The 55,705-nt window shown below is 63.5% G+C and carries 55 protein-coding genes, 1 tRNA gene and 3 pseudogenes (1 of these 59 cut by a window edge); 27 read left to right on the top strand and 32 right to left on the bottom strand.

Going from position 1 to position 55,705, the window contains the following annotated elements; genetic code table 11:
• From MFF58_RS21525 to MFF58_RS21515, 3 genes are all read right to left on the bottom strand, one after another.
• On the bottom strand, positions 1–656 hold the 5' portion of the coding sequence (locus MFF58_RS21525; protein ID WP_494337826.1) for an AAA family ATPase. The gene continues 1,198 nt to the left of window position 1, outside the view; 656 of the gene's 1,854 nt are visible here — the first part of the coding sequence; its start codon is at positions 654–656; its stop codon lies beyond the left edge, outside the window.
• Positions 657–785: 129 nt separating this feature from the next.
• Positions 786–4,271 (bottom strand): AAA family ATPase, encoded by a 3,486-nt coding sequence (locus MFF58_RS21520; protein ID WP_238291001.1) that lies wholly within the window; start codon positions 4,269–4,271, stop codon positions 786–788.
• Positions 4,271–5,539 (bottom strand): metallophosphoesterase family protein, encoded by a 1,269-nt coding sequence (locus tag MFF58_RS21515; RefSeq protein ID WP_238291013.1) that lies wholly within the window; start codon positions 5,537–5,539, stop codon positions 4,271–4,273. The genes MFF58_RS21520 and MFF58_RS21515 overlap by 1 nt, the downstream gene beginning before the upstream one ends.
• A gap of 1,185 nt (positions 5,540–6,724) precedes the next feature.
• Here MFF58_RS21515 and MFF58_RS21510 point away from each other — a divergent pair.
• From MFF58_RS21510 to MFF58_RS21500, 3 genes are all read left to right on the top strand, one after another.
• The gene (locus tag MFF58_RS21510) at positions 6,725–7,678 is read left to right on the top strand and encodes an MBL fold metallo-hydrolase (RefSeq protein ID WP_373323372.1); all 954 of its coding nucleotides are present in this window, start codon (positions 6,725–6,727) and stop codon (positions 7,676–7,678) included.
• 317 nt (positions 7,679–7,995) lie between these two features.
• Positions 7,996–8,754 carry an SDR family oxidoreductase gene (locus tag MFF58_RS21505; protein WP_238291000.1) on the top strand — a complete coding sequence of 253 codons (759 nt, stop codon included), beginning with the start codon at positions 7,996–7,998 and terminating at the stop codon, positions 8,752–8,754.
• Positions 8,755–8,766: 12 nt separating this feature from the next.
• On the top strand, positions 8,767–9,207 hold the full coding sequence (locus MFF58_RS21500) for a hypothetical protein (protein WP_238290999.1): 441 nt from the start codon (positions 8,767–8,769) through the stop codon (positions 9,205–9,207).
• A gap of 3 nt (positions 9,208–9,210) precedes the next feature.
• On the opposite strand, the gene MFF58_RS21495 is transcribed toward MFF58_RS21500, so the two are convergent.
• The gene (locus MFF58_RS21495; RefSeq protein WP_238290998.1) at positions 9,211–10,110 is read right to left on the bottom strand and encodes a sigma-70 family RNA polymerase sigma factor; all 900 of its coding nucleotides are present in this window, start codon (positions 10,108–10,110) and stop codon (positions 9,211–9,213) included.
• Positions 10,097–10,492 carry a hypothetical protein gene (locus tag MFF58_RS21490; protein ID WP_238290997.1) on the bottom strand — a complete coding sequence of 132 codons (396 nt, stop codon included), beginning with the start codon at positions 10,490–10,492 and terminating at the stop codon, positions 10,097–10,099. The genes MFF58_RS21495 and MFF58_RS21490 overlap by 14 nt, the downstream gene beginning before the upstream one ends.
• 557 nt (positions 10,493–11,049) lie before the next feature.
• Here MFF58_RS21490 and MFF58_RS21485 point away from each other — a divergent pair.
• Positions 11,050–11,235 carry a hypothetical protein gene (locus MFF58_RS21485; RefSeq protein WP_238290996.1) on the top strand — a complete coding sequence of 62 codons (186 nt, stop codon included), beginning with the start codon at positions 11,050–11,052 and terminating at the stop codon, positions 11,233–11,235.
• A gap of 303 nt (positions 11,236–11,538) precedes the next feature.
• Here the strand turns inward: MFF58_RS21485 and MFF58_RS21480 are convergent, their stop codons facing one another.
• Entirely contained in the window at positions 11,539–12,501 is a 963-nt protein-coding gene (locus tag MFF58_RS21480; RefSeq protein ID WP_238290995.1) for an AraC-like ligand-binding domain-containing protein, read from the bottom strand.
• Positions 12,502–12,767: 266 nt separating this feature from the next.
• Here MFF58_RS21480 and MFF58_RS21475 point away from each other — a divergent pair, with 266 nt between their 5' ends.
• The 7 genes and pseudogenes from MFF58_RS21475 (at position 12,768) to MFF58_RS21450 (ending at position 17,381) form a co-directional block, all read left to right on the top strand.
• Positions 12,768–13,301, top strand: a complete 534-nt coding sequence (locus tag MFF58_RS21475) for a Ros/MucR family transcriptional regulator (RefSeq protein WP_238290993.1) — start codon at positions 12,768–12,770, stop codon at positions 13,299–13,301.
• A gap of 8 nt (positions 13,302–13,309) precedes the next feature.
• Positions 13,310–13,573 carry a hypothetical protein gene (locus MFF58_RS21470; protein WP_238290991.1) on the top strand — a complete coding sequence of 88 codons (264 nt, stop codon included), beginning with the start codon at positions 13,310–13,312 and terminating at the stop codon, positions 13,571–13,573.
• Between the two features lie 82 nt (positions 13,574–13,655).
• Entirely contained in the window at positions 13,656–13,868 is a 213-nt protein-coding gene (locus MFF58_RS21465; RefSeq protein ID WP_238290989.1) for a hypothetical protein, read from the top strand.
• 490 nt (positions 13,869–14,358) lie between these two features.
• Positions 14,359–14,415: pseudogene (locus MFF58_RS32620) on the top strand (hypothetical protein); the annotation flags it as partial.
• Positions 14,416–14,453: 38 nt separating this feature from the next.
• Positions 14,454–14,956: pseudogene (locus MFF58_RS21460) on the top strand (HWE histidine kinase domain-containing protein); the annotation flags it as partial.
• Positions 14,957–15,181: 225 nt separating this feature from the next.
• Positions 15,182–15,688: a PAS domain-containing protein gene (locus MFF58_RS21455; RefSeq protein WP_238290988.1), complete on the top strand. Its 507-nt coding sequence runs from the start codon at positions 15,182–15,184 to the stop codon at positions 15,686–15,688.
• A 208-nt stretch (positions 15,689–15,896) separates the two neighbouring features.
• Positions 15,897–17,381, top strand: coding sequence for a methyl-accepting chemotaxis protein (locus tag MFF58_RS21450; protein WP_238291011.1), 1,485 nt, complete (start codon positions 15,897–15,899; stop codon positions 17,379–17,381).
• 436 nt (positions 17,382–17,817) lie between these two features.
• Here MFF58_RS21450 and MFF58_RS21445 read toward each other — a convergent pair whose 3' ends face one another.
• Positions 17,818–18,291 (bottom strand): PAS domain-containing protein, encoded by a 474-nt coding sequence (locus MFF58_RS21445; protein ID WP_238291010.1) that lies wholly within the window; start codon positions 18,289–18,291, stop codon positions 17,818–17,820.
• A gap of 225 nt (positions 18,292–18,516) precedes the next feature.
• On the opposite strand from MFF58_RS21445, the gene MFF58_RS21440 reads away from it, so the two are divergent.
• From MFF58_RS21440 to MFF58_RS21430, 3 genes are all read left to right on the top strand, one after another.
• Complete coding sequence (locus tag MFF58_RS21440) at positions 18,517–18,969, top strand: BLUF domain-containing protein (RefSeq protein WP_238290987.1); 453 nt, start codon at positions 18,517–18,519, stop codon at positions 18,967–18,969.
• Between the two features lie 211 nt (positions 18,970–19,180).
• Positions 19,181–20,914, top strand: coding sequence for a putative bifunctional diguanylate cyclase/phosphodiesterase (locus MFF58_RS21435; RefSeq protein ID WP_373323371.1), 1,734 nt, complete (start codon positions 19,181–19,183; stop codon positions 20,912–20,914).
• Positions 20,915–20,942: 28 nt separating this feature from the next.
• Positions 20,943–21,887: a BLUF domain-containing protein gene (locus tag MFF58_RS21430; RefSeq protein WP_238290985.1), complete on the top strand. Its 945-nt coding sequence runs from the start codon at positions 20,943–20,945 to the stop codon at positions 21,885–21,887.
• Between the two features lie 218 nt (positions 21,888–22,105).
• On the opposite strand, the gene MFF58_RS21425 is transcribed toward MFF58_RS21430, so the two are convergent.
• Positions 22,106–23,278: a YihY/virulence factor BrkB family protein gene (locus MFF58_RS21425; RefSeq protein WP_238290984.1), complete on the bottom strand. Its 1,173-nt coding sequence runs from the start codon at positions 23,276–23,278 to the stop codon at positions 22,106–22,108.
• A 467-nt stretch (positions 23,279–23,745) separates the two neighbouring features.
• Between MFF58_RS21425 and MFF58_RS21420 the strand changes: the two genes are divergently transcribed.
• Positions 23,746–24,432, top strand: coding sequence for a LuxR C-terminal-related transcriptional regulator (locus MFF58_RS21420; RefSeq protein WP_238290983.1), 687 nt, complete (start codon positions 23,746–23,748; stop codon positions 24,430–24,432).
• 911 nt (positions 24,433–25,343) lie between these two features.
• On the opposite strand, the gene MFF58_RS21415 is transcribed toward MFF58_RS21420, so the two are convergent.
• Positions 25,344–25,811: a DUF3597 domain-containing protein gene (locus tag MFF58_RS21415; protein WP_238290982.1), complete on the bottom strand. Its 468-nt coding sequence runs from the start codon at positions 25,809–25,811 to the stop codon at positions 25,344–25,346.
• 380 nt (positions 25,812–26,191) lie between these two features.
• Here MFF58_RS21415 and MFF58_RS21410 point away from each other — a divergent pair, with 380 nt between their 5' ends.
• The 4 genes from MFF58_RS21410 (at position 26,192) to MFF58_RS21395 (ending at position 29,359) form a co-directional block, all read left to right on the top strand.
• Positions 26,192–26,872, top strand: a complete 681-nt coding sequence (locus MFF58_RS21410; protein WP_238290981.1) for a hypothetical protein — start codon at positions 26,192–26,194, stop codon at positions 26,870–26,872.
• A gap of 279 nt (positions 26,873–27,151) precedes the next feature.
• Positions 27,152–27,403, top strand: a complete 252-nt coding sequence (locus tag MFF58_RS21405; RefSeq protein WP_238290979.1) for a hypothetical protein — start codon at positions 27,152–27,154, stop codon at positions 27,401–27,403.
• Between the two features lie 297 nt (positions 27,404–27,700).
• The gene (locus MFF58_RS21400) at positions 27,701–27,928 is read left to right on the top strand and encodes a hypothetical protein (RefSeq protein WP_238290978.1); all 228 of its coding nucleotides are present in this window, start codon (positions 27,701–27,703) and stop codon (positions 27,926–27,928) included.
• 1,005 nt (positions 27,929–28,933) lie between these two features.
• On the top strand, positions 28,934–29,359 hold the full coding sequence (locus tag MFF58_RS21395; RefSeq protein ID WP_238290977.1) for a hypothetical protein: 426 nt from the start codon (positions 28,934–28,936) through the stop codon (positions 29,357–29,359).
• A gap of 99 nt (positions 29,360–29,458) precedes the next feature.
• Here MFF58_RS21395 and MFF58_RS21390 read toward each other — a convergent pair whose 3' ends face one another.
• Positions 29,459–29,638 carry a DUF2934 domain-containing protein gene (locus tag MFF58_RS21390; RefSeq protein ID WP_238290976.1) on the bottom strand — a complete coding sequence of 60 codons (180 nt, stop codon included), beginning with the start codon at positions 29,636–29,638 and terminating at the stop codon, positions 29,459–29,461.
• A 284-nt stretch (positions 29,639–29,922) separates the two neighbouring features.
• Positions 29,923–30,150: a hypothetical protein gene (locus tag MFF58_RS21385; protein WP_238290975.1), complete on the bottom strand. Its 228-nt coding sequence runs from the start codon at positions 30,148–30,150 to the stop codon at positions 29,923–29,925.
• Between the two features lie 198 nt (positions 30,151–30,348).
• On the opposite strand from MFF58_RS21385, the gene MFF58_RS21380 reads away from it, so the two are divergent.
• On the top strand, positions 30,349–30,609 hold the full coding sequence (locus MFF58_RS21380) for a hypothetical protein (protein WP_238290974.1): 261 nt from the start codon (positions 30,349–30,351) through the stop codon (positions 30,607–30,609).
• A gap of 204 nt (positions 30,610–30,813) precedes the next feature.
• The gene (locus MFF58_RS21375; RefSeq protein WP_238290973.1) at positions 30,814–31,077 is read left to right on the top strand and encodes a hypothetical protein; all 264 of its coding nucleotides are present in this window, start codon (positions 30,814–30,816) and stop codon (positions 31,075–31,077) included.
• Between the two features lie 444 nt (positions 31,078–31,521).
• On the opposite strand, the gene MFF58_RS21370 is transcribed toward MFF58_RS21375, so the two are convergent.
• The 6 genes from MFF58_RS21370 to MFF58_RS21345 all read right to left on the bottom strand — a co-directional run bounded on the left by MFF58_RS21370 (position 31,522) and on the right by MFF58_RS21345 (position 35,646).
• Positions 31,522–32,187 carry a DUF4142 domain-containing protein gene (locus MFF58_RS21370; protein WP_238291009.1) on the bottom strand — a complete coding sequence of 222 codons (666 nt, stop codon included), beginning with the start codon at positions 32,185–32,187 and terminating at the stop codon, positions 31,522–31,524.
• Positions 32,188–32,383: 196 nt separating this feature from the next.
• Positions 32,384–32,782 carry a hypothetical protein gene (locus MFF58_RS21365; RefSeq protein ID WP_238290972.1) on the bottom strand — a complete coding sequence of 133 codons (399 nt, stop codon included), beginning with the start codon at positions 32,780–32,782 and terminating at the stop codon, positions 32,384–32,386.
• 262 nt (positions 32,783–33,044) lie between these two features.
• Positions 33,045–33,539 (bottom strand): YciE/YciF ferroxidase family protein, encoded by a 495-nt coding sequence (locus tag MFF58_RS21360; protein WP_238290971.1) that lies wholly within the window; start codon positions 33,537–33,539, stop codon positions 33,045–33,047.
• Positions 33,540–33,723: 184 nt separating this feature from the next.
• Entirely contained in the window at positions 33,724–34,515 is a 792-nt protein-coding gene (locus tag MFF58_RS21355) for an EAL domain-containing protein (protein WP_238290969.1), read from the bottom strand.
• A 187-nt stretch (positions 34,516–34,702) separates the two neighbouring features.
• Positions 34,703–34,897, bottom strand: coding sequence for a DUF2934 domain-containing protein (locus MFF58_RS21350; protein WP_238290967.1), 195 nt, complete (start codon positions 34,895–34,897; stop codon positions 34,703–34,705).
• Positions 34,894–35,646, bottom strand: a complete 753-nt coding sequence (locus MFF58_RS21345) for a sigma-70 family RNA polymerase sigma factor (RefSeq protein ID WP_238290966.1) — start codon at positions 35,644–35,646, stop codon at positions 34,894–34,896. Before MFF58_RS21345 ends, MFF58_RS21350 begins: the two co-directional genes overlap by 4 nt.
• A 300-nt stretch (positions 35,647–35,946) precedes the next feature.
• On the opposite strand from MFF58_RS21345, the gene MFF58_RS32615 reads away from it, so the two are divergent.
• Entirely contained in the window at positions 35,947–36,282 is a 336-nt protein-coding gene (locus MFF58_RS32615) for a DUF6894 family protein (protein WP_373323370.1), read from the top strand.
• On the opposite strand, the gene MFF58_RS21340 is transcribed toward MFF58_RS32615, so the two are convergent.
• The gene (locus tag MFF58_RS21340) at positions 36,185–36,595 is read right to left on the bottom strand and encodes a hypothetical protein (protein WP_238290965.1); all 411 of its coding nucleotides are present in this window, start codon (positions 36,593–36,595) and stop codon (positions 36,185–36,187) included. The genes MFF58_RS32615 and MFF58_RS21340 overlap by 98 nt on opposite strands.
• A 256-nt stretch (positions 36,596–36,851) precedes the next feature.
• Between MFF58_RS21340 and MFF58_RS21335 the strand changes: the two are divergent.
• Positions 36,852–37,358 (top strand): annotated as a pseudogene (locus MFF58_RS21335) (ABC transporter permease); the annotation flags it as partial.
• A gap of 78 nt (positions 37,359–37,436) precedes the next feature.
• On the opposite strand, the gene MFF58_RS21330 reads toward MFF58_RS21335, so the two are convergent.
• Positions 37,437–38,780: a glycosyltransferase gene (locus MFF58_RS21330; RefSeq protein WP_238291008.1), complete on the bottom strand. Its 1,344-nt coding sequence runs from the start codon at positions 38,778–38,780 to the stop codon at positions 37,437–37,439.
• A 195-nt stretch (positions 38,781–38,975) separates the two neighbouring features.
• On the opposite strand from MFF58_RS21330, the gene MFF58_RS21325 reads away from it, so the two are divergent.
• Positions 38,976–40,322, top strand: a complete 1,347-nt coding sequence (locus MFF58_RS21325) for a TAXI family TRAP transporter solute-binding subunit (RefSeq protein WP_238290964.1) — start codon at positions 38,976–38,978, stop codon at positions 40,320–40,322.
• 917 nt (positions 40,323–41,239) lie between these two features.
• On the top strand, positions 41,240–42,019 hold the full coding sequence (locus tag MFF58_RS21320; RefSeq protein ID WP_238290963.1) for a collagen-like protein: 780 nt from the start codon (positions 41,240–41,242) through the stop codon (positions 42,017–42,019).
• A gap of 541 nt (positions 42,020–42,560) precedes the next feature.
• Here the strand turns inward: MFF58_RS21320 and MFF58_RS21315 are convergent.
• From MFF58_RS21315 to MFF58_RS21285, 7 genes are all read right to left on the bottom strand, one after another.
• Positions 42,561–42,788: a hypothetical protein gene (locus MFF58_RS21315; protein WP_238290962.1), complete on the bottom strand. Its 228-nt coding sequence runs from the start codon at positions 42,786–42,788 to the stop codon at positions 42,561–42,563.
• Positions 42,789–42,844: 56 nt separating this feature from the next.
• On the bottom strand, positions 42,845–43,120 hold the full coding sequence (locus tag MFF58_RS21310; RefSeq protein WP_238290961.1) for a hypothetical protein: 276 nt from the start codon (positions 43,118–43,120) through the stop codon (positions 42,845–42,847).
• 94 nt (positions 43,121–43,214) lie between these two features.
• Positions 43,215–43,290 (bottom strand) — tRNA-Ile (locus MFF58_RS21305).
• A gap of 371 nt (positions 43,291–43,661) precedes the next feature.
• Positions 43,662–43,919: a hypothetical protein gene (locus tag MFF58_RS21300; protein WP_238290960.1), complete on the bottom strand. Its 258-nt coding sequence runs from the start codon at positions 43,917–43,919 to the stop codon at positions 43,662–43,664.
• A 66-nt stretch (positions 43,920–43,985) separates the two neighbouring features.
• The gene (locus tag MFF58_RS21295) at positions 43,986–44,264 is read right to left on the bottom strand and encodes a hypothetical protein (RefSeq protein ID WP_238290959.1); all 279 of its coding nucleotides are present in this window, start codon (positions 44,262–44,264) and stop codon (positions 43,986–43,988) included.
• Positions 44,265–44,278: 14 nt separating this feature from the next.
• Complete coding sequence (locus tag MFF58_RS21290; RefSeq protein WP_238290958.1) at positions 44,279–44,782, bottom strand: hypothetical protein; 504 nt, start codon at positions 44,780–44,782, stop codon at positions 44,279–44,281.
• 159 nt (positions 44,783–44,941) lie between these two features.
• A complete protein-coding gene (locus MFF58_RS21285; RefSeq protein WP_238290957.1) occupies positions 44,942–45,232 on the bottom strand; it encodes a hypothetical protein in 291 nt (96 codons plus the stop codon).
• Between the two features lie 551 nt (positions 45,233–45,783).
• Between MFF58_RS21285 and MFF58_RS21280 the strand changes: the two genes are divergently transcribed.
• Both MFF58_RS21280 and MFF58_RS21275 read left to right on the top strand, forming a co-directional pair.
• Positions 45,784–46,886 (top strand): IS3 family transposase gene (locus MFF58_RS21280; protein ID WP_238290956.1). Its coding sequence is split into 2 segments (ribosomal slippage): positions 45,784–46,045 and positions 46,045–46,886, totalling 1,104 coding nucleotides; the frame shifts between segments, so codons are not numbered across the junction.
• 238 nt (positions 46,887–47,124) lie between these two features.
• Positions 47,125–47,337, top strand: coding sequence for a hypothetical protein (locus MFF58_RS21275; RefSeq protein ID WP_238290955.1), 213 nt, complete (start codon positions 47,125–47,127; stop codon positions 47,335–47,337).
• Between the two features lie 239 nt (positions 47,338–47,576).
• Here the strand turns inward: MFF58_RS21275 and MFF58_RS21270 are convergent, their stop codons facing one another.
• The 6 genes from MFF58_RS21270 to MFF58_RS21245 all read right to left on the bottom strand — a co-directional run bounded on the left by MFF58_RS21270 (position 47,577) and on the right by MFF58_RS21245 (position 55,259).
• Positions 47,577–48,557 carry a tripartite tricarboxylate transporter substrate binding protein gene (locus tag MFF58_RS21270; protein WP_373323369.1) on the bottom strand — a complete coding sequence of 327 codons (981 nt, stop codon included), beginning with the start codon at positions 48,555–48,557 and terminating at the stop codon, positions 47,577–47,579.
• Between the two features lie 708 nt (positions 48,558–49,265).
• Entirely contained in the window at positions 49,266–50,234 is a 969-nt protein-coding gene (locus MFF58_RS21265; protein WP_238290952.1) for a Bug family tripartite tricarboxylate transporter substrate binding protein, read from the bottom strand.
• An 81-nt stretch (positions 50,235–50,315) separates the two neighbouring features.
• On the bottom strand, positions 50,316–51,866 hold the full coding sequence (locus tag MFF58_RS21260) for a tripartite tricarboxylate transporter permease (RefSeq protein WP_238290950.1): 1,551 nt from the start codon (positions 51,864–51,866) through the stop codon (positions 50,316–50,318).
• Positions 51,866–52,348 carry a tripartite tricarboxylate transporter TctB family protein gene (locus MFF58_RS21255; protein WP_238290949.1) on the bottom strand — a complete coding sequence of 161 codons (483 nt, stop codon included), beginning with the start codon at positions 52,346–52,348 and terminating at the stop codon, positions 51,866–51,868. The genes MFF58_RS21260 and MFF58_RS21255 overlap by 1 nt, the downstream gene beginning before the upstream one ends.
• A 246-nt stretch (positions 52,349–52,594) precedes the next feature.
• Complete coding sequence (locus MFF58_RS21250) at positions 52,595–53,461, bottom strand: fumarylacetoacetate hydrolase family protein (RefSeq protein WP_238290948.1); 867 nt, start codon at positions 53,459–53,461, stop codon at positions 52,595–52,597.
• Between the two features lie 775 nt (positions 53,462–54,236).
• Entirely contained in the window at positions 54,237–55,259 is a 1,023-nt protein-coding gene (locus tag MFF58_RS21245; protein ID WP_238290947.1) for an IS110 family RNA-guided transposase, read from the bottom strand.
• Positions 55,260–55,705 lie beyond the last annotated feature (446 nt).

Raw genomic sequence — 55,705 nt, 5'->3', positions numbered from 1 at the left:
GCGAGGCTCTTGAGGAGGACCCGAGCAAGAACCCCGCGTGCGATATTGTCGGGTTTGCCGATCGGGATGTGTCGAATGCGGGGGTTGCCGATTAAAAACCAATCCGGCAGGTCGCCTTCCTTATCAACGACCCAGACAATGGAATTGAAGAACGGACGCGGCGGCGTTCCAATGGGTCGGGAGCGCGCGACGTGGGAGGCGACGAGCGCCTGCATAAAGGCTTGATGCTCAGCCGCGCTAAGGGCGTCGTTGCGAACGATCAGCCGCGACGCGAAGTCGATCAGCAGGGCGATCGGCTCTCCGGATCTCGCAGCGATCCGCGCAATTGTCGCCGCGAGCAGTTCGAGCCCGGCGGGAGCATTTCCCTGAGTATCCGGCTGCAAGCCCAACGCCGCCATAATGCCGAGTGCGGCTTGAGGCTCCTCACCGGGGCCTAACAATGGACGGAAGCCAGTTACGGGGTCGAAGTAGAGGACCACGGCGAAGTCCACTTCCCGCAATTCGCTTCTCAGTGACGCTACAAGCGAAACAGGGACAGGCGCTCCCGGTGTTACCTCCAACAGCTGATGATCCCGGACATTGCCAGATATGACGAACTGCGGCTTGAGCGGAAGGAAGCGCCGAAGGTCGCGCAACCAGCGCGACTTATTTGTCACTGATGCAGCCAAGACGGGGTTTGTCACGCGCTTTCACTCTGCTGCATCAATCCGCCCGATTTATTTTTGCGATCTTCCGTGTCACTGAACTTATCTCAAACAATGTGAAGATCCATATCCTCGATAAACTTACGAATACAGCTCATGGATCTTGACGTTCGGCACGACTTTTCGGGCAATTTCGCAGAGATGCCGATGGTGAGTCAGGTAGATCACCTGTCCGACAGTGGACATCTTGCCGAACATAGAAAGGACCTCCTCAGAGCGGAGTTCATCGAAGGTCTCCATGATATCGTCGGCGACGAACGGGACAGCCTGCCGGCCCAAGGCGAACTCCTCGTAGCCAGCAAGGCGCAGCGCTAGGTAGAGTTGAAACCGCGTGCCTTTCGACATGTCGTTGGCAAACTTGGAACCGCCGGCACGCGGGAGGCCGATGAGGATCTCGCGGTCCTTCTCAGGACGTGTCGTCAGACCCGTGTACGCGTCACGAGTGATGGCTCGGAAGGCATCGGACGCCCGACGCATCATCGAGCCGCGATGTTTCTCGCGGTAGACTTGCAAGGCGCGTTCGGCAAGCAGGGCGCCTGTGCGCAGGTGAAGGTAACGAAGGGCCTTGTCCTCGATCTGAAGCGTGACGGTCCGACGTTCAGCCTCGATGCGCGCCACAGCGTCGTCACCGCCCACCGCGGCCAATCGATCCGACGCGCTCGACCGTGCAGCGAAGAGACCCTGCAGGCGCATGTCGAGATCGTCAATCCGCTTCAGGAGTTCGTTGTTCGAGGCGGCCCGCTCGGCCGGAGCGATCTCGCCGAGCCGCGTCAGAGCGGCGTCCATGGTCGCCGATTCGGTCTCGTGGAGGATGCGAGTCGAGAGTTGCCGGAGTTCGTCCTCGAGGCGGTCCCTGTGCGCGCATCGCTCCAACCAGGCGCTAACGTCGGCGAGGCTTTCCGCCTGGAAGAAAGTGAGGATCTCCGACTTATACGCGTCGTGAACCGCCATCTCGTCGAGGAGGGCGAGGCGTTCCTCCACTAAGCCGGCCAGTTCCCGCTCCTTCTCGCCGCGACGCGAGAAGGCACGCAGCGATGTCTCGCGTCTGTCGCGCAGCGCCGTCGCCGCCACAGGGTCGCGCCCTTTCGGCGTCTCGCCGAGCTCGCGATGCAGGGTATCGAGCTCGTTCAGAAACGCCTCGCAATCCGCCTCCATCGCCTTCACGCGGTACTGGATTGCGTCCCGCTCCGCGATCTGGGCCGGGAGGCCGGCGATGAGATCCACGACGGCACGGATGGCGTTGCGATCTGCGGTGTGTGCCGAAAGCCAGCTCCCCGAGAGAGCCACGGCCCAGCGCGTCTCCCAATCGGCCTTCGCCTCGGCCGCGTCCTCGGCGGCCTTCCTGCGGCTCTCGAGAATCCGTGTGCCGCTGCGGATGAGCTTATCGACCGAAACCCGCTGCTGAGACTGGGCGGCTTCGGCAGCCAGCAGAGTGTCCGCCGCCTGCAGAAGAACGGTTGCATCCACCCACGCGAGCGCGCCATCGCCGGGGTCGATCGCCTCGGCAAGCCGCCGCGCCTCGTTCCGGATTTCGGTGTCGAGGCTCTCGGTCTCCGCCCGCGCGGACCGGAGCTCACTCAGGGCGACGAGGGTGCGATCCCTCTTCGCGATCCAGTCGTCGATGTCGGAAAGCTGTTCGCCGACCGGCTTGGCGAGCATTCGCTCGATTGCCGTTGGCAGCGTACCGGCGATGTCCGCCGTCAAATCGGCGATCTCACTTTCGACTTCCGCGAGGAGTTCGGTTTCCGCGGCGATCCGGGCTTTCGTGAGGGCGAGGTCCCGCTTCAATCCGCGGATCTCGGCCAGCCGATCCACGTTCGCGATGCGCGCCTCGGCCATGGCATCGACGGCGTGCATCGCCAGTTCGAAACCAGCGACCGTGTCGGCAGCCGGTCGCTCCCGATAGGCTGACCAAGCTCGCTCGCGCACCTCGCGCAGGGCCCTCGCCTCCTCGTCACCGATGGCGCCGGCGACGGACGCAGCCACGTCGAGGGCCGCCTCGATCTCCGCTTGGCTCAGGAGCAACTCGCGGCACCGCTCGCGATGTCGGGCGCGCCGAAGGTCCTGCGCGGAGAATGTGTCCCGCCAAGCCCTGATCTGCCGCGGCGAGGGGACGGCCAGATCCTCCAGCGCGTCCACTCCACCCGTCCAAGCTTCCAGGGAACGGAGGGCGTAATCGAGGGCCTGCGCCTTGCCGGTCGCGCTCTTCGCAGCTACGCGACGGTCGGCGAGAAGGTTGCCGTCCCGCAGTCGGGTGACGCCCGCCTGGAGTGCGGCCTTCCGGGGCACGGCGAGCGGCGGGGCGATCTGGTCGAGGCTCGCCCGTTCCGCCAAGGCATCGTCGAGCGCGCGCGAGGCCATCGTCGTTTCCTCGGCGGCGGCCGTGAGCCGCACCTCGATGCCGGACCATTCCTCGAGAAGACTCCGCAGGGTGCCGAGGGTCGCGGCTTCGACGATGAGGGCGTTGGGATCCTTTGCGCCGGCCTCGCCAGCCGCAGACCGCGCGAGGTTCGCCAAGCGGGCCTGGGCTTCCGCGAGTGCGGCGCGTCGCTTCGGCAGATCGGCTTCGGCGGTCTGGAACCGGGAGGACATGGCCATGAGCGCCTCGATCCGGTCCGCGAGCCGCAGGATATTCCGGTCGAACTCGATCCCGTCGATCTCCGCGCGAAGGCGCGCGGTCTGCTCGTCCTTGCCGCGCAGCGTCGTCGCCAGGGTCGCATCTCTGACCATGAGCGCGGGCAGCTCCGCTGCCCAATGACCCGGGGGACGCGGCAGGTCCGCCAACGCCGCTAAATCGTGACTGATCCGTGCATGATCCGCGGCGAGTGGCGCCGCGCGCATCAGGCAGCTGAGCGTGTCCTGGCGTGCCTTCAGCGTCCCGCGCTCCAAGACCGCCTCGTCGTAGGCCCTCTCGGCCCGCCTCAGGTCAGCGACGAGCCCCGCATAGGCGCTGGCCTGCGTGTCGATCTTGTCCCGCTCGCCCTTCAAATCCGAAAGGCGTCGCTTGAGGGTGGCGATCTCGGTCGAGGATGCCCGCTTTCTAAAGATGCGGTCGGCTTCGGTGGCGACGATGGCCAATGCGGTGCTCAAGTCGACCAAGCCCGCGCTCGCTGAGAAGAGCAATTCCCCGAGGTCGCCCTTGCTCTCGAGGATCGCGTTGCCGCCGTCCTCCAACGTCTGTTCGTCGAGGGAGAACATCATGCGGTAGGCGTCACGCGTAAGACCCGACAACGCGCCGCCGAGAACCGTCTCGCCCACCGGTTGTCCGGACGCATCGCGGAGCGAGCCTGCCCGCTGCGTGACGCGCCTGAACTCGTGACGGGCGCCACCGAAATCGAGGACCGCGCCAACCTCCATCGCGTTGTATTGATGCAGGAATCCGTAGCGCGTGCGCTTCTCAATGCCGAAGAGTAGGTCGAGATAGGCGGAGAAGGCCGTCGACTTTCCAGCCTCGTTCAGGCCGTAGATTATGTGGAGATCGGGCCCCGCGTCATCCTTATCCCCGAAATCGATCACCTGGTCGGTGAACTTGCCGTAACGGATGAGGTCGAGCCGACGCAGGCGCATCAGCGGGGGCTCGCCCCGTCCTGCGCCAGACGGGCGACGATCTCATGCCCGCTCTCGCTCAGCAGCGTGTCGAGGAAGCTCTCGAACGCAGTTTCGTCGTCGCCGCAGAAGCGCCGAGCCTCCGGTGGTAGGTCGTCCCTCACTTCCATGACGAGCGCCCGGATGCTTTCGCGCACGCCGTGCTGGTGTAGGATCTCGTCACCAATGAGGGTGCCGAGTTCGTCGATGGGATCGGCGGTGCCGGAGGATGCGGGCTCGCGGGGCGCGTTCGCCGCGATCTCGATCTTCTCGATCCAGACGCCGCCGGAATTGCCGAGCCGGTGCTCGCTCTCCTCCAACAGCAGGTCCCGGTCGCGCCGCAGGCGCCACGCGTGGGCGGTCCGCCCCCCTAGCATCAGGCGCGCCACGAGGTGGGGCGCCGCCGTCCTGCCGCGAACAGCCAAAATATCACGCTCGATCGCATCGACGACGTCCGCCCAGGATTCCGCATCCGACACATCGACGGGGATGCGCTCGAATTGAGCAATGCTCGTAGCGCGCTCCTCGATCGTGACGCTCCGGTCGTCGCGCACCGTGACGAGGCTGACCGTCTTCGGGCCCGCCTCGTTGATGTCGCGGCCTTGCGGCATCCCGGGCATCACGATGGCACAATCGCCGCGATGCTCCGACCGCGCATGGATATGGCCCAGCGCCCAGTAATCGAAGCCGCAGCCCTGCAACTCGGTGACCGTACAGGGCGCGTAGAGGTCATGGCCATGGCCGCCCGCCAAGCTCGTATGCATGATGCCGATGTTGACGGCGCCTTGGACGGCGGGCCGGTACTTGGGCAGCAGGCTCTCCGGCGCATGGGGTTTGGCGAAGCTCAAGCCATGCATGACGACGTCGAGACCGCCCTTGCGAAACTCGACTGCCTCCGCCCTGCTCCCGAAGAGTTTTAGCGACGGAGGAAGAACCAATTCCTGAGTGATCTTCGACAGGGCATCGTGGTTGCCGCGAATCTTGTAGACGCTGATACCGGCCTCGTGGAGTCGCTCCATCTGCGTGGCGAGGAAGCGCGCGGTCTTCATCGACGTCTGGTCGCCGTCGTAAAGGTCCCCCGCGACGACCAAGGCATCGACCGCCTCTTCGAGGCAGAGATCGATGATCGCCATGAAGGCTCGGCGCGTCGAGTCGCCGATGAGCGTCGCCAGTTCACTATTTCGCATCGCCAGCGACCGTAGTGGCGAGTCGAGGTGGATGTCCGCTGTGTGGACAAATCGGAATGGCATCGTAGGAAGGGGAGATCCGCACACGAGGAGCCACAGCCTGCCTCGCAACACGCGGAAGCTTAGCCTTTCTTGAATTAAGATCAAGGCGGGTGACAGCCGCCAGCGCGCGAGCTCACGGCGTGCATCTTTTTTGCATCACCGCTCGCATTGCAGCGGTAAAACTGGTTTATCTATTAGCAAATAAAACAGAAATTACTCTTACAAATCTTTATACGCATGTCTTCGTATATATTCACAAATAAGTTCGCCCGTAAATTTATACTTGAGACAATGGAACAGTCTATCGGGGATCTTATTTATCTTTTTCAATCTAAATTTGACGGATTATCTGAACGTCTCGGTAATCATAGAGATATTGGAGAGAATTAGCGAGAGCCAGAGGAGTTGGGAATGAAGCGAGTACAGAAACCGACCGCAGAGCGGGAGATACAGACACCGTGGCAGATCGAGGCGCAGACAGCGCAAGGCAGGGGCATCGCCATGGTCATCATGGAGACGAAGATCTTCAAGCAGAATCAAAGAACGAGGGTCTCAGGCAAGACATGTCGTGATTGCTGAAGGTGACGCAGGTCATGATCATCAATTGGCAAGACGCCTATAACTAACGATGGCCGTACTTGTTGCCTGATGATCGCCCGGCCGTGCGCGCCACATTCCCGGATCTGGCATGTCGGCTATAAAGGGAAGCGGCCGTGCGATGTTCGCCCACCTGGTCCTCTTAAGCCAGAGTCAGATCAGGTCGGCGCTGGACCCAAGGTGAGAATCGGCATGTGATTGCGCTCAGTCCAGGTCCGTCTCGGGCGTCCGCTTTCAGGGTGCTTAATCGGGCCAGCTGAACAGCTGAAAAGGGCGCAAAGCTGCCGACTGGGTTTGGCCGATTGCGGCTTGTCCGCTTCTGAACAGGAGACCAGAAAAGCGGACGCGGTTGTAACCCTCGCTCACAACCCATAGCAGGTCTTGAGAACGTCCGCTCTCAGGCTCTTGGTGAAGCAGCTTCGGACGACGGCGATAGGCCGAAAAGAGGCCGTTTGCTCCAGGAAATCATTGAGGCGAAGCGATCATCCTTGGGCGATGAGTTCGACTTCTCTTCGCTCATGTCACATCTGTCGACCCCGTCTCGTCTCTGTGGATGACGCGCGTTTCGTGGTCCTGACGTGCCAGGTGCACGCGCGTCCCATGGAAGGGATGACGATGACTACTGTAGTAACTGCCAATGCCGGACGAACCGATCCGGGATATGCTGGCCCTCCGCGTGTGCAAGGTGAGGAGTTGGTGCCATCGCGCTACATGGTGCGGGTCGGTGAGATCGATGTGCTGGTCGTCAGCGATGGAGTGCTGCCGCTCCCGACCAAGATGTTGGGACACAACGTCGATGCGGCCGAAAGGGCGGCTTGGCTCAACGACATGTTCCTGCCGTCGGACGCGTTCGACTGGTCGCTGAACGCGGTTGTGGTCCGCAGTGGCGGCCAGACCATCCTCATCGACGCCGGCTTGGGGCTGGACCCGAACCTGAACCTGCCGCGGGCCGGGCAACTGGTCAGGCGACTGGAAGCTGCTGGCATTGATCTCGCGGCTGTGACCGACGTGGTGCTCACCCACATGCACATGGACCATGTCGGCGGGCTCCTCGTCGACGGCGTGAAGGAGCGGCTGCGCTCGGATCTACGGATCCACGTGGCGGCTGCCGAGGTCAAATTCTGGGAAGCGCCTGACTTCACGCAGGTCGACATGCCAGAGGGGTTTCCTGATGCGCTCAGGACGGCCGCTAAGCGGTTCGCGCAGGAGTACCGCAACCAGTTGCGGCTGTTCGACGAAAAGTACGAGGTCGCGCCGGGGGTGATGGTCCAGCGCACCGGCGGCCACACGCCCGGGCACAGCGTGGTCCGCCTGTCATCCGGCGGCGATCGGCTGACATTCGCCGGCGATGCCGTGTTCACGGTCGGATTCGAGCATCCCGACTGGCACAACGGCTTCGAACACGATCCCAAGGAGGCGGCTCGCGTTCGCGTTCGGCTTCTGCGGGAATTGGCGGCGACCGGCGAGCAGTTGATCGCCACGCACCTGCCGTTCCCGTCCGTCGGCCGGGTTGCGGTTGATGGCGACGCTTTTCGGTGGGTTCCCGTATTCTGGGACTTCTGAGTGCACGGAGCCCGTGCTGGCCCGGTCGTCCGTTGAATCCGGGAATTCGCGCACGGGTGCCTCATCGACAATCGTTCATCCTCGGGATCGGGATCGGTCCTGAGGATGCGCTTCCGTGGGCTCGTGCACCGTCCCGGCAGGTTTGGACCGGGAAGACTTTTCCACGCTGCCCCGGTCCCGAGCATCCCACAAGGTCAAGCCCTCGCTAGGCTCAAGTCGGGCGCATTGATCTTCCACGCCGATGTCACACTGCGAGGGGCGCTCCTCGTCATGACCTCGACCGTCCCAAAGGGATTGGAGCTGAGATGGAGCGTCACATGAAGATCGTCGTCATCGGCGGAACTGGGCTGATTGGCTCACAAGTCGTCGCCAACCTGAGGAGCGCCGGCCACGAGGTGCTCGCGGCCTCGCCCAATACCGGGGTGAACGCTGTCACAGGCGAGGGCTTGGCGGACGCGTTGCAGGGCGCCAGCGTCGTCATCGACGTCGCCAACGCGCCCTCCTTTGCTGACGATGCGGCGATGGACTTCTTCGTCCGCGCCGGACGGAACCTCGCGGCGGCAGAGAAGGCTGCGGGCGTCACGCACCACGTGGCACTCTCAGTGGTCGGGACCGAGCTCCTGCTCGACAGCGGCTACTTCCGCGCGAAGCTTGCCCAAGAGGAACTGATCGCCTCGGCGGGCGTGCCCTGGACGCTGGTCCGCGCCACGCAGTTCTTCGAGTTCGTCGGCACGATTGCGGGAGCGGCTATCATCGACGGCGTGGCCCGGGTGACCTCCGCCTCAATCCAGCCGATCGCATCGGCCGATGTAGCCGAGAAGGTCGCTGAGGCCGCGCTCGCACCACCCCGTAACTGCATGATCGAGATCGCCGGTCCTGAGCGGCTGCCGATGGTCGAGCTGGTGAAGCGCCACTTCGACGGCATCGGCGAAACGCGTGACGTCATCACGGACGACACCGCCCCCTATTTTGGAGTGCTCCTCGAAGATCGCTGGTTGACACCCGCTGGTGACGCTTGGCTGTCAAAGCGGCGCTACAGCGACTGGCTGGCCGCGCAGCCGAAGCGCGTGGCCTGAGGTACGCTGCCGATGGATGCGGCCTACGTCTCGGCGCTTTCAGCGCTCGCGGGTTCCAGCATCGGCGCGATGGCCTCCTTCGCGACCACATGGCTGACGCAACACAGCCAGGAGCGAGCAACTCTGCTGGTGCAGGACCGCGCGCGACGGGAAGCTCTCTACGGCGAGTTCATTCGGGAGGCGTCGACACTGTTCGGCGACGCCTTCCAGCATGACCTCAAAGATCCGGCCAAACTGGTGAACCTGTATGCCATCGTGAACAAGATCCGGCTCTTCGGCGGCCCGGAAACGCTCGAAGAGGCGGAGCGTGTCATGCAAGGCATCGGCGAGACTTACTTCGCCCCGCATAAGAGTATCTCGTCCTATGCCGACATCCACCACGCCGGCGACCTCGATCCACTCTGTACCTTTTCCAGGGTATGCCGCAGGGAGCTCGCAATCGCCCGGCGGTGAGACTCATTGAGGCATATGCTCTGCCGCTGCCCCTCCGAACAGCCTTGCCATACGTTCGAGCTTGTCCGGGTTGCGGGTGAAGTAGATGCCGACGATCAGGCCGCCCTGGATATCCAGGGCCACGGTCTGGAGGGTTCCGCCCGGCTCCAGGCTGAAATAGCCCGGCAGGCCATCGATCCAGAGGTCCTGCAGCTTCTGGGCATGCTGGATCCACGACTTCCGGGCAGCTCCCTCGAACATACGCATGACCTTGTCGATGCCGATGATAGGCCGCGGGAATGCGTGTACCTTTCCGCCACCATCGGAGTGCACGATGACGGCATCCGCGAGCATGCTGCGAAGCGCCGCGACGTCGCCTGTCGCCGACGCCTCGAAGAAGGCTTTAGCGATGCGTGTCCCCTCCTCCCTGTCGACGGGGAAGCGCGGACGTGCCGACTGCACGTGCCTCCTCGCTCTGGCTGCGAGCTGACGGACAGCTGGCGGCTCACGCTGAAGTGTCGCCGCGATCTCCCCGAGCGGAACCGCGAAAACGTCGTGCAGGAGGAACGCAGCCCGCTCCAGAGGCGAGAGCCGCTCCAAGGCGAGCATCAGCGTGAGTGTCAGGTCATCGCCAGAGGCTTCGTCCGGCGCCATGGCGACGGGCTCGGGCAACCAAGTTCCAAAGTATGTCTCTCGCCGTGCGCGGGCGGACTTCATGACGTCCAGGCAGAGCCGCGTCACCGTGCGCGACAGGAAGGCACCGGCCGACGATACACCGGCATGGTCGACGTACCGCCAGCGGAGCCAGGCGTCCTGCACGACATCCTCGGCCTCGCCGAATGAACCGAGCATGCGGTATGCGAGCCGGACGAGCCGCGTCCGCTCCTGTTCGAAGATGAGGGTCGGATCATCAGTGGTCGGCATGGCGAAGCGACCAAACGCTGAGGGCGGCCGCAATAAGCGCAGGAAGTGTAACCGCGGGGAAGTCGCGGGGCAGCACGTCCGGCCCGCAAATGCCCACTGCAACCTCCCAGACGTGGAACAGCGCATGCCCTGAGAGCCAGATCGCACCAATGCTCCAAAGCAGAACACGCGAGCTGGGTCTCACCGCACCGTACACAAATCCGGACCCGATCAGCACGAAGATCAGGCCGATATCGCGCAGGAAGTGCTGATTGAACGGGCCTGTCGAGGTCACGCCTGGCACCGCGAAGTACCATGCCTCAGGCGAGGCGAGCATGAAGATGCCGTTGCCGATTAGTCCTGCGCCAAGCAGGCCAGCCAAAGCCGGAATAGCTTTGCTCATCGCACTCTTCCCTCGTGATCGGTCCACGAGGGTGACGACGCACGAATGCCGGATGTGACATCGGTTGGAAATAAAGCTCGGGGCTGTCGTCAAAGCCTCGGCCTTGCACAGCCCATCTCGCCAAACTCGTGTCGGCTGCCGCTGACCGCTCGAACGTCCGATTTTAGCCCCACAGCGAGAGACCGCTTCCCACCCTTCTATGACGTTCGCCCTTCTGCACCCTTTGTCCGCTTCGGAGCAGGCCAGCGGCCCCGCTCAACGGCTGTCTTGGCCTCGAAGCGGCCGGCCGGAGCTGGCCGAGAGCCGTCGGTCCGCTTTTGAGCAGCGGATACATCGAGGCAGACATAGCCGCGGGGACCGCTCACAATCTGGCTCGGACATTCAGAGATGACCCGTCGCCTCAGCCGACCTCCTTCATGGTCGCTATCCACAGCGACGTGGCGCCCCCACTTTGGAGCGACTGAACCTGTGAGATCTCCTGTATGATGACTCGGCCGTCGACCGGAGAGAAGCTCATGCCTACAGCTCGACGACGCCCTTTCGCCGCTCCGAAAGCGATGAAGCAGGATCGCCTCAACATCCTCGTGCACCTCCTCGAAGCCGCATACTGGTTCGGAATAATTGCGGCGCTGATGTTGGAAGACGTAGCCCTATGGGTATGGGGCGCGACCGCCATCATCGCCGTTCCGTTTTACGCCATCGTCACGGTAGCGGTGCGCTCTCGCCTCGGTATTCTGCGGTGAGCTGTCTGCTTCCCACCGAGGGTGTGTGAAAACTCAGAAGCGGTAGAAGGATCTTCCCGAGAACGACCTGAGCAGTGCCGAAATAGAGGCCTAAACCGCGTCAGAACGGCCACGCAGCGGGGCTACTTATCGGCCGCGCAGAAGATTGTTCTATAGTTTCGGCATGCGCTTTCGTTTTCACACAGGCTCCACCCCAACTAGCCGAGGCGCGTCAGCGCATGATCATCGCATCAGCTTAGCGGTGCCGACCGGCCGGTCCCACAAACCGCGTCGGCTGGCCGATCATAGTGACCGGCCGAGCGTTCAAGGCGCCTCCATTCGGGCTTGGCAGCGAAATTCACTCGGCAGAAGCCCGTAGGCCGCCCTAAACCGACGGCCGAAATGAGTCATGTCCGAGAAGCCCCATCTGTAAGCAATCTCGCTTACTGAACGGTGCCCCTGTGCTGGGTCCGCGAGCGCCGTCCGGCAGCGCTCCAGGCGTCGGCTCTGAACAAGCCGACCGAGCGATGTATTCTCGTCAGCCAGCACGGCGTTGGCATAACGAACGCCTACACCAGCGGCCTTTGCAATAGCTGCAGCGTCGAGCTTCGGATCGGATAGCCGAGCGTCGATGACCGCATACAGCTTCGTGCGAACGAGCAAACGGGCCGACGAGCCACACGAAATGTGCTCTTCTCTCGATTTCCCGAGAGCGAGCGCCACAAGATCGAGCAGTTGTACCTCGACCACGTCCGCAGCCGCTGAACTTAAGCGACCCGCCTGAGAGGGCAGCATCTTCAGGTAGCCCGACGCCAACTGCCCCTCTGCCGTATCTAGGCCGATCGGACGCGCTGTCAGGTCTTGAACCGCTCCGAGGCGGCTCTCCAGAAGTTTACGGTCTGAGATCAGCGTGAGCGTCTCTGAGGCATCGGAGAAGATGGCTTCATGTGGCAGCCGCGGGTCAATCACCGCAAACTGTCCCGGCTTGAGCACCGTTTGGCGTCCACTTTGCTGCAAGACTTTTGACCCTGCTAGCGGCATGAACACGAACAGTTGGTCATCGCTCGGCTGTCCAGTGTGATGCGTCGTGTGCGACACCCTGACCGCCGAACTGCTCGATAGGGTGAGATTGACCGAGCCAATCGATCCTGCGCTGAGCATGGCCTTGAAAGCTCTTCTACAGGCGGGCACCGCATCGTTGCGAATGATGTTCTCGCGAATGGTGCCCATCCAATAATCAAAGCGGTCGCGAGGGTGGACATCGGCCGTCGAGAAGATTTTCTGCATCAAGCCCTCAGCCTGTCCAGCCGATGATCTGTTCCGCCTGAGCCGATTTTACGCCGCGCACATCAGTTAAATTGGACTCAGGAGTGACACCGCGAGCATCCCTTCTGACAGATTGAGACAACACGTGCCACGCTTTTTCGAAAGGCTCTTCATGCACGAAAAGCCCGTTAGCTGCACGCGCACAAAAATTCAACAACACTCGCCACCTGCGGCTGCAGCAGTCGAACTTCGTATCGATAAGCGCTTCCTCAGCTCGCGGCGTCTTAATGCGACGCAACAATTCGGAACCGTCAAAGATCACCTGGAGAATTGAGTTGTCTATTGGAACCCATCAGCAAGCGCCCGCTCTGCTTGATAGAGCGGCTGGCATCGTCTCGGCCTACGTTTCAAATAACTCCCTGCCAGCAAACGATCTGCCGTCCCTGCTCGTTGGTGTGTATGGGGTTCTTCGAGGCCTCGCGAGCGGCGTCCCCGCGGTTGTCATGAACAAAGAGATCGAGAAGGCCACACCTTCGGTGATCCGCAAGTCAATCCAGCCGGACGGCATCGTCAGCTTCATCGACGGCAAGACCTACAAGACGCTCAAGCGACACCTGAACAGCCATGGGTTTAGCCCACGCGGATACCGCGAGCGCTACGGCTTACCGGCCGATTACCCGATGGTCGCTTCCAGCTATGCCGAGCAGCGCTCCCAAATCGCCAGGGCTATCGGCCTGGGCCGATCGGGCCCCGTTGATGAGCGCGGAGCTCGGAGTCGTCCGAATGTCGCCCGACCGAAAACCTCATCACCGGCACGTTAGGTAAAAGCATGGTGGAACTTGAGGAGCAGCGCCGATTTCTGCTGATCAACTTGGCCGCGCATGCCGCACTTGCGCGACGGCGGCTATGCCTCAGCGCACCTGATGCAGCACGGCTGGTCGGCCTCACGCCTCAGATCCTTGAAAATCTTGAGAGCGGCGAAAGTTGCGAACTGCCATTCTCTGCGCTGCTGTACTTGGCTTTAACTCTCGGCCTCAATGATTTGGGCATGCCGCTGCCCCAGCCGCCTGGTAGGCATTGGTCGGGCTCCTGACTACTTCGCGATCCCGTAAATATAGCCTTCATTGCTCGCGGCGGCGGGCGTACGTTTAGTGTAAAGAATAAAAGACTACACCATGCCCGAAAATGATCCCTGTGAAGGTGTGGTGATTGCGCTGAAGCAACAGTTCGACCGCATCGGCCAACTACTGCACGAGCTGGATGACGGCCGCTGGTGGCCCGATGATCGCGCTGGAAATGAGGACGCCGACACCGTCCTGCTTCACACCCGTCGCATCGAGGAGAGCTTACAGGAGATCGCGCGCATCGTGGCCGCGATGAAAGATTGAGGGTGCTGACCTACGGGAAGCTCCCTGACAGATTGTTGGCTCGTTGGCGATGCCTCTGCCCTACTCAGCTCTGAAGGATCTACGGCGATTAGCGCACAACCCAAGCGGCCCGTCGTAGCGGACTTGCGTCGAAGCGGCATCGTAACAATGGGGGAGATCAAGGAGGCTGCGCGAGTTTACCTTGCCGATCCCCGTTGTGAGCCATTCCGGTTCCGGAGCGGTCATACCCTCGATGTCGCGGACGCCGTTGCGAAGCACCAGGCGACGGCAGACGCGCTCACCAACGCAAGGCTTACGTCGAGAAGTCGAAATAAGTTGGTGCAGGCCGCCATCGCTCTCGCTCGGTCAACGCCGCCGTAACGCGGGTCGAGCGGCTCAGGGGCTGGATGCCACGGGCTGGGTCATGAGACATCATCGGCCGGAGCCCCTCTGAGCAAACTCCCAGATCGGCACGCCCTAGGGCGGACCCTGCTTTGTCCGGTAAGCCGCCCTGCGTGGTGAGTTAGAGCTCTATTACCAACCGCAGGTCTGCCTCAGGGACGGCGCACTCACAGGGGCGGAAGCCCTCTTTCGCTGGCGGCAACCGAGGCGTTCACGAGGCAGTTCAACGACCGCCTCGCGGCCCTGTCACGCGTGCAGGGTTTGCTGTCCCGCTCCGACCTGGAGCCGATCACCATCCGAGCCCTGATCCAGACCGAGTTGGACGCTCTGGGGGCGACCGCTATGTAAGACCGCGTTGTTCTGGAGGGGCCGTCAGTCGCTTGCAGCGGACGACGGCCCAGACTCTGGCGCTGGCTCTGCATGAACTGGCCACCAATGCCCGCAAGTACGGGGCACTATCCGACGCAGGTGGCCGGCTCTCCGCCAATTGGCAGACCAACAAGACTGAGGCCGGGCAGCGACATCTCGTACTGAACTGGGTCGAGGAGGGCATCGCGAGGCCGACTAGAGAACAAGGTATGGCGGAGCCACGTGGCTATGGCCGCGAGTTAATCGAGAAGGCCCTGCCTTATGCCCTGAGGGCGCGAACCAGCTACGATCTGAGCGATAAAGAGTTACATTGCAGGATCGAATTGCCACTCAGTTGATGGCATAAAAATACATATTCTGATCGACTGTCTATCGCGTGCTTACATTCCTGTTCCCCCGGAGCAGGCACGGAAAGCCTAGTTATGCGTTGATCGTCTGCGGGCAGGCGTCATCGTGAGCGATGGTACCTTGAGAGGCCCAAGCCGGCAGTGTGCAATCTGCTGGCTAGCCATGCGTGCCGCAGGATTACTCCAAGACAAAAGGGCAAATAGATCTGCCAGACGATGAACGCTCTCGAACTGATCCGCGCTCTGGCTCACGATGCCGCTGTCGGCATCGTCGTCACTGATGCGCTGATTGAGGAACCAGGACCGACGATCCTGTACGCCAACCCCGCTTTCGAGCGGTTGGTTGGGCGCGACATGACCAGCATCGTCGGCCAGAGCCCGCGCTTTATGCAGGGCAAGGAGGCGCGCCAGGCGACGGTTGACGCCTTCCGACGTGCCATAGGGGCCGGCGAGCGCTTCCACGGCTACCTGACCAACTACCGGGCCGACGGCAACAAGTACCGCGCCGAGATCGACTGCCGGCCGATACGCGCTGCAGACGGGCGCATCGAGCACTTCGTCGCGTTCGAGCGCGAGGTGATCCGCCGGGTCGGACGCCCAGCAGTCAGCGCAGCCGGACGCTATGAACCCGCTAGCGTAAGCAACGACCTGTTAACCGGCGCCCTTCGTTGCCTTGCCATCTTCGAGCACGTAGGTTGTTTTTTTCCGCTCACGAACGCGTGAGACCTACTTTCATTACCTAGATCAAGTATAGCTGCCGCAAGATTGTGTCGAGCACGAGCCTAATTAATACAAAACTAACGCTTGTTGCGTAGTGCTGTTTGCAACTGTGATCGACTTGGGCGTCACACCGTGAAAATTGTGTCGGCAGCCGCCGACTGCCGCTTCCCCATCTGCCGCCCAATGGCTGAAGTTGCGGAAGGAGGGGAGCATGTTTCTTACGATGCGCAGCGCTATGGATCAGGCTGCCAAGCTCGACGCGCTCGACCGCTCGCAAGCCGTCATCGAGTTCCAGCCCGACGGCACCATCCTCACCGCCAACGCCAACTTCCTGACTGCCATGGGCTACACCCTGCCCGAGGTCCAGGGCCGGCCCCACGCGATGTTCGTGAAGCCGGCTTATCGCGAAAGCTCGGAGTATCGCGCCTTCTGGGACGCGCTGCGGCGGGGCACCTTTCAATCTGCCGAGTTCAAGCGCCTCGCCAAGGGCGGCCGCGCTGTCTGGATCCAGGCGAGCTACAACCCCGTGCTCGACCGCGCCGGCCGCGTGGTGAAGGTTGTCAAGTTCGCCACTGACATCACGCAGCAGAAGCTGCACATGGTCGACCTGGAAGGCCAGATCGCCGCGCTCCACCGTTCTCAGGCGGTGATCGCCTTCGCGCCCGATGGTACGGTCTTGAGTGCCAACCAGAACTTCCTCGACGCGGTCGGCTACCGACTGGACGAGATACAGGGCCACCATCACAGCCTGTTCGTGGACGCCGCTGAGAAGTCGAGTGCCGTCTACCGCGAATTCTGGGCTCGGCTCGGTCAGGGCAAATTCGTTGCGGGTGAGTTCAAGCGGATCGCCAAAGGCGGGCGTGAGGCTTGGTTACAGGCGACCTACAACCCGATCATCGACACCGACGGCACGGTGCTCAAGGTGGTGAAGTTCGCCGTCGACATCACTGCGCAGGTCCAGGAGCGGCAGCGCCGCGCCGAGGCGCAGCGGGCCATCGGCGTGGATCTCAACGCCATCGGCACGGCGGTCGAGGACGTCACGCGGCAAACGGCTGAGGCCGTCGCGACCGTGGGGCAGGTCTCGAACGACATCCAGGCGGTGGCCTCAGGGGCGGAGGAGCTCTCCGCCTCGGTCGGCGAGATCAGCCAGCAGGTCAGCCACGCCGCGTGCATGGCTGGCGAGGCGGTCGAGCAGGCGCGCCATACCGGCAGCATCGTCGAGGGCCTGAGCGGGCAGGCTGCACAGATCGGCGACGTCGTGACGATGATCCAGAGCATCGCCGGCCAGACCAACCTGCTGGCGTTGAACGCTACCATTGAAGCGGCGCGGGCCGGTGAAGCCGGGCGCGGCTTTGCGGTGGTCGCCGCCGAAGTGAAGGCCCTGGCCGAGCAGACCTCGAAGGCGACGGATCAGATCCGCGGGCAGATCAGCGCGACGCAGGCGGCTACGCGCGAGGCTGTGGGCGCGATCGGCTCGATCCAGGGCACGATCCAGGCGCTGGACGAGGTCTCGGCCGCGATCGCGGCGGCGGTCGAGGAGCAGTCTGCCGTCACGCGCGAGATGTCGGGCAGCATGCACACGGCCGCGCACGGGGTATCGACGATCGCCGGCGGCATGGAGGCCATCGCCCGGGCGAGCGAGCAGGTCGATGCGGCGACGCGGCAGGTTCGTGAGGCGGCGCGCGCTGTTGGCTGAACACGCGCCCAGAATGTCAAACCAAGACCACCGGCAACACGTCTTAAGCTAAGATCAGGGTCCTGTCCGCTTCGAAGCATCAGCTGCTCAGAAGCGGACAGTCGCAAAACCACCCATCTGAGACGCTCCCGCGGGCCCAGCGTTGCGGCAGATGCTGGCCGAAAGCCGCTGGTCTGCTTTCGGTTGCGCGATGCAGGAAACCGGACATGACAGCATACTCGCCCCTAGCGTCGGAAAGCCACGTTTTGCCGACGTTTGAATAGCCGACGCGGTTTTCCGACGGGCTTGCAGCCATTTTGGCGGCCCAACATGCGTGCCGAGCGATCGTCGGGAAAACGATCGGTTTGCCGACATAACGATAGATAGGATGAAGGTCTTATTCGGGTGTGGTAAAGCTACTGGTGCTTCAGAGTGTGGGGTACAGGCTGATGAGCGGCTAGGAGACCGATCCAAACGGAGGCGGATGGACCCCATTTGAAGACTGATCGCAGGCTACGATGGCTCGATAACGCCCCGCTCCGTTCTGTGTAGGTCGACCGCGGCGACGCACGACCTCGCGCTCGAACGCCACGAACGCCTGTAGGTCGCCATTCAAGCCGCGGATCGGACGTACATCCAGTTCGCACAGGTATGCCTCACCCGACTTTCGGTAGTTCTGCAGGACGCCGTGAAAGCGCGCCTTCGCGCGCAAGCTGCGGCCGATTGATCGGGTGGTTTCCGGGTTCGTTCCGACGCCCTGAAGGAGGCGGGGCGAACCGCCCAGGATCTCAGCGGTCTCGTACCCGCTCATCCGGGTGAACGCAGGATTGGCATACAGGATCGTCGGGCCGGGCCGTTCCAGGTCACAGTCCGTCACGACGACCGCCAGATCAAGCGGCTCTGCAAATAGTTTGATTAACTCCACGATCATCACGGCCGTATCCCTCCTCCGGCCGAGCATAAATCAGAATATCTTAACTGATTCTCCCCTTGGCTCGTCAAAAATATGCGGCATTCTTGATGAAATTAACACGCCCTTAGTGGCTACTCATTCAAGATTGCGCGGTAACAAACCGCGCTTGGCCGCCCTCGCGGCAAAGCCTGTGCAATTATCGATCACAGTCACAGCAGCCATCCACAAACAGGGCGGACACTCATGATCCACCAACTCGTCTACTACAGCCGCAACACCGTGCCGGGCGACGGCCGTGCCATGCTGACGAACATGCGTGAGATCCTGTCGGTGTCCCAGCGCAACAACAGCCGCGATGGCATCACGGGGTTCCTGATCTTCGACAAGACGTGGTTTGTGCAGATCCTGGAGGGCGAGCGCGCTCAGGTGACGGAGACCTACAACCGCATCGCGCGCGACACCCGCCATTCAGGAACCGTCGTCATCAACGTGCGCGATGTGCCGGCCCGTCTGTTCCCGAACTGGACGATGGGCGGCGCGATGCGCACGCCGGAGGTGCAGGAGGTCTATCTACAGCACGGCTTTGGCGGCCCACTCGAGCCTGCTCGCCTGAAGTCGGATCAGATCATCAACTTGGCCCTAGATCTCCAGGCCTTCGAGATGGACCGTCGGCAGGGTCAGCGGATCGCAAGCTGAGTCACACTCCACTCGGAATGACTGGTGTCCCGTTAGTGTGTGCGCTGGTCATTTAAGCGACAGGGTTGTTTTCACGTCGCGTGATGGGGGCATCGTTCACGTCCTTTGTCGTCGAAGTTCAAACTGAATTTCAGCAGGTGCCCCTGTCTAATCTTCTATAGTGCCCGTGCCGATTAGGCGGCGTGGGCGCTGCGTTTGTGAGGCGCGTACAATGATGCCCGCGGACCTACACGCGTTTCGCCCGCTGGAACCTGCTGCTCCGCGGTGGTCTGTGGCGGCAGTGCCCTCGATCCTGCAGCCTAGCAGCCTCCTTCGTTACCTGGACTGCGTGCGCCATGGGTTCCTGCTCCTCGATCACACCGGTCGGGTGATCGTCTGCACGGCGTCAGCGCGGAGCCTGTTCGACCGAGTTGGCGCCGCGTTTGAGAGCGCGACATCGGCGCGGCACTTGCTGCGTGTCCTGCGTGGTGACCAACTCTCTCGGCGCGAGATCTTCCGGCAGTTGCGCACGGCACGGGAGCAGGGAGCACCCATCGTCTTTGAGGTCGCGCTCCCGGACCATACCGTCGAAGTCGAGCTCGCACACGTCCCCGGTAAAGGTTGGGCCGTCACACTCGAAGACGTGAGCACGCGCAAGGCCACTGAGGCCCGCGCCGACGAGATGGCGCGCCTCGATCCGCTCACCGGCCTGCCCAACCGCCTCATGCTGCGGGAGCGTCTGACCGAGGCCGTCACGCGCCTGGAGCGGACCGGCGAAGCTTTTGCCGTCCTCCTGATCGACCTCGACCGGTTCAAGCCGGTCAACGACACGCTCGGTCACCCGATTGGCGATGCCCTGCTGGAGAAAGTCGCGGATCGCCTGCGCTCGACGGTCCGCCCGACCGACACGGTCGCCCGGATCGGCGGCGACGAGTTCGTCATCCTGCAGACCGGAGTTCGAGAGGCAGCCGATACCCAAGCCTTGGCCCGGCGGGTCGTCGATCTGATCGGTCGGACCTACATGGTCGATGGACATCTCCTCACGATCGGTGCCAGCGTCGGGGCGGCCCTCGCACCCGGCGACGGAGTTGAGGCCGACAAGCTCCTGAAGAACGCCGATCTCGCCCTCTACCGGGCCAAGCTCGACGGGCGGGCTACCTATCGCTTCTTCCAGTTGGAGATGGACGACCGCATGCAGGCGCGGCGGCGGCTCGAACTCGACATGCGCCAAGCGCTGGCGCGGCGTGAGTTCCAGCTGCACTACCAGCCGCAGCTGCAGCTCGAGAGCGATCGGATCATCGGATGCGAGGCGCTGATCCGCTGGCGCCATCCCGACCGCGGGATGGTGTCGCCGCTCGACTTCATCCCGCTGGCTGAGGAGATCGGCCTGATTGTGCCGATCGGCGAGTGGGTCATCCGCCAGGCCTGCCGCGATGCTGTCACTTGGCCCGCGCCGATGTCGGTGGCGGTGAACGTCTCGCCCGCGCAGTTCAAGAGCGACCGGCTCGTCGAGACGATCATCTCGGCGCTTGCCAGCTCGGGGTTGCCGGCCACGCGCTTTGAGGTCGAGATCACCGAGGGCGTGCTGTTGCAGGAGAGTGCAAAGACCCTGCAGACCCTGCACCGGCTGCGGGAACTCGGCGTGCGCGTCTCGATGGATGATTTCGGTACTGGCTACTCGTCGCTGAGCTACCTACGCTCGTTCCCGTTCGACAAGATCAAGATCGACCGCTCCTTCGTGAAGGACCTCTCGGGCAAGCCCGACGGCGATGCGATCATCCGCGCCATCGCGGGTCTCGGCAAGAGCCTGGGCATGACCACCATCGCGGAAGGGGTCGAGACGGCCGAGCAGATGCAGCGCATCCGGGCCGAAGGCTGCACCGACGTGCAGGGCTACCTCATCAGCAAGCCGGTTCCCGCTGAGGATCTGCCGACATTCTTCGCAAGCCACCCGCCCCAGGCGTGATCTTCGCTCTCGTTCCCGGAACAGCCCCATGAGTGACCTGTACCGCCTCGTCTACGCCAGCAAGAACCTGCTGCAGGGAGCCGAGCCAGAGACTGCAGCGGCGATCCAGCAGATCCTGGATGCGTCTCAGCGCAACAATGCCAAGGTCGGTGTCACGGGAGCGCTGATGTTCAACGACGGTGCCTTCGCGCAGGTGTTGGAGGGGCCGCGCCGGGGCGTTGAGGACACCTTCGAGCGCATTCAGCGCGACCCTCGGCACGGGGACGTGACGGTGCTGCAATGTGGGCCGGCCGAGAGCCGCGGCTTTGCGAACTGGTCGATGGCATTTGTCGGCCAGTCAACGAAGGGGCAGGCTCGCTTCAGCAGTCTTGCCGCGGCGAGCGGCTTCGACCTGTCGCGCCTGAGCGGCGACAGCGTCTTTGCGATGCTGCACGGGCTGGTGCTGGAGGAGGAGGGTGTACAGACCGCCGACGTCGGCCTTCCGCCTGCCATGCCCGTCGAGGATCCCGTCCTTTCCGTGCTCGATGTCGAACAGGTTCGCACGGAACTTGCGCACATCCGACCGGATCTCGCAGCGGTACGGGCCGCTCCTGCGGTGGAGGTTCAGCCGAGGGCACCGAAGGAGATCCCAGAAGCGGCGTCTCTTCGCGGTGAAGGTATGAGCCGTCCATCGAAGGCCCCGAGCGAGGCAGCTGTTGCCATTCTCAAGGCGGCGCTGACGAGTGAGCGGCAGCGCACAACCGAGCTACGCGGTGAGGTCGATGACCTACAGGTCGCATTGGCTAGCAGCCAGGATCAGCTCGATGCGATGCGGGAAGAGCGAAACCTGTGGGCGGAGCGTGCGCGGCTTCTCGCGACGGCGTTGTCTCAGGAAGCCAGTGAGATCCAACAGAATGCCCGGCCGTCGCCTGCGTTGAACACGCAGCTCAAAGAGCCTAATCGTTCAACCGCCGGTAGCAAAGTGGCGGCCTGATATAACAAGCATGGAACCGATAGGCTTTGTCACGGAAGTACGGGCTCGACGCACTCGCAGAGAGACCAAAGACCGTCAGCGGACCTCAGGAGAACGAACCCCGGCACCGGTAAACCGGTCATTTATCCTACATAGTCGGAGGCACTACCTATTGTTGCTTCCTGATAGGGCCCTGCTTATTGGGATGCCCCGTAGCGCCGCTGTCAGGCGGTAGCCGCTCATTCCGCGGCAGCTCCGACATTATCGGCCATCTTTGCCCCCCGCGTCCCCAAAGGCTGCGGCGTACCGACCGTGGTGTCCTCGGCGGTCTGATGCTCGGTCTCGGCGTTCAGCTGCGCACCCAGCAGCACAATCGTCGTCGAGATCCAGATCCAAGTCATGAACCCGATCGCCGCGCCGAGCGAGCCGTAGGTCTTGTTGTAGCTGCCGAAGTTGGCGACGTACCACGAGAACAGCAGCGAGCCGCCGAGCCAGAGCACCGCCGCCACGGCGCTCCCCCCGGTGACCCAGTGCCAACGCGGCGCGTCCCGGCTCGGGCCGTAGCGGTACAGCACCGCTAAGCCGCCGAGCACGGCGAGCAGAAGCACGGGCCAGCGCAGCAGGGCTAACCACCAGGCGTCCTTGCCGATGCCGACGAACTCGAACACCACCGGCAGCACCACGACCGCGACAAGCGCCAGGATCAGGAACAGCAGCGCGCCCGCAGTGAAGGCGAGCGACACGAGGTTGAGCACGACGAAGTTGCGCTTCTCGCGCTCGTTGTAGACGAGGTTGAGTGCGTCGAAGATGTGTTTCATCCCGCCGTTGGCGCTCCAAACCGACAGGGCGATGCTCACAATCAGGCTCAGCCCCAGGGTAGCGTTGCCTTTCTCGTCAAGGTTCTTGACCTGATCGCCGACGATCTCCAGCGCCCCCTGAGGCAGGATGCCCTGCAAGCTGGCGAGCTGGTCGTTGATGGTCGAGGCGTCGGCTACGAGCCCGTAGACGGATACCAGGGCGGCGATCGCGGGGAAGATCGCCAGCAGTGCGAAGAAGGTCACGCCAGCCGACACCAGCATGATCCGGTTCTCACCCACGTCCCGGTAGGTGCGCAGCGCGATGTCCTTCCAACCTTTGGCCGGGATCTGGGTCGGACGTGTGGCTTGGCGTCCACGATCGGCCTGAGTGCGAGCTACTTGGTGAGCCTCGCTGCCACTGTGAGATGGCGATGTCTGGCGTGCCGCTCCGGCTTCGTCATCCGGTGCCTTCTTGGCTGTAGATGCCGAGCGTTGTGTACGCCGTGGCAGCGCTAGGATGCCGAAAAGCGCAGTGGTCAGAGCCAAGGTCCAAGCGAGGGAAGGCCCCTTCTCGGCGTCGTCTGGCGGCGTGCGATCGGATTGGGAGGATGGCATTGGAAACTCCCGGACGCAAAGCTGCGCCATTGCATCACGCACGCTAACGGCGCAGCTGCTTCGAACGTTGCAGCAGAGTTTTCAGAACGAAATTGATAAGAACAGGACGCTGATGCGTGCTCCTCCAGCCGTCCTATGCATCGTAGGTCGGCCGTGCTGCGCGAGCATACACTCAAGATGGCCAGCGGCGCGGCGGGTGGAGATCTCATCAGCGCGCAATGAGGAATTACGCCGATCTAATCACTACAAGCTGCGACCGGCTGGTTGCCCATATTGGCACGATCAAAATAATTAAGGTTACGCGATACGTCCGATTTCGACACACTAGCTTCCTGTATTCGAGCGCAGGACATGAAAATGACCTAACTTAAAGTTAATATTTATTCAATGCGTGCGGAATGGATATTGAAAGTACGCACCGGATCCCGGCTGATTTGTATCAAGCTGGGAATGAAAGGTGCGAAGCGATGAACACGGCTGTGAGCGTCTTGATCCTGGACGAACCGCAGGACTTGCACGCGACTGTTCGCGCCACCCTGGAGCACATGCCGGAGTTCCACACGATCAGCGAAGCGGACTTGGCTGGAGCCGGTGTTGGCACCACGGTAGCCCTGATCTTCCTCGACGAGATCCGCCCCGCGGACGGGATCGCCCGTATCGTCGACCTGAAGGAGCGTCAGCCGAACCTACGCACGTTGGTGGTCTTCGGCGCGATGACCGCCGACGATCTCCGCGCCCTCCTAGCCGTGGGTGCCGATGCGTTCATGGGGCGCTCGAAGTCGCCTCGGGAACTCGGGGCCGCGCTGTTGGCCGTCGCGGCGGGTGTCGATTGTCTGGCGCGGCCGGAGCAGACCGCGGCCGTTGCGAGCGAGGAAGTCGACAACCTGGGGCTCACGCCGCGCGAGGCCGAGGTGCTGCGCTTCCTCAGCGCGGGCTTCAGCAACAAGGAGGTCGCCCGGCGGCTGGCACTCAGCGTGCGTACCGTCGAGACCCATCGGCTCAATCTGCGTCGGAAGACCCGGACCGGGCGCCTGAAGGACTTGGTCTCCCTCTCGCGGCAGCTCGGCTTGGCACCCGTCGTAGAGAGCGAGCCCCTACGTCGGGGTGGTGACTACCGATACAGGCAGGAAGGCGACAGCCGCCCTCAACCCTGATTGAGGGTGGAGGTTGTCCGCTCAGGGACCGGCACTTTCCCGGCTGACCCGACCGATCGAGGCGTCGACTCTCCTGCGGATCGTAGGTCTGGCCGTGCTGGACGGGCATGGGCTCAAGAGGGCGAGCGGCGGGATGAGTGTTTAGATGGGCTGCTCTATCGAGCCCACCGTCCAAGGCGCCGCTTCCACCGCTCACCGGGCGCAAGGGCAGCCGGCGGTTTCAGGGTGCGCGCCACTGGCGCCTGCAGCGCTGGTGCGGGTCGGGGTGCAGGTGTTGTTTCGGGTGCAGCGACTGCAAACTCGACCACTGGCTCTGCGATCGGCTCCTCGGCCATATCGACGGCGACTGGCTTGACTTTGGGCGGTCGTCCGCGCCGCGGCCTTGGCTCCTCCGAGACCTGCATGCGCTCCGCCTCGACCTGCGCGGGCTCGGGCACAATCAGGCTGGGCAGGATCCGGCGGGGCTCAGCGGCAGGCGCCTTTAGCTCGGCCGGCGGAGGCCAAGACACGGCAGGCCGCAGAGCCACTGGTGCAACGGCACGTTGAGGAATGATGGGACGTTGGCGGCCGCCGGACTTTGTCACGACGGTGAACGACCGCGGCGAGCGGTTACGCATGATGTTAAAAGCTTCTGGGATGAAAACGACCGACCGTCGTCACAAGGATGCTGGCGCCGGCTTAACAAAGCGATGCAATGCCGGTGCTCCAAGCTATAGCACAAACCCGGCACGAACCGTCCAAGTGCTCATGGAATGGCGCCTTCCATCTGAAACCACCCTCCCCGGGGCGCCAGCTCCTCCTGCGGATCGTAGGTCTGGCCGTGCTGCGCGGGCATGCGCTCACGATGGCGAGTGCCGGGATAAGTATCGAGACATCGGGCGCCTCTGAGGAGACGCCCGACGCCTAGTGCCTCATGCGTGCTGCATATCAGCAGGGACCTTGCCGCCGTTGTCAGCGAGCTTCTGCACTACCTGCTTGTGCAGCCAGACGTTCATCGTGGCCGAGTCCTCCTTGTCGCCGGTGTAGTGCAGCTCGTCGGCGAGCTGCTTGCGAGCGGTGAGGCTGCTGTCGAGGTCGAGCAGCTTCAGAAGGTCCACGATCGACTGCTTGTAGTTCAGGTTCTCGCCCTTCTTGGCAGCCATGTCGCTCAAGACCTGACCGACGTCGACGTTCGCTGCCGAGCCTGTGGGCGCACTGGTGGGTGAAGGCGCACCAGCCATCGAAGGCGCGGCTGCATCGCTGGAGCCACTACCAGCCCCACCTGATCCGGTTGCGGAAGCTGAGACGGTTGGGGTCTCGGGCGTGTGAGGCGCGGAGGCCTGCGCGCTCGCGCCGCCACCGCCAAAGATCTTTGAGATGATCGATCCAAACAGGCTCATAGCGTCGTCCTCATCATTCGCGGGCTCGGCCCGGAAGCCGCAGTAACCGAACCGTACAGTGCAGCGTTCCGCGTCGGTGGTACGAGAGCCGCACACTTGGCTTGTTGAGGTTCAACCTGAGCGTCTACAGCCTACCCATGTTCGAAAAGCTCAAAACCCTCCTCGAACGTCCCAAGGCGCACCAGCGCTCGCTCATCCTGGCGATGGCCGAGCACGAAGGCGTACCGGCCGGGAGCACCATCCGTTAGGTGGCCGAACTGGAGAACGTCATCGCCGCATTCGAGGCTGTGGCGGCTGAGGAAGCGGATCGGACGTGGCGGTCGTGAACACCGTCTCCATCCTTACTGCGCAGCACGGATTGAGGCCGGCGATCTCAATCGATGAACAGTTCCCCTCAGCTGTGGTTGAGCGAAAGCCATCACAACAATCTGGAGGGAACCTCTATGCGCCGGCTCAACCTATTCTGCGGGGTAGCGGCCCTATCCGCGCTCACGCTCATCCCGGCTGTTGCGCTGGCTCAGGAGGGTGGCCCGTGCACGGACGATATCGCCAAGCTGAGGCGAGATATAGACACACAGGTCGGCATGGGCGCGCCCACGTCCGAGCCCGATTACGGCCAGCGTAAGGGACTGCAGGAAACGTCAGGCCAGCAGGCGGCCGACACGACCGGCAACACTGCCAAGCCTGTCGGCACACCCGACACCGATCGTGCGCAGAAAGGCGGAGCCTCACGCGAGAGCGGCGGCACACCTGGCACGGTTGGCGGCGTATCCGGGCCGGTCGGCGCAGCGAATGGGACTGGCCAAGCCGACGCCGTGGCCTCGGGCCGCATCGCGACCTCACCGGACGACGTCCGGCGTCAGTCGGAAAACAGGCCAACAGCGGCTGCCGCGGCCGCACAGGGCGGGGACGCTAAAGCTTCGCCGGGCCTGTCGTCCGAGGACAAGGTCTCACAGGCCAAGGCGGCCGTGCAACGAGCAGTCGATCTGAACGCCAAGGGTGACCAGAGCTGCCGAGACGCGGTCAAGCAAGCACGCGACCTGCTCCCGCAGAAGGGGTAGTGATTGCCCGGCGGGCTCACACAGGTGAGTTCGCCACCGGTCCGAGGATGCCATGCTTACCGCGCCGAGGGTGCAAGCCCCCGGTGTGGCCCCACCTCAACGTTCCTCCAGGATAGCCGGGTGGGGCCACTTCTCGGATAAGTGCGACTGAGCGCCTCTCTGTAGAGCATTGCTGCATTCGAGCTGAGTGCGGCCTGACCGTCACGACTTTGATGCTCACAATCCGGCTCTTCTGGCAGTCCTCCTACATCCAATCACGGCAAGGATGGTTTGCAAGATATGGCTACCCTCGACGAAACCCTGCAGATCTTCTCTGCCCTCCTTGAGGCTGATCCGCCTATCGCTATCGGAGAGGCCGACGGGGCGATCTGGGCCTATTTGAGTTCGGCCCAGGGACTTACCGCTCAGGCGGAGGCGCTGGAGGTGCTCAGGGCAAAGACCATCGAACTGAGGTCCACCTCAGCCTCTATGCCGCGCCTGTTGGATGATCTCGACCGTCATAGGGAACGGCTGAACGAAAGACCCTTGTGATCTGGTACAACGCGCTCGGTGGACCGTTCGGCGGGCCTTACGATCAGAGCGACACGATCCACCTCCTCACCGGCGCCGCGCCAGAGTAAACGAACGGTTCACCAACTCAGCACAATTGCTCGGATCGCCTCGATCCCACCGCGATGTGGCGACGTTCTACCGGCACACCGACCGGAGACACGCAGTCATGCTGATCCTCAATCCGCTTACCGGGCAGATGGTGGAGGTGCGTGTTCCCCGACCCGGGCCGAAGCTCGCCTGAGCCACACCCCGTCCGTTACGCGCGCGACCAGAGCCATGACCGTATCCGATTTGGAAAAGCCCGCCGAACTCACCGTGTGGCCCGGTCATACGCCGGCCCATGTCGCCGATGCTCGCAGCTTCTCGACCTTGCGGGCAGCTCTAGCCGCCGCAGCCGTGGCGATCGACACGGAGGATGCAAAGCCCTGGATCATCACTGAAAGCGGTGACATCCTGGCGCCCGGCTGGATCCGCGCCAACACCGGATCGCGCCGCCTGCAATAACTGGCCATGAGCCGGCGCTCCGCGGTCTCCAGTTCCGCCGCGCTGCGCCAACCCTCACGCGACTGCCCGGCCTAGGCATCACGGTCGAGCTGCGGGGAACTGGCCCAGAGAGCGCCTGTCGTCACGTGCTTGCCCGCCGCCTGCCGTGCGGTGTCGCGAACACCGCTGGCGCTGACGGGAAGAGACAGAGATGTAGCATAGGATGGAGCCGACGCCATCAATCCCAGAGGATGCAATAGTGCCGCTGCGGCGTAAGATCTCGTCTCTACAATCCGATATGTGTGCCAAACGGTAGCCAGCCGCTCCGGCCCTTTTGGACCGAACGACATAGGGCCGAACCATGCGTATTTGGCTCCGGCCCACCATCATCGCGGATGGCCTTTCAGAATGGAACGCGCTTCGTCTCGGGAGGCAGCGCACTCTGTCAGCTCTGCGAGTGGCCCGTCACGACAACGGCGCAGCAACCCGGAAGGTCGCTGCGCCGCTGGATCGGGCCGCCTGAGGGGGCGATGACGGCCTGATGAAGGTAATACGCTTGATCTGGGCATCGCGACGTGCGCATCAGCACATCCAGCGGCGATGCGGTGATGGGCACGCACGTCCCGATCACCGCATCGCGCTAGACCTGCTCTGGCGGCATCACTGCTGCAGGTCGGCGTGCTGCGCGGGCCATCGCGATCAACTCAGCGGCGGTCAACGGGCGAACCGGTAGCGGGCCGGTGCGTGTGTCGAGGTGGGCGATGTGCGGTGTCCCTGGCACCGGCCGAACTCGACCCGGCCACAGCCGCACGAGCCGCACCACCTTCTTCGCCGCAACTCCCACCATGCGCCCTCTCATTTGCGAAGCTTGCCGGTTGGTAGGCCAGCACGAGCGGCCGAGTCAGGCAGGCAAAGGCAGGCTCAGGATCGGGGCTGTGCGTCGGCCACATGTGAGTGGCTCTGTTCGAGCCTGACCGGCGCCCTACGGCTACGCTTTCTTCACGCCCGGTGGCACAGTTCGGCCCCATGCCGATCCGGCCCGAGCACCGCTTCTTCTACCCCATCGACTGGGCGCAGCTCTCAGCCGTGATCCGGTTCGGCCGGGCTAGAGGATGCTGCGAGGGCTGCGGACGGCCGCACGGGCAGATGGTCTACCATCTCGGCGATGGGCGATGGTGGGACGCGGATGCCAATCGCTGGCGTGACGGCTGGGGCAGGCGGATACGGATCGCGCCGGGGACGGAGATCCTAAGCCGCGTCCGTCGAACGCGCGTGGTGTTAGCTGCAGCCCATCGCAACCATGACACCTCGAACAACGCGGACGCCAACCTCGCGGCCTTCTGCCAGAGGTGCCACATGATCCACGACCGGCCGGAGCATCAGCGGCGGCGCTGGCGCACGCTGTTCCGGCGCAAGGCGCTCGGGGACCTATTCGGCGGCCCCTATACTTGAACACGTCACCGTGAACTCCACCCCATCGCCTCAGCGCAAACCGAAAACGCTCGAGCAGTCCCGAGAAGGGGTGTGGCGCTTGAGATAAACAGGCCCGTTCTAGGTCGTAGCAGGACCTTCTGCCTCTTGCTCCAACTTTGATTTCCGCTCCGCTTCCAGTTCACGCTTGGCCATGAGCCAGAATTGCAGATCATAACCTTCAGGCCGATGATGCCGGTCCCAGATGTCGTGGGCCCGTGCGCGGATCTCCTCATCTGGGATCTGGTCGTCAGGTTCCATAGGGCTCGCCTGTCTCTTCGGCACATGCCAGCCAGGACTGGGCTGAAGCCGCAACGGCCATGAGCCGGCGCCTGCGGTTCCTGTTCCCCGCTGCGCCGACCCTCGCGCGGCCACCCGGCCAAGGCGTCATGGATATGGGTTGAGGAACTGGCTCATCCCGTACCTGTCACCGCGCGCTCGCCCATTGTCGCATCGTCTGGCATCGCGAACACCTCGGATGCGCCTGTGGGCGAGACCGGTTCTTTAACAGACCCGACCGGGTTTGACGCGTGTCCCGAGCAGGCTCAGGCGGCCTCGGCCAACAGGCGTTCCATCTGCACATCAGCCAGGTAGTTCATCAGGCGATCGGCTGTGTCGGGATTGGCGCACTCGACCGAGACCGGCACCGGCAAAGATGTCCGTCCAACGGTCGCGATGACAGACTCAGCCTTTAGCGCAGCCTCGCGCGCCGAGGACGCCGCGAGGAGCCGTGCACCCTGAGGCGTGTCGATCAGGATTGCAATGCTCGTCATGGCGCCCTCAACGAACGCGCCGCCGAAATCGTTTCGTGCTGGGCCGGTGTTTCCTGGTTCGCCATACCATCCACCCCTATGACGCCACGGCATGGCTCATTCCATCACCGTCCCTCGCGATGAACTCCCAAACCGGCAGTTCACACGAGCTACCGTCTTGTGATGGCGTGGGCCGAGTTGCCCGATTACGCTCATGGGATGGGTACCATCGTCACCTTCCCGAAGGGTCGCGCTCCAGGCCGCGGCACCGAGCAAACCATCGTCGTCACGATAACCGATCGGGACGGCTCTACGCTCGTCGCGATCCCCATCGTTCCGCCAGAGGTAGATGCCGTGATGGTGGTACCGACCGACCCGGTCGATATCGCATTCGCCCGAGCAGCACTTCAGCACGCACTACAGAAGCTCGACGGTTCCGGTATCGATCCCGACATGGGAGCAGACTACACGCCGACCTGATCCGGAATTCTGGAGATAGAGCTGTTCTCATCCCACCTTCGGTGTGCTTTTCTTAGATCTTGCCGTCGCTCGTTAACGTGCGGTAACTGTAATGACTTCGAAAGACCCGCCGCGCCCTACCGAGCCCTCGTTGCTGTCGCCTTTGCCGTCAAAGCGCACGCCGCACCCGCTGGCGCACAGACCCAGGAGGAGCAGGCCCTAGCCTTGCTTCGGGCATCGAGCGCGCAGTCGGCTATCATCACGTTCTGCGGCAAGCACTACGCGATCGACGGTACGACCGCGCTTCGGATTTCACAGACCGCGCGCGACGTGGCCACCAAGGTGCTCGGTCAGGAACAGGCGAACGCCGCCTTCAAGGACGAACTGGCGCGGCGCTACACTGAAGTGAAGGAGTTCGGTGAGCAGCGGTGGTGCACCGACCAGCGCGAGGCGCTCTCGGGTGGCGAGGTCCGGATCTTCAAGGATTGAGGCGCACATCATCACCCACCGCTCGCCCTCCTTCTCGAAGGTGGCGAGTGATTATCCAGCGCCGTGGCCACCCTTGGCATTATCAGGCCTAGGCAGGTCCGGTCGGTTGTCGTAGCCACCGCTCTCTGGACCCTGGCCAGCATCGGGTTCTGGGCTGCCTGGGGAGTGCGGGCCGCTGCCGCCGGCTGCAGGATCGGGCTTCTTTACCTCACCGATCGGCCGGTCCGGCGGCACCGTTCCGAAGGCTTCGCGCGCTGCGTCTACGTCCTGACCCATGCTGGCCTTTCGTGTCGTTGTGAGAGGCCAAGGCGCCGCGGGGTAGCAGGTTCCGCAGCTGTCACCGGAGCAGGCCATGCAACGCGCTTCTGCACAGCACGATGCATGACCTGCGGAGTTCCGGACTGCTTGGATGGGCCGGGCTCTAGCGATTGGCTTGGTGCGAGATCAGCCCTGCTGACCGCCCATTCTCCCCTGTATCTGCGACAGCTGCGAGATGTGCAGGTTGATCAGCGGCAGCGCACCGCGGGCGATACGGCGCAGGCCAGGATCCTCGCCGGACTGGGCGTAGGAGCCGTGGATGGCGAGCGCCTCCTGGTGGCCCTGCAGGGAGTTCGCCACGAAGGTGGCGTCGTACTGCGGGCCCGGCGGCATCGCGCTCAGCTGCGACAGGATCTGCGCCTTCTGCGCATCCGTGGTCATGCCGCTGGGCGGCAGTGCGATCCCGAGCACGCCGCCGGCCACACCCGCAGCCGTGCCGACCGCGGCCCCCGCGACGGCAGCTGGCGCAGCAACGAGGCCGCCGATCAGACCACCGGGTCCGGCCGGTGCAGCCGCCATCGGAGCACCACCCGTGTAGGCGCCGAGCTTGCGGGAGAGGTTCACCTGCTCGATCACCTCAGCCCGTGAGAACTTCTTGACCGCGGGGTTCCGGGTTTTCTCGTGCGCGTCGCGCGCGGTGTTCTCCAGGAACATGCCGCCAGTGGTGGCCATCTGAAGGTAGACGCTCGACGGGATCGCGCCGGCCGGGGTGACCTGGGCAATAGCGGTACGTGTGATGGCAAGGGCGGCGGTGGCGCCCAGCATGGTGGTGAGGACTTCGCGACGGTGCAGCATGGGATGGCTCCGGGTCAGGAGAGATGACACCGCGGCGCCAAACGTCGCTGTGGTGCCACTCCCGCGAACCGGACGACCGTGCTCAGGTATCCCGGCGTGCAGCGGCTGGGACAAACCGCCACGTATTGACGATGTTGGTAGTTGTGCCGCGCACAGAAGCACTGCGCGCGGCCGAGGTAATTATCTATCGACCTTAGTACCCGTATCCATAGTAGCCGTAGGGCCGCCGATAGTAACCATACGGACCGCCATAATAGCCAACCGGGGCGTAGCCGCCATAGTATGGGCCGCCGTAGCCATACCCATAGCCGTAGGGGTAGCCGTAGCCGCCGGCGAGGCCGTAGCCCAGGGCAGCGCCCGTGGCCAAGCCGAGGCCCAGACCAAGGCCACCGTAGCCGTATCCACGGCCGTAGCCGAAGCGGCCGTACCCGCCGCGGAAGCCACCGTAGCCACCTCGGAAGCCAACGCCGCGGAACCCGCCGCCAAAGCCGCCGCCGTGGAAGCCACCACCGAAGCCGCGTGCGTCAGCGTTGGTCGGTACGAAGGCGAGCGTGGCTAGGACCGCTGTCGAGGCAAGAGCAAGACGTTTCATCAGGATCATCTCCTATCCAAGATGACCCAAGAACACAGCTTGCTGCGAGGCGGATCCCAAAATGGGAAGTACAAGGCGTCGCAGAATCGTATCGATGTGTTGCTGAGCGGATAAATAAAACCCGGCCAAGGGGAGATGATCCTTAGCCGGGCATGTCCCGATCGGGTCAAGGCGGACTACACACCCGATGCAGGTCGTTCAGCAAACGACACGGAGGTGGCCGTGTTCCGTTAAACCAAACAGAGTTCGGCAGTCAGCCCCGTCAAGCTGCGGCTCTCTCGACCGCCTCGGCGATCTGGCTCGCGATCTCGTCGCCCTTGTAGATCTCGTCCACCGCCTGCTTCAGCTTGGACGCGTCCTCGCTGCGGCCCAGCGTCTTGGCGTAGGCGGCGGCCGTGCCGAAGCCAGCCAGCCCATAATGCGACATGCGCTGGTACTGGGCGACGATCTCAACGTCGCGCAGCTTGCCGTCGCTCGGGGCTTCCTTGATCCCGTGCTTCAGGGCCTCGGCTACAAGACCCTCTATGCCCTTGCAGTGCTCGGGCTTAGCCTCCCCGCCGTTGGCCTGGATCAGGCTCTTCAGCACGTCCGTGTGCTTCTGGATGCCTCCTACGGAGCGCTCAATAAACTGCTTCAGCTTCGGGTCGCTGACCTGCCCGCTGAGCTGCTGTACCGCCTTGACCATCTGGTCATTGGCCGACCAGAGGTCCTGCATCTCGTCGAGGTAGACTTCCTTGAGGCTGCCAGGTGCCGACATCGTTCTCTCCCAAGTTGCGGTCGTGACCCGCAAACCCGAGCGTGATGCACACGTTCCTGTCCCCCTGCTACTGCCCTGACCGATCAGCGCTCGCCAATCTGGGCTGTCGTTTGCGTTGGGGTGTCAACCAGAACAGCATCTCGAAGCCTACCAGTCGAGAATGCTTCAGCTTTACCAGCGATGGTCAGGCAGCATCGGATTGAGCAGTCGCATCGGCCGGCCAGACATAGGATGCGGGAAAGCTGACGGCCGGCAGGCTGGCTACTGCGGGCTTGGCGAACAGGTAGCCTTGGAACAGCTGGATCCCAGCCGCACGCAGGGCTGTAAGCTCCGCTTCCGTCTCGACGCCCTCGGCAATCACCGCCACGCCCAGCTGCCGCGCCATCATGATCACGCCGGTGACGATGGTCTGCCGTGCCGGGGAAGTAGCGATGCCTCGGATCAGCTCCATGTCCAGCTTGATGAAATCAGGCTGGAAGCTCGCCAGCAGGTTCAGACCGGCATAGCCCGCTCCGAAGTCGTCCAAGGCGGTCGCGAAGCCCTGCTTGCGGTACTCCGCGATGATCCGCTGGACGTGGGCCGCATCAGTCATGCGCTCGTTCTCGGTGAACTCGAACATGATCTGCCGATGTTCGAAACCAACGCGGCGGGCAGCATCGAGCGTCGCGCGGATGCAGGCGGCCGGCTCGTAAACGGCGTTGGGCATGAAGTTGATCGACAGCCGGGTCTCGGCATCCTGGAAAAGCTGGCCGGCAAGCTCGATGGCCTTCACGCGGCAAGCTTGGTCGAACTTGTAGCGGTTGCTTTCATCGACCATGCCAAGGATCTGTCCGGCACCCTGGCCTTCCGTGCCCCTGACCAGAGCTTCGTAGCCCCAGACCGTACCTCGGCTCACATCCACGATGGGGTGAAACGCCATTGTGAAGGTGAACGGCAGGGGTTCACCGTCTCGGCAACCTTGGCATCCGGCTTTCATAGGTTCGCTCTGGCGCGCTATTTCAATCCAGCCAACTAAGCGCGTTATTCTGTTAATTATCAGCTAAACTCAGCCTAATGCAGACTATCAAACGGAAATTCGCAGATTTTATAAGCCGCTATGCTGCTGAAATCTGCGCCACCAAAGTATAACCTAAATTAAATTTTACCTGGAGCGCTTCGTTTCGTCAAAGCTCTAACCGAGCCTGCTCCGACCGTGCCCTGCGCTCCGCCGTCAGCTCGCGCTCCGCCATGAGCCAGAACTCCAGCTCGTAGCCGTCGGGCCGGTGGTTCCGGTCCCAGAGGTCGTAGGCGCGTTCCCGGATCTCCTCGATCGATAGCAGGCGTTTGGCCTGCTCATCTGCAGAGGGATCCGGGCTCATTCGCCGGTCCCGCCCGATCCGCTGAGCGCTGAGAGCATCACCCCGTCACTCCCGACATCGGCGCCGGTATAGCCGAGCATCCGCGCAAGCTGATCGCGGGCTCGCCAGACGCGGCTCTTCACGGTGCCAATCTGACAGTTCATGACCGCAGCGGCTTCCTCGTAGGTTAGGTTCTCTATCGCCACGAGGATCAGGGCCTCCCGCATCGTCGGCACGAGCCGGTCGAGCGCGGCGCGCACGTCCTGGAGGTCGAGGCGACCATCTTGTTCAGGCGGGGTGGCTAGCTGGGCGGTGTGGCTGCCATCATCATCCTGCACCTCGCGCGACCTGCGGTGGCCGCTGTAGAAAGCGTTGCGCAGGATCGTGAAGGTCCAGGCCTCGAAGTTCGTGCCCAGCTCGAAGCGTGCTCGGGCGTGCCACGCCCGCATAAGGGTGTCCTGCATGAGGTCGTCGGCTGCCGTCGGATCGCGGGCGAGCGAGATCGCGAACCGACGTAGAGCCGGGGCTACGGCGACGAGGAGCTTCTTGAACGCGGCATCGTCATGGCTGACCGCCTCTCCGAGGGCCGCATCGAGCTTGGCCAGCACATCGGTGAAGCGGCTCGTGGCCTCCCGCGCAGCATCGTCCTGCGCGTAGGCGGTCGCTAGCAGGCTCCCAAGATGTCTCTGGATCTCGTCGGTGAGACCTGATCTGGATTGGCTCGGCACCGCGTCAGCGTGTTCCGGAAGCTTCTCCGCATCCTTGCTCATCGTGGAAGCCACCTCGAACTGCGCAGCATCAGTCAGGTCCGTTCGTTCGGTACGCCGGCCGGTCACATAGACTCAGGGCATAGCTCGGCCGGTGCGACCAACCGCGCGAATTCTCGTTCGGTCTGCCCGGTCGAGGTCGACCGCTCGCCCTCAGTAGCTCTTCGTCGGTCACGCCGCATCGCCGGCTATGGCCGTGCGCCGTCGCGCCAGCTCGACCCTGAGCCTGCTTCGCACACGTGACAGACCCATCAATCGGTGCAACATTCACTCAAAGAAAACTGACATCGGCGAAGCCCAGCGATGGAGGGGGCGCGGAGGAAAACCGTGCCGCACTACTTCTTCGACGTTCAATCACCGAGAGGGGTGGTCTGCTGGGACCATCAGGGCCTCGAGTGCTCCGATGACAGCGCCGCGCTGTCACTCGCGCGCCATGGGGCTGGCTTCACCTCGTCAGGCGATTGTGAACGCAATCCGCAGCTCAGGAGCTACCGCTTCGCCGTAGCGGACGCTGATCATAAGCTGCTCTTTACCGTGCCCTTCACGGACTTGCTCCCGGATGAAGAGCCTGCTTCGGCGGTGCGGAAGCATCGCTCTCGCGCATCATCGCGGCAGCCTGGAGCGCGAACGCTTGTCTGAGTGAAGGTGACCTGTTGGAGTCGTCGGCGGCTGGACAGAAGGTCCAGCTCACCACGGACTGCGGCAAATTCAAACGCTGGATATTCAACCCACACCGAGGCTTCGGCGTCTCACCCTGGACCAGAGCTGTTAAAGCGGCGGTTGCCGTGTCGTAGCAGCCGAGAAGATCCTGCTCGAAGATAACGGCAAAGCAGCTTCGCGTGCCGATCCGGGTCCATTCAATGCGGAATACCCCCTGAGGGGTCTCGTAGAGCCAACAGCCACTCAGCATCGGCGCCTCCTCCAGCATTTTATGGAGGAAACGTGCAGGCAAGATCAGAGGTTCAGCCGGCGATAGGCTTATTTGCGCTGTAACTCGCGCGGATGCTTGAAAGCCGCATAGGCCGAGGTCAACCGTCCCTTGTCCGCAGCCTCTCATCATCCATGAGCCTAATGCCACAGCGTCGTCTTCGACTGCTGAGCGGCGGCATTAGGCGCTTGCCGGTCACGACGCTGGTCTCGATGCAGCATTCGGGGATGCAGACTGTAGATGTCCATGGCCGACATGGTGTGGCTAGGCTCAAGCCGATGTGCCCGGTACCGTGCTGGCGGTCGGGCTCCTGGGCCCTCTAGCGCTGATCGACTCCGGGTTGTTCGAAGCGGGCATCACGACCGCTCTGGTCGGGCTCGGCACGGGGAGCGCCCTCGTCATCGCCTACGCTCTGCGCTTCCTGACCGTGACCGTAGGCGCCAGCGAAGCCGGATTCGCTCGCATCCCGCGCACTCTCCCCGACGCCGCGCGGGTGCTGGGGCGCGGGCGGCTCGCCACGCTCGCGACCGTGCAGCTCCCGCTGGCGTGGCCCGCGGTGCTGAGCGGCGGGCTGCTCGCCTTCGTGGACATCGCCAAGGAACTGCCGGTGACGCTGCTCCTGCGGCCCCTCAACGTCGAGACGTTAAGCACGCATCTCTACGGCGAGGCGGCGCGCGGCACCTACGAGGATGACGCCGCCGCGGCGGTGCTCATCGTAATGATCGGTCTCGTCCCGGTCACCCTGCTCTTAAGGCTCGACCAGAACGCGACATGGCGACGGGGTTAGATCGTCTTGAGCGGATCGGGGGTGGCTGAGCAGGGCAGCCAGCCACGCCCCACGTTCACGAAAACTTCTGCGCGACGCTCAGGAAGGATAGTGGACGGTGATCAAGCGGCTCTCTTCGATGAGTTGCACAGCTGCTGAAACAGGATCGGGGTCGGATCGCATCCGCGCCGCGAACGCCGCCGCTCGCGCAACCGCATCAGCTTCCGAGACATAGCACAGCCCGCGTTTCAAGCTGTCGCTGGTTAGTCGTTTGAATGGCACGTGGCAGCCGAGTCCCAGCCGCATCAGTCGTGTTCCCCAGAACGGCTGATCGGCAAAGACAGATGCAACCACGGACGGTAACCCTGCTCTGACGACAGCATGGGTTGTTCCGGCGCCGCCGTGGTGGATGGCGGCTGAGCAACGGGGCAGGAGCCAATCATGGTCGACCGCGCCGACGAGGCGGATCTCTGGCGACGGTTCCTGGGGTGCTGCCATACGCGACCAACCGGCGCTCACGACCAAACGACGACCGCAGCGGCGAGCCACCTCGCTGAGGAGGTTCAGCATCTTTACAGGGTCACCTACTGGCATGCTGCCGAGACCGACGTAGACTGGTGCTGGACCAGCCTCAAGCCATGCGGTGAGGTGGGGCGGCGAGGCTGCCTCCCCGAGGCTCGCCCGTGCAGACTTCGGAATTTGAAAAGCGCCAATGACACGCTGCATCGGGTCCCAATCCGATGGTCGAGGGACGAGCTGTGGCGAGAAGGCTTGAAGGGTGCACAACCCCGCCGCGGCGAGGCGCTTCTGGGTCGGCTGGCGTGTAGGGGTAAGCCCCATGCGGCGGCGTAGAAGCGCGATGCTGTCGCGATGGGCAGCCCACCACATGTGCTCCACTACAGTGTAGGTCAGGCGATGAAGTAGGCGCGAGTGCAGGTCTCGCGTGGTGACGAGACTGTGGGCGAAGTCGCCTGTAGGCTTGAGCGGGGCGAGGTGCAGCGCGATCAGGGGGCTACCCTGCGCCTCGGCCATCACTGCCGAGTGATCCTCTGTGAGGACACCTGCCACGATGACATCTGCACCGTCGCAGATGCGCATCTGGTCCGCCATCAGCAGATCCTGATGCTCGTGCATCAGAGCCTGCATACGTTTCATGATCGCCCGGACGTTGCCGGAGGCAAACAAGGCTTGTCCTTCGGAAGAATCCATATAGGCCTGGGTGTCGAAGCCGATGCGCTCCGTGCGAACTCCGCATCGAGCGGCCCACTCCACAACGTTGGGGGGAGCCGCCAGGATCACATCGTGCCCGCGAGCCTGCAGCGCTAACGCGAGGACCAGGAAGGGCTGTACGTCGCCGCGGGTCCCGAAGCTCGTCAGGGCGATCCGCACCGTACTACCTCGCTGCAGGCTGTGCTGCGAGCTCTTCGCGAACTCGTCCGGCACATCGCTCAAGACTGAGGGATCGTATCGTCTTCCAGCGCGCCGGTCTCCTCGGCTGCGACGGTCCTGGACACCGCTGAGCGCTTCAACGCTGTGTTGTCGTCATCCATCCTTCAGCCCCGGCTACTCGAAAACAGGCGTCACATCGCCCACCTGGGCACCACGGTTCAGCAGGGCCGCGGCAGGTGAGGAGAGCGCGTGCGTAAGTTGGCGATCCCGGCTGGCCGGGAAGCGTGGCTTCTTCTCGGCCTGGCGCTGCTGATCGTTCTCGGGACCGCCGCGGCGCTCCACCTGACTCGACCCACGACGCTGACGATCGCTGTCGCTCCCAAGGGAGGCCCTGAACCGGCCCTGCTGCGGGCCTACGCCGACGAACTCGCGCGCAGGAAGCTCGGCATCCGGCTGAAGGTCTCGGCCCTCGACGGGGTGCGTGAGAGCGCAGAAGCGCTCAAGGCCGGCAAGGTCGACCTCGCTATAGTTCGTCCAGACGTCTTCATGCCGGGCAATGGCCTAACCCTGGCCGTCTTGCGGAAGCTGGCGGCGTTCGTGGTCGCCCCCGCGCAATCCGGCATCAAGGACTTTCCGGATTTGGCAGGCAAGCAACTCGGGGTGTTGTCGAACAGGACCGCCGACAGGACGCTGGCCGGCACCCTGGTTGCCCATTTCGGAATGGAGCTTCTGACCGACGCTCCAGCCGGCGCCGTGCCGCCAAAGGCTGTCGCCCTTGTTCCGGTGGAGGAGATTGATGTGTCCGCCGCGCTCGCGGGCGGCCACATCGACGCGATGGTCCTGGTGACGACGCCCACATCCTCGGCGGCGCGGCGGGTGGTCGGCCTCGTTCAGGCGGCAAGCGCCGATGGCGAGGCTACGCTGTTTGGTGTACCCGACACCGCCGCGGTGCTGGCGCGCTCGCCACGCCTGCAGCCGGTCACGGTTCAGGCCGCTCTGTTCGGTGGCAGCCCGCGCCTTCCGGCGGAGGACGTGGCGACCGTTGGCTCGTCTTACCGCTTGATGGCGCGAGCCAACCTGTCGCGCAGCCTCGTCGCGGAGGTGACGCAGCACCTGTTCGAGATGCGCACGGCCCTCGCCGAGACGGTGCCGGCGGCGGAAGACGTCAGCCGTCCAGATTACGAGGACACGGCGGACGCCACCAGCGCCCGGTTGCCCATCCACCCGGGCGCCATCGACTACTACGAGCGCGAGCAGGAGACGTTCATCGAGCGTTATGAGAGCTGGATCTACCTCGTGGCCATCCTGGGTGGCGGCCTGGGCTCAGCGACAGCTTGGCTGCGGCAGCGCCTGGGTCGGATCCGTCGGGAGCGGATCGAGGTGGCGACCACGCGTCTGCTAGAACTTCGTTCTGAGGCCAGCCGTGAGACGGACCGCGGGCGGCTAGAGGCCATAGCTAGCGAGGTAGACGACCTTGCGGGCAGCATAGCGCGCCATGCTCTCACCAAGCCAACCGAGGCGCGGATATTGGGCGCTGCCACTCTGGCCGTCGACGCAGTCCGCTCGACGATCCGGCGTGCTATCGTTCGCAAGTGAAGGTACGTCCCTTGCCAAATGACTGAGCGCACACGTCTGCTTCTGGGATGCGCGTAGGGACAGCTGAATGGCCGGAATGGGCGCTAAACCGAACGACCGCATTCGCGCTCACCGGTGATTCCGCATGGTGTAGTCTGGCCGAAAGCCGCTGGACCGTTTTGGAGGAGGTTCGACAGAAAAGCGGACAATTACCCGACAGCAGCTTGGCAACGCCGGTGAGGCTCACGCGTAGCGCTCCGTAGTGCTCCGAGGTGTACCAAGGCGGCTCGACGCAGCGCGTGCGTTCCAAGGAAGCGTCTTCGAACGCTCAGGCTACCAACAGCCGCTTGGAGGCAGCTTCGGTCCGCGAGCCTGACGTTGACGAAGCCGAGCGGCGAGGCAAGCGAGCAAAGCTCCCTCTCCCGCCCCGCCGATTCGTGGAGGGCACAAGTCGGTTCATAATCAGTAGTCGCTACGCTCTATGTTGATCAATAGGGCTTCTGTACGTAGATTCTCAGCTGTTCACGCGCTGATGTAGACTGATATACTGAGCGAGGTGCCAACATGTGGACACTGCTCACGGACCCTCTCGGCCGTGCGTTGTTGACCCTCCTGACAACCGATCATGGATTACCGGGCGATCCGCAACGGAAGGAGCTCCTACACGAGCTTCAGGAGCTTCGTGCCGTGGCCGAAGCGCGAGACGCGCCTCTTCCGGTGAAGAGGGCGATCCGCTCAGCCCTGTTAACACTACGGGCTGAGTTTCCAGCCGCCATGCAGATCGGATCTCGAGATCACAACGATGCCGTAGCCGAGGATAACGCCATCCCGTCGACCGCCTACCCAAATTACAACTGCGCGAAATCACCTTGAATGTAGGATAAGCTCCTGTTTTTCAGTCTATTATCAGAGTTGTCCGAACTCATGGAGGTGGTGCAATGGTCCGACGCGTCATCATGGCAGCGGCTCTCTGCGCGCTGACATCAGGATCGTATGCCGCGGGCCATATCGATATCGATATGGCCATGATCGCCAACGGTGATCTCAAAGTGTTTGGAAGATTGACGCCGCCGCGATCGACAAACGTGACGTTGGATGAGAAGTACGATGCCCGCTCTGATCAGGAGGGGCGCTTCTCGTTCCAGTTGCCTTATCATCCAGAAAGCTGCGTCGTGACCATCAAGGCCGAGTCCTTCAGCAGGCAGGCAGTGGTGGGTTACTGCTCGCGGCCGCACGTTGTGCAGGTCACGGCGGTGCCCTCGAAGCCCGCGCCGATGATGTTGGCGGCCAACACTCCAAAGGGAGAGGTTGGACCGCGGGGCCCACAGGGCGTCGCCGGTCCGCAGGGACCGGAAGGTCCGCAAGGTGAGCGAGGCGCGAAGGGTGATCCTGGGCCGGCCGGTTCCGCAGGCCCGCCCGGGCCTACCGGACAGGCGGGCTCGAAGGGCGAGAAAGGCGACAAGGGAGAACGTGGACCTGCGGGACCTGCTGGCCCTGAGGGCAAGGCAGCGGCCGCTTCGGCCGCGCTGCGCGTCCAGGTGGAGGAATGTGCCGCCGGCGGTCGATGTGTGGCGAGTTGCAGGCCTGAAGAGTTCGCCGTCAACGGCACCTGCAGTGGCGGTGAGAGACCGGCCATGGACGAGAGCAGCATCTACTGCTTTGCAGTGGGTGCAGCGCCGACCGCTCTGAAAGCGCGAGCGATATGCGCACGTCGCTAGACAGAGACGCTACGTCGCGCGGAACGTTGAAGTGCTTCGCTCGGCTGCGCCCGACGATCCCACTCAATTCTTGCGCGTCATCGTAGCCACCCGTCAGCCGGAGCCTGGCCTGAGCTTCGTCCCCCTGGGCATCGGCCTGCGCGGTGTGCGGCTCCGATCAGCAATCTTCATCGGGCTGTAATGAAGTCCATTTAGGGCCATCACCTCGCGCCTTAACTGAGTAGAGGCTGTTTGATGCCGGCTCATTATTGTATCAATCCCCTCGACCCCTACGCCGAGCAGGAGGTGCTCGTCACGTATGAAGAGGGTGATCCCCTAGTCTCGCTCCGATCAGCAGTAGACGGGGACGGATACGACATCCTCTTAGAGCTGGCGGATGAGTGCGTGAGGATCTTGCAGCTCGAGATCGCTGTCTACCACGGGCACATCAAGCCCTTCGAATGGGCGCGAGAGGCTGTCGACCTGGTTGCTGCGCCGAGGGCCGCGTAATAAGCGGCTGAACGTAGGGGCCTTCAAACAGCCCACGCTGCAGCTACGCGGTCTACTTCTTCGTCAGCTCGGTGATCGCTGCGACGAATAGGAAGGTCGCGCAGTGTTCGGAGGGACCATGCGCGCGATGGGTGACGTGCTCGACCCGATAGTGGGTGTAGGCACCCTCCTCAGCGGCCGGTAGTGCAATCGTCTCACCGGAGCGCGGCACGGTATCGAACTCGAACTTGCCGACCGGCTTCTCGGTCTCGTTCAACCAGACCTCGCATGCGATGCCCATATTGGTCTCCTGCTCGAGGCCTCTGCCACGAGGCGGGAAAGGCGATTGAAGTTGGCCTAGCTGTCCAGTGGCCGAGCTCGGAGAAGGGCGGACTTGACCGCGGCTCGTCGGCTCCCGCCCTTGGCGGTCGGTTCTGTGAGGATCGCGGTAGCGTGTCGATCGGCCTTAACCGCGGCGGTGAGGTCGACAATATAGCCGGCAGCCAGTTCGAACGGCCCGATCTTCGGGTTGGCGAGGAAGGCTTCGATCGCGGCATCGAGGTTGGCACGGGTGATGGCCTTGGCCTGAAGCAGGTCGCTCACGCTCATCGAATGCGACACGGTCTTGGTCACGGCGATCGACCTGCGCTGCCCCTCGAAGCTACTCCGAACGGCTGGCGGCCAATTTCCGTTCAACGCTTCTTCGATGAGGGGGGAGATGGCACTATGGTGGGCCCGGCAGGACTCGAACCTGCAACCAGACCGTTATGAGCGGTCGGCTCTAACCATTGAGCTACAGGCCCCTGCGCCGGCATAGCCGTCACGACCTTGTGGGGGCAACCGACGCCCCTTCGACGAACTGGAAGATCTGCCCCCGCGAAACTCCAGTGGCGATGGCTCCGCAGCGGTCGCGCCGGGCTCTGGTGCCGGTCTGGCGTCTAACATCCCGCCGGAGCCGAGAGCATCCGCCCACGCCCGCACGATCACACGCACCTGCTCGATAGCCTCGGCCTTGGAGAACCGCTTGGTGCTGGATCGGCGCTGAGCGTCATCTGACCAGTAGACGTAGCCGGTGCGACGACCGTTTGCTCCTCCACGCACACGGTCCCTTCAGGGATGCAGGCCCGCAACGGCAGCTTGAGGCCGAGGGTGGGCATGCGGCCGATCTAGAGCGCTACTGCTTGGGAGCAGGGGCAGGCGGTTGCGGCGATGTCCCCGGCTGGCCAGGCGCCTGCGGGATCGAGTTCGACGGAGCAACCGGAGGCTGGCTCTGCCCCGGGCCGAGCGATCCTTGATCGTTCTGCAGGGTCTGGTTCGCCTTGCTTTGGATCTGGTCAGCCGTTTGCTGGCTGACGAGGCCGTAGGAGACGGCTGCCGCGAGCGCGATGGCGATGACCGCGCCGATAATCGTCTTCGTCAGCTTAGGCGACATCGAAGCCCCACACTCTTCGTGATCTTCCCGCCTTCGGCGCATCTTCCATAAGTCGGCAGATGGGGATCAGTGCCGCAGAGGCGGCGCGACGCCCGTGAAGGGCGCCATGCCGTCCGCTTCCACCATCGCGGTGAAGGCCGCATAGGCCTCTTGGTCCGTCGCGAAGGTTTGAGCCCAGGCTGTGGGGCGACCAGACGACAGGTCGACCACGACGAGCTGCCAGGGATCCTGTGTGCCGGCATCGCGGTAGATCTCGACATCGACGGTCTCGCCACCGCGGCTGAAGGAGCCCGACAGAGGTGAGTGCTCGAAGTCGCGGTCGTCATCCATCGGCGGCAGGCTCATAGGGTTAAGCCGTCCTACTCGGCTGCCTCAGCCTTTTCGCGGTCGTCCTGATCATCCTCGGCAGCGACTTCGTCCGACGCGCCGGCCGCTGGAGCACCAGCGCGGTACTTGTCTCCGTGTCGCTCCAACTCGCCGCTGTTGGACATCACGCTGAGATACGTGTTCAGGGTGTTGGCGGCCACATCTGTCAGGTGCTCGGCGATCTGGGCGTGCGTCAGGCCCTCAGAGCCAGCCTCCTCAAGCAGCGCCTTCAGCCGCCCCTTGGCTGAGTTGGCCCGCGGTCCTCGCGGTCCGCGGCTCGCACGCGGTTGATCCTCGCCCGCGGCAGCGCGGCGGCGCTTTGGTTGGTCGTCGGCCGGCTCCTCCAGCGGCGTGCCCTCAACGATCGATGCGAGCGATCGCTCGGCTTGGCGGAGCTTCGTCAACTCGGCGCTGACCCGCTCGTACTCAGCTTCAAGGGTTGCGCGCTGATGCCTCACGCTGGCCAGAGCCTTCGCGAGCGTGTCGTCATTTGCCATCGGTGTGCCAGCTTCTCTGTTCTGGAGGGCAAAGCCTTCGGTCGCGGTCGTAATTCGTATCATCGCGCTCCGTCAGGATCCTTGCGGTGCCAGATATAACCCCTGGTCGGCGAGCCAGTCCGAAGGGCCCGCCTCCCCACGGAGGCTCGTGAACGTCGATCAGTACCAGTCGTCGTCATCGGCCGGCGACCCGGGCGGCAGAGGTCCATCACCGATCACACCAGGATCGCCGTAGTTGAAGGGAGGTCCGTCGAAGCCGACGACGCCATCTGGGTTGTCGGGCGTCACGTTCGGATCGATCCGCTGGCCGGTGTCGTCACGGCCGAGGCGCTGGTCGAGGCGATCCATGCGCTGGAGATCGCGCTGGATCGGGATGTCCTGCTGAGCCCGAGCAAGGGATATGGGGGCTGCCGCAGTCAGCAGCAGTGTGGTCAGCGCGATACGGATCATTTCAATTAGCCCTACGCCTTCAGGTGCTCGGTGAGAACGTCGCGGAACACCTGAGTAGAGTGAGTGCGAGATCAAGCGTCCTCATCTTCGATGCGGCCATCCTCGAACCTATCGAAGCCATCCGGAGGCACGCCGGTCCGGTACACGTCGCACTTGCGACCCAGTGCGTCCAACTGCCTTCCCGACGCCCCGAGCACGAGGCCCCGAGCACCGTCGAGGACTTCTCTCAGCAGGCGCTTGCGAAAATAGGCGTCAGGCTTGGGACCACTCATGCGTAGCCTATGATCGCTTGGTCTTCAAAGCTTTCTCGACGAGACGGCGAATATCTTCCGAACGGCTAGTCTTCTCAGCCTCCGACCAGGCACCAAGCGACAGCCCCTGTTCAGCCGTGAAACGTACTGGAACCGTAGCCGTATAGACGCGCCCCGGTGGGCGGCCGCGTCTTTTTCGTTGGCCAAAACTGATACCAGCATTGACCCTGACCCAGCAAACTGGTCCGCGCTGAGCGCAAGTTTTTCGGGCATCCTGAACCCTGAAGGAGGGTGGATGCCATGCCCCGCAAACGCTTCACGAACGAACAGATCGCCTTCGCCCTGCGACAGGCGGAGAACGGCGCGACGGTGGACGAGGTCTGCCGGAAGATGGGCGTGTCTGAGCCGACGTTTTACCGCTGGAAGAAGCAGTTCGTCGGCATGGGCGTGCCGGAGATTCGACGGTTGAAGCAGCTGGAGGACGAGAACAGCAAACTCAAGCGGCTGGTCGCCGACCTGACGCTGGACCGCTCCATGCTGCAGGATGTGCTCAAGCGAAAGTGGTGAGGCCCGCCGCTCGCCGCGAGGTCGCCGGCCACCTGCAGGTGTCCTACGACATCAGCGAGCGTCGGGCCTGCCAGGCCACCGGGCTCAGTCGCTCGTCCCAGCGTTACAGGACGCGCTCCGACCCGCAGGTGGCGCTGCGGATGCGGCTGAAGGAGCTCGCTGCCGCACGGGTGCGCTACGGCTACCGACGGCTGCACATCCTGTTGCGGCGGGAGGGCTGGGAGGTGAACCACAAGCGCACCTACCGGATCTACCGCGACGAGGGACTGTCGATCCGGCCCAAGCTGCCCAAACGCAAACGGGCCTGGCGCTACCGGCAAGGGCGGCCGGCGATCGGCGGTCCAAACGAGGTCTGGGCCATGGACTTCATGTCTGATCGCCTGTTCGACGGACGTCCGTTCCGGATCCTGACGGTGGTCGATTGCCATACGCGAGAGGCGCTCTCGCTCACACCGAGAGCCAACTTCCGCGCCTTCCAGGTGACCGAGGCCCTGGACGCCTTGGTCCGCCTGCGGGGGCGGCCCAAGAGCCTGCGGGTCGACAATGGGCCGGAGTTTGCCGGGCGCATGCTCGACCAGTGGGCCTACCTGAACGGGGTCGAGATCGACTTCTCACGACCGGGCAAGCCGACCGACAACGCCTACATCGAGTCGTTCAACGGCCGCCTACGGGCAGAGTGCTTGAACGCTTCGTGGTTCCTGTCGCTGGCCGATGCCCGCGAGCGCATCGAGGACTGGAGGTGCCACTATAACGAAGATCGACCCCATACGGCCCTGGGCGGCTTGACGCCCCGAGTCTTCGCCAACCAAGCTGTCACAGCCCGAGAACTTGCATAGGCCGTGGACCACAAACAGGGTCAACTCCAGCATGATTCAGGCTTGTACGAAAGGCGGACCGGAAGGAAGGGCTCAAGCTTCCAACCGGCCCTAACCACGCGACGCCTTTGGAACCGTCACCTGGCTACCCATTATCGTACACCGCCCCTCAGCGGCGGTGAACACCCGCGCTTGCTTCAGCACAGGTAAGGGCGGTCACACTGCCATCCGCGCTCTGTCTCGCGCTAAGGGCGAGGATTTGATCGGCGGCTGGATTGGCCTCCGCGACGCTATGGATGGCGACACGGACGTTGAGGCCGTCGCTTTGGAGCGGCCTGGTCGCGACTTCAAAGCACCCCGTCACGACACCGACGACGGCTACGACGCTGAAGGCAAGACTGCCGACAGCGGCCTCGCCGACCACGAAGCGATGGTCGACCAGGCTGACTGGGCTATCGTGGCAGTCGAATGACCGATCTCGATCCGCGGCGTGCGCTTATGGGCTGTCGCCGCAGCCAGCTGAATGGTTGGATTGGGCGCAGAGCTGAACGTCCAGTCTCGGGTGTGAAGTTCACTTCTGTTCATCACCCTTGCGGGTGGAGAGCGGCCCGACCCGATAGACCATGCCGGGCCATGCTCACCGCGGGTTGCCCCGCCAAAGCGGGTCCGACGTTCCAGGAGCCGCACCGGCGGTCCTGCAGGACGCCGCTGTCAGTCGACCGTCGCGCCGGAGAACGCCACCACCTTGCGCCACTTCTCGACCTCCTCGCCAATCAGCGCGCCGAACGCCTCGGGGGAGAGCCGCAGCGGTGCTCCGCCGAGGTCGCCGAGTTTTTTCTCCATCGCCGGATCGACCAAGATCTCGTTCACCTCTCTGTTCAACCGCGCGATTAACTCGGGCGGAGTTTTGCGCGGTGCGCCGATGCCAAACCAGGCGCTCGCCTCGTAGCCCGGCACAGTTTCAGCCACTGTCGATATGTCCGGCAGCGTCGGGGAGCGCTCGGCCGTCGTCACCGCGAGAGCACGCAGGCTGCCTGATCGCACGTGGCCGATCGAGGACGGCAGGTTGTCGAACAACACGTCAGCATTGCCGGCCAGCAGGTCGGTAATCGCCGGCCCGGCGCCGCGATATGGCACGTGCACCATCTTCACGCCCGTCATCGCCTTGAACAATTCTCCCGACATATGCACCGACGTTCCGACGCCCGAGGAGGCCATGTTCACCTTGTCTGGGTTCGCCTTGCAGTAGGTAATGAATTCGGCGACGGTCTTGACCGGCAATTTTGGGCTGATCTCCATAATGTTGGGCGAGCGCGTGATCCCTGCTACCGGCGCGATATCGCGCTGGAAATTGAAGCTCAGCTTCTTGTATAGACTATCGTTAATGGCGTTGGCCGGGTTGGTGAGCAGGATCGTATAGCCGTCTGCTTCGGCGCGGACGACGGCGTCGGTACCGATGTTGTTGGCTGCCCCCGGCCGGTTCTCGACCAGGACTTGCTGACCCAGGCGTCGGCTGAGCGGCTCGGCGATGAGGCGGGCCAGCAAGTCGGTCGTGCCACCGGGGGCATAGCCGACGATGAAGCGGATTGGGCGCGTCGGATAGGTCTGCGCTAGCGCGGGCCGGCCCATGAGTGCTGCGCCTGCGCCGGCTCCGATCCCAAGTAGGGAGCGGCGTGACCACCTGGTTGCCATGTACATCCTCCCCGCGACCCATTTGTTTGTCGGGGCCGATCGACGCGCATTTTACGCGGGAAAACGATGGCTTCAACCTGACTAGAGTTAGCTGTCTCAGCTGGTTGTAATTTACGGCCGCAATTCCATCGTTGTGCGCATCGACCCAAACGTGCACCACGCAGGCACATCCGTAAGCCGTTCTGCGCTTTCGGATGGCCGAGCCGTGACAAGGCGGCGATAAGCGAGATGGGCGAACGGCGTGCGGGGTTAGCCAAACTCAATCTGAATGACCGATATAGCGCGAAGCCGAACTGCCGCATTCCGGCAAGACCCACTAACGGCATCAGGAGTGCGAGAGCGCTGGCGAACGGCGTGTTCTGGCTCACGATGTACTTCTGCCTACCAACGAAGGATATAAACAGCAGGGCCGCGCCCAATCTGACCATTATTTCTCGATAAATATGTTGTCACAAACAAACGTTTACTCGAACTCAACCGATCCAGGAAAGCCCATCCGCGATTAGCGAATCGTTGCCTGCGCATTCCTCATTCAATTTGCAAGGTACATGAACCGCACACCACGAGGCGGATGCGGCGATTTGAATACCTGACGTACTGTCAGGCGCACCCGATAATTTGCAACCTCACGTAGCGATCACGCGGGCGGATATAAACTCGAATGCCTTCCGATGAGCCCCGCCTCAGAAGCATGTCCTCCGAAACGCTTTAATCCAGCCGAGCGCCTGAGATCTGGACCATTTCCTTCCAAATCGGCCGTTCGTGCCGGCTCTTCTCCCGCACCTCTTCCGGCGTGCTCCCGAGCGGTCGGGCACCGGCGGTCTCGAAGCGCTGCTGGACTGCCGGGTCGGCCGCGATCGCGCGCAGCGCCTCCGAGATCCGGTCGACGATCGCCCGAGGCGTGGCGCTCGGCGCGACGAACGCGGCCCAGGAGGTCGCTACAAAGTCCGGCACGCCCGCTTCGGCCATGGTCGGCACGTCGGGCAGCGTCGGCCAGCGCTCGGGCGTCGTGACGGCGAGCACGCGGAATTGGCCGGCTGCGATCGCGCCGACGTAGGAGGGTAGGTTGTCGATCGCGAGCTGGACGTCGCCGCCAAGCATCGCCGGAATGGTCTGCGCGGCACCGCGGAACGGGACGTGAGTCGCTGTCAGGCCAATGCGCGTGGCGAAGAGCGCGCCGCAGAGGTGCGGCGACGTGCCGACGCCGGGGCTGCCGTAGAAGTACCCGCCGCTGCGGCCCTTCGCCCAGGCAATGAATTCCGGAATCGTGCGAGCCGGCACGTGCTGCGTGGGCACCACCGCGACGTTCGGCAATTCCCAAGTCAGCGAGATTGGGATGAGGTCCCGGTCCGAGTCGAAGGGCATGCGGCTGTAGAGATACTGGCTGATAGAGAAGTGGCCAACAGTGGCCGAACCGATTGTGTAGCCGTCGGGCGCACTCTTCGCCACGACGTCAATGCCGGTGTTGCCGCCCGCGCCCGGACGGTTCTCGACAACCCAGGTGCCGCCGAGCCGATCCTTGAGTCGCTCGCCGAGGAGCCGCGCCAGCACGTCGGTCGAGCCACCCGGAGGATATGGAACGATGAGCCGGATCGGCCGCTCGGGCCAGTTGTGACCTTGACCGCTGGCGACGCTCGGCAATCCGGCCACGACACCGCCCGCCGAGGCGACGATCAAGCCGCGACGTGTCAATTCTTTCATCCGTTCCTCCCTCCTCGACGATCCGGGCCGAGCAGCCGGCCGTGCGAAGCCCGGACGTCAGTTCCGCGCGCTCTCTGGGCTCGCCACGATCGTATCCCTTTCCGAGGCCGCGACAGGTTTACCGGCTCGCGAGGCGCCCCTAGCGCGCAGCATCAGGACGAGTTGCGCGATGAACAGCACCAGGATCACCCCGAGCAGCGTGGCGCTGATCGGCCGCGTAACGAAGACTGTGAAGCTGCCCCGGCTGAGCAACATCGCGCGCCTGAAGTTCTCCTCGAGCATCGGGCCAAGTATGAATCCGAGCATTAGCGGCGCCGGATCAAGCGCGAGGCGCATCATCACGTAGCCCAAGAAGCCGAACGCAGCCGTAACGTAGATGTCCTCGAGGTTATTGTTCACGCTGAACGTGCCGATGCAGCAGAAAAATAGGATTGATGGGAAGAGCACGCTGTAGGGGATCTTGAACACCGAGAGCCAGATCCGAACCAGCGGCACGTTGATAATCAGCAGGAAGCAGTTGCCGATCCACATGCTCGCGACCAGACCCCAGAACAGATCAGGATGCTTGGCGATCATGTTGGGGCCGGGCTGGATGCCCTTGATGATGAAAGCGGCCATCATCAGCGCCATCACCGCATTCTCGGGGATGCCGATGCTCATCAGCGGGATGAAGCTCGTGCGCGCGGCCGCCTCGTCCGCTGCTGCCTGACCCGCTACGCCCTCGATGCTCCCTGTGCCGATCTCGTGGCGGTACTTCGAGACCTTCTTGTCGATCGCGTAGGCGGCGAACTGAGCGATAGTGGGCCCCCCGCCCGGTAGGATTCCGAGGATCGATCCGGCCACGCTTCCGCGCAGCGCGGAGGGCCAGATGCGCTTGAACTCCGGCCAAGTCGGGATGAGGTGAATTTTGCCGTTGAACGGGGTGCGCTCTGACTTTTCGTCGAGGTTCTTCGTGATCTCGGCGATGCCGAAGCAGCCGAGCGCGACGCTGACGAGGCTGACCCCGTCAACAAGGAATTGCGCGCCGAAGGTGAAGCGGGGCGTTCCGGTCTCCAGGTCAGTGCCGATTTGGCCGAGCAGGACGCCGATCAAACACATCGCTAGCCCGTTGATCACGCTACCCGTGGTCACGACGCTGACGCAGATAAAGCCGAGCAGCATCAGCGCGCAGTAATCGGCGGGCCCGAAAAGCAGCGCGACCTCGCCTAAGCTCGGCGCGAGCGCTGCGAGCACAACGATTGCGACCGTGCCACCGATAAAGCTCGACACGCCGGCGGTGAACAGCGCAAGACCGGTCTGGCCCTTCAGCGTCATCGCGTAGCCGTCGATGCAGGCAACGATCGAGGCGGCGTGCGGGATCTTCATGGTGATTGCGCTGACGCTGTCGCCGTATTGCGCGCCGTAGTAGATGCCCGCCAGCATGATCAGCGCGCTGCTGGTTGGAATCGAGTAGGTCAGCGGCAGAAGCAGACTGATTGTGGCGAGCGGCCCCAGACCCGGCAGCAGGCCGACCATCGTGCCAATCGTGCAGCCCAGCGCGCAATAGAACAGGTTCTGGAGCGTGAGCGCGTGCTCGAACCCGAAGGCGAGATTGTGCAGGATGTCCATTAGATCAGCTTCAGGTTCAGCCCGAGGAAACGCTGGAAGCCGTAGGCGATCACTGCAAGGACCGCTGAGATTGCGAGGTTGCGCTTCCACGACGGCGCAGTCCCAGCGTACGACACGATGAAGACCATGAAGACGATCGCAAGCAGCATGCTTACGTGCTGCGAGATCAAGACGAAGCCGCACAGACCGAACATGATCAGCGCGATTTTGGCGACGCTGAATTGGAGCGGCACCGCCTGGACCAAACGCGACTTCACGAGCGTCGCGATGGCGAGCACGAGGAGGAAGCCGCTGACCAGCAGCGGGAATAGGCCGGGCCCAGTCCGCGACAGGTTACCGATGGGGTAGCGCAGTGCACCGAGCCCGAAGAACAGGGCGACCGCCGCGAGGAACAGCCCTCGCACGAGGTTCTGATTCAGCATCGGCGCTTCCCCTGCCTCACGCGGCGGTGTTCCGCCGTCGTCGTGGAAGAGGCCGTACACCCTCGGGCACACGCTCTCCCGACGAAAGGTGTATCCTCGACCTGCGCGGAGCGGAACAGGCTGATCAGCCCCCACGAGACAATCGGGTCTCGAAACTAAGTACAGAGTCGGTGCCCGATCTACTGGTGGCTCGCGCGGCCCCGCGCTCATCCGCCGAATCGGCGTCCACTCCGGCGGCACGGCGAGGGCTTTGCCTGCGCGAGGGCGCGCCGATTGCCGCCGGCGGACGTACGCGTAGCGACGCCTTCAGCCCTCGTCGCGCACGGTGTTGCGGAGCGTGCCGACTTTCTCGATCGTCACCTCGACCACGTCGCCGGGCTTCATGAACAGCGGCGGCTTGCGCGCGTAGCCTACGCCCGCCGGCGTACCCGTCAGCACGACATCCCCGGGCTCGAGCGTCATTACCTCGGTCAAGATCGCCACAATCTCCGGCACGGAGAAGATGAAGTCGCGCGTATTGCCGTCCTGCATGGTCTCGCCGTTGAGCATGGTCCTGAGCCGCAGGCCCTCGGCACCGTCCGGCAGTTCGTCGGGCGTGACGAGGTCCGGGCCGAAGCCGCCCGTGCCGTCGAAGTTCTTGCCCATCGTCCACTGCGTCGCTTTACGCTGATAGTCACGGATCGAGCCCTCGTTGAAGATCGCGTAGCCGGCGATGATCGTGGACGCGTCTGGGCGGGGCACGTGGCGCGCTCGGCGCCCGATGACGAACGCGAGTTCGCCCTCGTAGTCGAAGTGCTCGGAGGCGCGCGGCCGCACCAGCGGCTCACCATGGGCGACGAGGCTGGTCGCAGCGCGCATGAACACGTCGGGATAGGCAAGCGGCTCGGCGCCACCTTCTCGGGCGTGCGCGGCGTAGTTGCGACCGATGCAGATGATCTTGCCCGGACGCTCGATGAGAGGTCGATAGCGGAGCGCTGCCTCGTCGAGCCGCGCTGCACTAGTCGCGCCGTTCGCCGCGCGACCGGCGCATGCCACAAGATCAGGGCCGCCAGCGATCAGAGCGCCGACGCCGTCCGGCAGCGACGCGTCGACCGCGCGCAGGTCGTAGAGGCCGTCCTCGCGACACAAGGCGAGCGTGTCACCGGCGACGGTGCGGACGGACGAGACGCGCATGAGTTTTCCTCGAGATCGTGAGAGGTGTGGGAGTCGGAAGCCACTGCCTAGAGTTGGGCCCGATGACGTTGCGCAGGGTACACGACACAGCGCGTTTCGAAGCCGCGTTCGATCCTGCTCGATCGTTCCCTTGCGCTTTCCTCAGGCCAGCCCGCGTTCAAATCTCCACGGTCGAAGCGCAGCGTTGCGCGGAGTGACCTCGCAAATCAATCGGATTGGCAGACATTACAGCGCCGCGATGTTATGGTCGTAGGATGTGACGTGGGCAGCGGAGCTAGATCGGATGACGCGCAAGTGCGCTCACTCGATGGTCTTGATTAACCCGGCTGCTACGTGGACTGAGCTCCTGGTCCAAGCTGTTCGTCGGCGGCTGACTTGGCTGCGACGCCCTCAACTCAGATCCTTAGCGGTAGACGCGTACTTACCTTGTTTGCAGCTGGTGAGATATACTGCCTGGAGTTCGGTGAGAACGGCGGTCCCGCACCTCCCCAGCCTGTTGGCGTAGGAATGTCCGTGTGTGGACGCCCCATCGAATTCAAGGGGGTGTTTGAGAGATCTGTGCGCGCAGGTTCAGGTGCTTCCGTGTGTCCGGCCTGTTGATGCAGCCATCCTCACGGCTGCGGGCCTGTATGGAGATCGCGGATCGGGTCCAAATCGCTTTTGCGCGCTCGAGGCGCCTGGACATTCACGGGTTTTCCCGACCCCGTCTTCTGACCGTTGCGCCATACCTCTCGACTGACCTTCCCTGCTTCCCTGACGCCTCAGGCCGTGGCGATTACGCCGTGGCCGGAGCTCTGTAGGAGCCGCCGTGGGCCATCAAGGCCCAGACGATCCGCGCCATCTTGTTCGCCAGGGCAACGGTGATCAGCATGCGCGGCTTGCGCGACAGCATGCCGGCCAACCATGCCCCAGCTTTATCGGGATCACGCGCCGCGACCTTGGTCGCAGAGCTCGCGCCCAAGATCAGCAACCGTCGCAGGCTGCGCTCGCCCATCTTGGTCGTTCGCCCCAGCCGCTCCTTGCCGCCGCTGGAGTGTTGCCGCGGGACGAGACCGAGCCAAGCCGCAAAGTCGCGCCCGCGGCGGAAGGTGCTGGCGGCCGGTGCCAGAGCCACGAGCGCGGTCGCGATCACCGGGCCGACACCCGGTATCGTCATCAGCCGCTTGGCCACGGCATCGTCCTTCGCGCGTTGGGCGATCTCGCGGTCCAGACGCGCGATCTGCGCCTGGAGCGCCTCCAAGCTGCCCGCAATGATGGCCAGGACCGGCCGTGCCTCGGCTGGCACGTCGGATGTCGGGTCGCGGACGATCGCCACGAGCTTGCCGACGTGCCCGACACCTTGGCGAACGACGTACCCGAACTCCGTGAGGTGCCCGCGCAGTGCGTTGATCAACTGGGTCCGCTGACGCACGAGCAGGTCGCGCGTACGGAACACCACTGCGGAGGCCTGGGCCTGCGCGCTCTTACCCTGAACGAACCGCATCGTCGGCCGCTGCGCCGCCTCGCAGATCGCCTCAGCGTCGGCCATGTCGTTCTTCTGCCGCTTCACGAACGGCTTTACGTAGGCTGGTGGGATGAGCCGCGTTTCGTGGCCTGCCAAGGCTATCTCACGGGCCCAGTAATGAGCGCTGGCGCATGCCTCCATCGCGACCACGCATCTTGGAAGTGTCGAGAAGAACGTCAGCACCTGATCGCGCCGCAGCTTCTTGCGGAAAACGACGGCGCCGCTCGTATCCGCGCCGTGAACCTGGAAAACTGATTTAGCCAGATCGATCCCGACTGTGCTAACCTCACCCATGGACGCCTCCTGAAGTGGTGTTGCAACACCTCCACTCTGGCACATCGATGCCGTCAGGGGGCGTCCACCCCTACGCTTTTCGAAAATGAACTCTTCAACATCGTGACCTGCGTCGATCAGATTGTTCCAAAGGTGCGACAGCGGCCATAGTCGGATCGGCAGAACATCGACGAGGGCCCGTCTTCGCCCAGCGACGCTTTCGAGGGATTGTATGACCTGCTCGAAACCCAGAGGTTTCGGTTTTCCGACTCCGCCCTCGGGCCTGGCTGATTGATTGAAGTATCGTATTGCAAAAACCACCTGTTCCCGTCCGCTGAAGTCGCGGTCAGAGAAACCCGATCGAGAACCAGGGGACGAGGATGATGACGAGGAGCCCGACCAGCAGGGCCACGATGTAGCCGACGATCGGGCGCATCCCGGCATCGGGGTGGATCCGGCTGATGGCG

Source organism: Methylobacterium longum (genome assembly GCF_022179385.1).
Taxonomy (GTDB): domain Bacteria; phylum Pseudomonadota; class Alphaproteobacteria; order Rhizobiales; family Beijerinckiaceae; genus Methylobacterium; species Methylobacterium longum.
The sequence above is the reverse complement of the archived record's forward strand: the minus strand, read 5'-3'. Positions and strand labels throughout refer to the sequence as shown.

Bases quoted from the DNA above. Each gene is read 5' to 3' on its own strand.
- MFF58_RS21450 (WP_238291011.1), top strand. From the start codon at position 15,897: ATGTTTCTTACGATGCGCAGCGCTATGGATCAGGCTGCCAAGCTCGAC.
- MFF58_RS21520 (WP_238291001.1), bottom strand. From the start codon at position 4,271: ATGCGCCTGCGTCGGCTCGACCTCATCCGTTACGGCAAGTTCACCGAC.
- MFF58_RS21315 (WP_238290962.1), bottom strand. From the start codon at position 42,788: ATGGGCATCGCATGCGAGGTCTGGTTGAACGAGACCGAGAAGCCGGTC.
- MFF58_RS21470 (WP_238290991.1), top strand. From the start codon at position 13,310: ATGGTGGAACTTGAGGAGCAGCGCCGATTTCTGCTGATCAACTTGGCC.
- MFF58_RS21455 (WP_238290988.1), top strand. From the start codon at position 15,182: ATGAACGCTCTCGAACTGATCCGCGCTCTGGCTCACGATGCCGCTGTC.
- MFF58_RS21465 (WP_238290989.1), top strand. From the start codon at position 13,656: ATGCCCGAAAATGATCCCTGTGAAGGTGTGGTGATTGCGCTGAAGCAA.
- MFF58_RS21390 (WP_238290976.1), bottom strand. From the start codon at position 29,638: ATGGAACCTGACGACCAGATCCCAGATGAGGAGATCCGCGCACGGGCC.
- MFF58_RS21475 (WP_238290993.1), top strand. From the start codon at position 12,768: ATGCGACGCAACAATTCGGAACCGTCAAAGATCACCTGGAGAATTGAG.
- MFF58_RS21300 (WP_238290960.1), bottom strand. From the start codon at position 43,919: ATGTCGCCTAAGCTGACGAAGACGATTATCGGCGCGGTCATCGCCATC.
- MFF58_RS21320 (WP_238290963.1), top strand. From the start codon at position 41,240: ATGGTCCGACGCGTCATCATGGCAGCGGCTCTCTGCGCGCTGACATCA.
- MFF58_RS21250 (WP_238290948.1), bottom strand. From the start codon at position 53,461: ATGCGCGTCTCGTCCGTCCGCACCGTCGCCGGTGACACGCTCGCCTTG.
- MFF58_RS21515 (WP_238291013.1), bottom strand. From the start codon at position 5,539: ATGCCATTCCGATTTGTCCACACAGCGGACATCCACCTCGACTCGCCA.
- MFF58_RS21245 (WP_238290947.1), bottom strand. From the start codon at position 55,259: ATGGGTGAGGTTAGCACAGTCGGGATCGATCTGGCTAAATCAGTTTTC.
- MFF58_RS21405 (WP_238290979.1), top strand. From the start codon at position 27,152: ATGGCTACCCTCGACGAAACCCTGCAGATCTTCTCTGCCCTCCTTGAG.
- MFF58_RS21490 (WP_238290997.1), bottom strand. From the start codon at position 10,492: ATGAGCAAAGCTATTCCGGCTTTGGCTGGCCTGCTTGGCGCAGGACTA.
- MFF58_RS21430 (WP_238290985.1), top strand. From the start codon at position 20,943: ATGAGTGACCTGTACCGCCTCGTCTACGCCAGCAAGAACCTGCTGCAG.
- MFF58_RS21425 (WP_238290984.1), bottom strand. From the start codon at position 23,278: ATGCCATCCTCCCAATCCGATCGCACGCCGCCAGACGACGCCGAGAAG.
- MFF58_RS21290 (WP_238290958.1), bottom strand. From the start codon at position 44,782: ATGGCAAATGACGACACGCTCGCGAAGGCTCTGGCCAGCGTGAGGCAT.
- MFF58_RS21500 (WP_238290999.1), top strand. From the start codon at position 8,767: ATGGATGCGGCCTACGTCTCGGCGCTTTCAGCGCTCGCGGGTTCCAGC.
- MFF58_RS21440 (WP_238290987.1), top strand. From the start codon at position 18,517: ATGATCCACCAACTCGTCTACTACAGCCGCAACACCGTGCCGGGCGAC.
- MFF58_RS32615 (WP_373323370.1), top strand. From the start codon at position 35,947: ATGGAGGGGGCGCGGAGGAAAACCGTGCCGCACTACTTCTTCGACGTT.
- MFF58_RS21410 (WP_238290981.1), top strand. From the start codon at position 26,192: ATGAACAGTTCCCCTCAGCTGTGGTTGAGCGAAAGCCATCACAACAAT.
- MFF58_RS21435 (WP_373323371.1), top strand. From the start codon at position 19,181: ATGATGCCCGCGGACCTACACGCGTTTCGCCCGCTGGAACCTGCTGCT.
- MFF58_RS21495 (WP_238290998.1), bottom strand. From the start codon at position 10,110: ATGCCGACCACTGATGATCCGACCCTCATCTTCGAACAGGAGCGGACG.
- MFF58_RS21285 (WP_238290957.1), bottom strand. From the start codon at position 45,232: ATGATCCGTATCGCGCTGACCACACTGCTGCTGACTGCGGCAGCCCCC.
- MFF58_RS21260 (WP_238290950.1), bottom strand. From the start codon at position 51,866: ATGGACATCCTGCACAATCTCGCCTTCGGGTTCGAGCACGCGCTCACG.
- MFF58_RS21445 (WP_238291010.1), bottom strand. From the start codon at position 18,291: ATGATCGTGGAGTTAATCAAACTATTTGCAGAGCCGCTTGATCTGGCG.
- MFF58_RS21345 (WP_238290966.1), bottom strand. From the start codon at position 35,646: ATGAGCAAGGATGCGGAGAAGCTTCCGGAACACGCTGACGCGGTGCCG.
- MFF58_RS21485 (WP_238290996.1), top strand. From the start codon at position 11,050: ATGAAGCAGGATCGCCTCAACATCCTCGTGCACCTCCTCGAAGCCGCA.
- MFF58_RS21355 (WP_238290969.1), bottom strand. From the start codon at position 34,515: ATGAAAGCCGGATGCCAAGGTTGCCGAGACGGTGAACCCCTGCCGTTC.
- MFF58_RS21385 (WP_238290975.1), bottom strand. From the start codon at position 30,150: ATGACGAGCATTGCAATCCTGATCGACACGCCTCAGGGTGCACGGCTC.
- MFF58_RS21350 (WP_238290967.1), bottom strand. From the start codon at position 34,897: ATGAGCCCGGATCCCTCTGCAGATGAGCAGGCCAAACGCCTGCTATCG.
- MFF58_RS21415 (WP_238290982.1), bottom strand. From the start codon at position 25,811: ATGAGCCTGTTTGGATCGATCATCTCAAAGATCTTTGGCGGTGGCGGC.
- MFF58_RS21420 (WP_238290983.1), top strand. From the start codon at position 23,746: ATGAACACGGCTGTGAGCGTCTTGATCCTGGACGAACCGCAGGACTTG.
- MFF58_RS21505 (WP_238291000.1), top strand. From the start codon at position 7,996: ATGAAGATCGTCGTCATCGGCGGAACTGGGCTGATTGGCTCACAAGTC.
- MFF58_RS21400 (WP_238290978.1), top strand. From the start codon at position 27,701: ATGACCGTATCCGATTTGGAAAAGCCCGCCGAACTCACCGTGTGGCCC.
- MFF58_RS21295 (WP_238290959.1), bottom strand. From the start codon at position 44,264: ATGAGCCTGCCGCCGATGGATGACGACCGCGACTTCGAGCACTCACCT.
- MFF58_RS21365 (WP_238290972.1), bottom strand. From the start codon at position 32,782: ATGAAACGTCTTGCTCTTGCCTCGACAGCGGTCCTAGCCACGCTCGCC.
- MFF58_RS21380 (WP_238290974.1), top strand. From the start codon at position 30,349: ATGGGTACCATCGTCACCTTCCCGAAGGGTCGCGCTCCAGGCCGCGGC.
- MFF58_RS21480 (WP_238290995.1), bottom strand. From the start codon at position 12,501: ATGCAGAAAATCTTCTCGACGGCCGATGTCCACCCTCGCGACCGCTTT.
- MFF58_RS21510 (WP_373323372.1), top strand. From the start codon at position 6,725: ATGACGATGACTACTGTAGTAACTGCCAATGCCGGACGAACCGATCCG.
- MFF58_RS21270 (WP_373323369.1), bottom strand. From the start codon at position 48,557: ATGGCAACCAGGTGGTCACGCCGCTCCCTACTTGGGATCGGAGCCGGC.
- MFF58_RS21395 (WP_238290977.1), top strand. From the start codon at position 28,934: ATGCCGATCCGGCCCGAGCACCGCTTCTTCTACCCCATCGACTGGGCG.
- MFF58_RS21360 (WP_238290971.1), bottom strand. From the start codon at position 33,539: ATGTCGGCACCTGGCAGCCTCAAGGAAGTCTACCTCGACGAGATGCAG.